Origin of the sequence: Sphingomonas sp. LY54, assembly GCF_035594035.1 — a bacterium.
In the GTDB taxonomy this organism is placed as follows: domain Bacteria; phylum Pseudomonadota; class Alphaproteobacteria; order Sphingomonadales; family Sphingomonadaceae; genus Allosphingosinicella.
On sequence record NZ_CP141588.1, the window covers coordinates 3,220,511 to 3,276,141 of the forward strand.

Below are 55,631 nucleotides of genomic sequence, written 5' to 3' on the forward strand. Positions count from 1 at the left end.
AGAGTCTCGCTTTGGCCTCGGCATATTCGCTGGCCAGGCGCGCGATATAGTCGCCGGCCGGGCCGATCGATTTCACCGCGCCGATGCCCTGGCCCGAACCCCAGATGTCGCGCCACGCCTTGGATTTGCTGCCCTCGCTCGTGCCGAAGTCCATCGTGCTAAGATCGCCCTCGGGGAGGTTGTCCGGGTCGAGCCCCGCGGCGGCGATCGACTGGCGCAGATAGTTTCCGTGGACGCCGGTGAAGAGGCTCGAATAGACGATGTCGCCGGCACGGCCATCGACGATGCCCTGCTTGTAATCGTCCGCGGCATTGGCCTCGTGCGTCGCGATGAAAGGCGAGCCGATATAAGCGAGGTCGGCGCCCATCGCCTGGGCTGAGAGGATGGCGCGGCCGGTGGCGATCGCGCCCGACAGGACCAGCGGCCCGTCGAACCATTCGCGTATTTCCTGCACCAGGGCGAAGGGCGACAGCCGCCCGGCATGGCCGCCGGCGCCGGCCGCCACCGCGATCAGGCCGTTGGCGCCTTTCTCGATCGCCTTGCGCGCGAAGCGGTCGTCGATGATGTCGTGCAGCGTGATCCCGCCCCAGCCCTGGACCGCGTGGTTGAGTTCTTCGCGCGCGCCGAGCGAGGTGATGACGATCGGCACCTTCCATTTCGCGCAGGTGGCGACATCCTCCTCCAGCCGCGGATTGGAGCGGTGGACGATCTGGTTGACGGCATAAGGCGCTGCCGGCGTGTCCGGATGGTCGCGGTCCCAGGCTGCGAGTTCCTCGGTGATCCGGTGCAGCCATTCGTCGAGCTGCGACTGCGGCCGCGCGTTCAGCGCCGGGAACGAACCCACGATCCCCGCCTTGCACTGGGCGATGACGAGATCGGGGTTGGAGACGATGAACAGCGGCGAGCCGATGACGGGGAGCCGGAGGCGATCGAAAAGCGGGGACAGGGCCATCCGCTTTCCCTTAACGTAAAGCGGCCCGGCGTCAACGCGGGTGAGATTTCAGAGGCGGGCGCCGAAGGTCAGCGACAGGCGCGGATCGCAGTCGCGGCCGAAGGCGCCGTTGCTGAGCGGCACGCCGAGTTCGACGCCGGCTTCGAAGCGGCTGCCGAGCCAGAGGCGGACGCCGCCCCCGGCCGAGGCGAGGGTGCCGCCGCCGGCGCCGCCCCGGTAATTGCCCACCGATCCGGCATCGGCATAGAGATAGGGCTGGACCCAGCGCACGGCCGTGCCGAGCTTGCCGAGGTCGAAGCGGATTTCCGCCGAGCCGGCCACGCCCTTGTCGCCCGAAAGCTCGCGATAATCGTAGCCGCGCAGGAAGGTGCGGCCGCCAAGGCCCATCTCCTCGCTCGAAAGGAGCGGGCGCGAGGCGACCTGGCCCTGGGCCTCGACCTGGAGGCTGAGCCGTTCCGTCAGCGGCGCGTTGAGGCGCGCCCAGGCCTCGAGCTTGGAGAAGATGGCGCTGCCGTCGGCGCGCGACGCGAGCGGGTCGCCGCGCTCGGTCGCATCGAACGCGTCGACGCCCTGCACGAGGGCGACGCGGCCGCGGATCCGGCCGTCGCCGAGCTTGGCATTGGCGAAGGCGCTGGCGGTCAGCACGGCGAAGCGGTCGTCGCGGATGCGCACGTCGTCGCGCGATTGGCGCGAGTCGCGCAGGGCGTAGCCGAGATCGCCCCACAGGCTCCAGGCGCGGCTGCGCACGAACGGGTGGCTGACGGCGACGGCGGCTTCCAGGCTGCGCCCGTCGAAATCACTGTCGGCAATCGCGCCGCCGGGCTCCGAGCGGGCGACGTAGGAATCGACGCGCAGTTCGGTCCCGTTCGTCCCGACGGGAACGGCATAGCCGATCCGGACGAGGTGGAATTCCCCCACATCCGGCACCGTCGCCACCGCGCCGAGCGTCAACCGATCGGCGCCGTCGGCGACGCCGTGCAGGTCGACGCTGCCCTGGAGGCGGAGCGGTCCGACACTCCGGATGCCCCAATTGTCGAGCGCGACCCGGCCCACGGCGCGCTCGCGCTTCGCATCGACGACGAGGATGTTGCGACCCACGGTGCGTTCGAGCCGCGCTTTCCCGACCGATAGTCCGGAAATGTCGCCGGCTAGGAGCAGTCGCCGTTCCAGTTCGACGGTTCGTACCGGCCGGCCGTTGGCGAGCGGAGCGAGCATGCGGCCGACGACCGGCGCCGCGCCGCCCTCGACTCGGACCGAGTCGATCCGGCCTTCGTCCAAGGCGACGCGCAGGATTCCGTTTACGACCCGCTGGCGTGGGATCCAGGCGGTGGCAAGGCCATAGCCCGCCGTGCGCGCGACATTGGCCACCGCCGAGGCGAGCCCGCTGAGGTCACGCGGGGTGAGCGTCCGTCCCACATAGGTCTCGATGACGGGCGCAAAGGCGGCGGGCGGCAGTGCGACGGCCCCCTCGATGCGTATCGCGCCCACCAGCAGCGTCTCGACGCCGCTCTCCGGCGAAATAGCCGATTGTTCGGCGATCAACGGCCGCGAGCGCGCCGGTTCGCCGGGCTCCTCGTCCTTCAATTCCTTGCCCAGCACGGCCGGATCGGTCCGGTCGAGCACGTCCTGGGCGGCGTGCGACGGTGCCGACAGCGCTGCCGCGAACAGGGCGGCAGCGATCTGGACCGGTATCGGGAACTTGCTGCGCATTTCGCCGCCTTTTTCGTCGCTGCGAGCCACCAATAACGGGCAAGACTAAATTTTCCGTTATCCGACAGGTCGTTAGCCGGCCGTTAACTCCACTCTTTCACGCCCTCGCAATCGGGAAGGTCGTAATCGGGCAAGCAAGGGAAGTCAGAGCCGCGGTTGCGCGGACCATTGTGGGGAGTTCCCAATATGCAGAAGATCATCTCGGGCCTGGCGCCGTTCCTCCTTCTCATAGCCAGCGAAGCGCAAGCGGAAACGCCGGAATGGCGCGTCAGCGAAGTGAGCGGCGACGTTCGCTTCGGTCGCGAAGGGCAGATGCGCGCGGCGACCCGCGGCGCGCTGCTCGCGTCGGGTGCGACCATCGTCACCGGTGCCGCCTCCCGCGCCGTGATCGTGCGCGGCCAGGAATTCGTCGTGATCTCCCCGACGACCCGGCTGCGCGTGCCCGAGGCGGCCGCCCCGAACAAGATCATGCAGATCATCGAGGATTTCGGCACCGCCGTCTTCAAGATCAACAAGAAGGCGACGCCGCATTTCGGCGTGCAGACGCCTTATCTCGCCGCCGTCGTGAAGGGCACGACCTTTACCGTTACGGTCGGCCCTGAAGGCAGTTCGGTGCAGGTCACCGAAGGCGCGGTGCAGGTCTCCACGTTGGACGGCGGCGCGGCCGACCTGGTCACGCCAGGCAACATCGCCATGGTCGGCGCCAGCGACCTTTATCGCCTGACGATCGAGGGCGGTACGACGCGCTCGATCCGTTCCGACAATGCGCCCCAGGCGGGCACTGTCACCAGCAGCGCGGCGCCGGCCGCGGCGCCGGCTACCTATGCCGGGCCGCCGCTGGTGAGCGCAGTCGTCTCGGCGCCGGTCAGCGAGCCGCCCCAGTCCCTCACCGACCTGACCGGCGGCCTCGTTGCCGGCGAGGCGACAATCCAGCTGGCCGCGGCCGACATTACCGAGGCTGCGCGCGCGGCCGAGCAGGCGCCGCCGCCACCGGCGGCGACGCCCGAACCGGCGCCGGCCCCGCAGCCGGCGCCGCAGCCCGCGCCGGCGCCGCAGCCCGCGCCGGCACCGCAGCCCGCACCGGCACCCGCGCCGGTTCCGGCTCCGGCGCCTCAACCGGCACCGGCTCCAGCTCCAGCTCCAGCTCCAGCTCCTGCTCCTGCTCCTGCTCCGGCACCGGCTCCGGCTCCGGCTCCGGCTCCGGCTCCGGCTCCGGAGCCCCAACCGGCACCCGCACCGGCGCCGGCTCCAGCACCCGCGCCGGCTCCCCAGCCGAATCCCGGGCCCGCGCCTGCTCCGGCTCCGGCGCCTGCGCCTGCGCCCGCTCCGAACCCGGCACCGGCTCCGCAGCCCACTCCCGCGCCCGGCGATAATGGCAACGCCAACCCTGGCACGGGCAACCCTGGCAATGGTGGCGGCAACGGCAACCCCGGCAACGGCGGCGGCACCGGCAACCCCGGCAACGGTGGCGGCACGGGCAACCCCGGCGGTGGCGGCAATGCCGGTAACCCTGGAAGTGGCACGGGCAACCCTGGCAATGGTGGCGGCAGCGGCAACCCCGGCAATGGTGGCGGCACCGCCAACCCCGGCGGTGGCGGTGGCGGCAATGCCGGTAACCCTGGAAGTGGCAGCGACAACCCCGGGAACGGTGGCGGCAGCGGCAACCCCGGCGGTGGCGGCAATGGCGGTAACCCTGGAAGCGGCAGCGGCAATCCCGGCAGCGGTGGCGGCAGCGACAGCCCCGGGAACGGTGGCGGCACGGGCAACCCCGGCGGTGGCGGCAATGCCGGTAACCCTGGAAGTGGCAGCGGCAACCCCGGCAGCGGTGGCGGCAGCGACAGCCCCGGGAACGGTGGCGGCACCGGCAACCCCGGCGGTGGCGGCAATGCCGGTAACCCTGGAAGTGGCAGCGGCAACCCCGGCAACGGGGGCGACGACAAGCCTGGCAAGGGTGATGACGACGACGACAAGCCTGGCCGGGGCGACGATGACGAGGGTGACGACGACGACGACGACGACAAGCCCCGCCCGGGCGCCGATGACAGGCCGGGCAAGGGTGACGACGACGACGACAAGCCTGGCCGGGGCGACGATGACGAGGGTGACGACGACGACGATGACGACAAGCCCAGCCAAGGCGACGATGACAGGCCCGGCAAGGGTGGCGACGACGACGACGACGACAGGCCTGGCAAGGGCGACGACGACAGCTCCGGCAAAGGTGGCGACGACAATTCCGGCAAAGGGAGCGGCGACGACAAGGCCGGCAAGCAGGGCTTCAGTGAACTGGACCGCGGGTTCGGAACGACGACCCAGCCCGTCCGAGACGTCGGTGGCCTGAACAGGGACACGGACGCGGCCGGTATGGCGAAGGCGCGCCCGAACGCCTTGTGATCGACCACGACACGGCCGCCCTCGTGACCGAGGGCGGCAGACAGGACCAGACATGTCATTGAGCTTCGCCCAGATCAGCCCGGCTTTCGTGCGATGGCGCCGCAAGGCGATCGTCGGCGCAGCGGGCATGGTCGCTGCCGCCTTGCTGGTGACGGGGCAGGGCGCAGCGCTCGATCAGCATCTGCGCGATCTGCGCGACGGCCTGCGCTCTCACGCTGCCAGCGGCGAAGTGCATCTCGTCGAGATCGATGCCCGCAGCCTGGCGACGCTCAACACCTGGCCCTGGCCGCGCGGGATCCATGCGGCCTTGGTCGATCGCCTGCATGAGGGCGGCGCCCGCTCGATCGCGTTCGACGTGGACGTTTCGGCGACCTCCAACCCTGTCGAGGACGCCAAGCTCGCCGCCGCACTGGACCGGGCCGGCAATTCCGTCATCCTGCCCACGATGCGCCAATATGCCGGCGCCGGCAGCGCGGACTATATCGACAGCGTTCCGGCCGCGCCGTTCGCGGACAAAGCGTTTCTCGCGGCCGTGACGGTCATTCCGGATCGCGACGGCTACGTTCGCCACGTGCCGCTTGGCGTCGAGACGGCGGGCGTGCCGCGCCCGTCGCTGGCCGCCATGGTGGCTGAGCGCAATGCCGCGATCGACCAGCAGTTCCGCGTCGACTATTCGATCGATCCCGACACGATCCCGCGCCACAGCGTCGTCGATCTGCTCGCGGGCAAGGTTCCGGCCACGGAGATTGCCGGAAAGCGCTTCGTCATCGGCGCCACCGCGGTCGAGATGGGCGATCGCTATGCCGTGCCGCGTCACGGCGTCATCCCGGGCGCCGTCATCCAGGTGCTGGCGGCGGAAACTCTGCTGGCCGGGCCGGTGCCGCACGAATGGAGCGGGGTCGGGCCGGTATTGCTCATGCTCGCCTTGGTGGCGGCAATCGTGCGGCTGCGCGCCCGCCCGGCGCGCGTGATCCTGTTCACGGCCACCGCAGCAGCCTTGCTGGCGTTGCCGCTGGTGACCGAATCATGGTTCGCGCTCTCGATCCCGATCGCGCCGGCCCTGCTGGCGCTCGCACTGGCGATCGCGCTCAGCGCTGCGGCTTATGCGGCCGAAGGCTATCTCGAGAAGGCGTTGACCGACGAGGCGACCGGCCTGCCCAATCTGGCCGCCCTCGAGATCGCGACCGGCACGCGGCACTCGACTAACATCGTGGTGGCGCGGATCGACCGCTTCGCGGCCATTGCCTCGGGGCTGGGCCCGGACGGCGCAGCATTGCTGGTGCAGCGCGTCGCAGACCGGTTGCGCTTCTCGCACCGCGGCCATGAAATCTATCGCACCGATGCCTCGAACCTCGCCTGGATCGAACTTCCGGGGGACGAAGACAGTCTCGAGGACCGGCTCGACGCTTTGGCGGCTTTGATGCGCTCGCCGGTCGAGTGCGGCCGTCTGGTCGACGTCTCGCTCACCTTTGGCCTGGCGACCGGCGAGGATGTCGATGCCAAGCAGTTGGTGGCCAATGCGTCGCTCTCGGCGCTGCATGCGTCGCAGCGCGGCGCCCGCTGGGAGCGGTTCATCGATTCGAGCAGCGACGAGATCAACTGGCATCTCTCGCTGCTCGGCGAAATGGACGCCGCCATGGCCTCGGGCCAGCTCTGGAATGCCTACCAGCCCAAGCTCGATATCCGCTCGGGGGAGATTATCGGCGTCGAGGCGCTGGTGCGCTGGGCGCATCCCCAGCGCGGCCCGATCGCGCCGGACAATTTCATCCCGGTCGTCGAGGAGGCGGGCCGCGCCCGCGATCTCACCGCGCACGTGCTCGAGCAGGCGCTGGACGATGCCCTCCATTGGGAGCGCAACGGTTTCCCGATCGGAGTGGCCGTCAATGTCTCGGCGACGCTGCTGGCCGATCACGAATTCATCGAGATGGTCGGCCAGATCCTGCAGGGCCAGCCGGTCGCAACCGAGCGGGTGACGATCGAGGTGACCGAGTCGGCGGCGATGGTCACGCCGGAGCGCGCAATCGCTGCGCTGGAGAGCTGGCGCTCGCACGGAGTTCGCATCTCGATCGACGATTACGGCACCGGCCAGTCGTCGCTCGGCTATCTGCAGAAGCTGCCGGCGACCGAGCTCAAGATCGACAAGAGCTTCGTCCAGACGATCGTGACCGACAGCCGCAACGCGATCATGGTCCGCTCCACTGTCGCCTTGGCTCACGAACTCGGCATGAAGGTCGTCGCCGAGGGGATCGAGGACGAGGCCTGCCTCGCCATGCTGGGCGAAATGGGCTGCGACACCGCCCAGGGCTATCACATCGCGCGGCCGATGCCCGCCGACTCGGTCACCGCTTTCCTGCAGGAACGCGCGCCGCGCGCCGCGGCGGCCTAGTGGCTGGCCTGCGGGCCCCGCTCCAGCCCTGACAGCTCCAATTGCCGATCGATCTGGGCAACCAGCCGGTCGAGCCCGTCTTGGCTCATCGCCTCCGCCCGCGCGACCAGCACGTCCTGCGTGTTGGAGGCGCGCAGCAGCCACCAGCCGTCGGCCGTATTGACCCGGGCGCCGTCGGTGCGGTTGACCTCGGCGCCGTCCGCCTCGAGCCGCGCAAGCACTTCCTCGACCACCGGGAACTTGCGGCTCTCGTCGACCTGGAAGCGCATCTCGGGCGTGTTGACCATCGCCGGCATCGCCGAGCGCAAAGCGGTCAAAGATCCGCCCAGGCCGGTGACCGCGCGGATCAGCCGGACCGCCGCGTAGAGCGCATCGTCATAGCCGTAATAATCGTGGGCGAAGAAGATGTGGCCGCTCATCTCGCCGGCGAGCGGCGCGTCGGTCTCCTTCATTTTCGATTTGATGAGGCTATGCCCCGTCTTCCACATCAAAGGCTTGCCGCCAAGTTCTGAGATGCGGTCGTAAAGTGCCTGCGATGCCTTGACGTCGGCGATGATCGTCGCGCCGGGCAGTTCGGCCAGCACCGGCTCGGCCAGGATCGACAGCAATTGATCGCCCCACACGACGCGGCCCTGGCCGTCCACGGCGCCGATGCGGTCGCCGTCGCCGTCGAATGCGACGCCGAAATCGAGCCCCTTGTCGCGGACCAGCCGCTTCAGATCCTCGAGATTCTTCTCCTCGGTCGGGTCGGGATGGTGGTTGGGGAAGGCGCTGTCGACGTCGGTGTAGAGCAGATGATGTTCGCCGGGGAGGAGGGCGGTCAGTTTCTCGATCGCCGGGCCGGCCGCGCCGTTGCCGGCGTCCCAGCCGATGCGGAAGGCGCCGCCGTCGAAATTCTTGAGTAGCCGCGCGACATAGGCGTCGATGATGTCATAGTCGGTGACGTCGGCCTCGAGTTCGTCCGCGCCCAGCCAGTCGCCCTCGGCCGCGGTGGCTCCGAGCGCCTGGATGTCTTCGCCGAAGAAAGGACGGTCCTGAAAGACCATCTTGAAGCCATTGTAATGCGCCGGATTATGGCTGCCGGTGATCATGATTCCGCCGTCCACTTCCAGCGTCGCGGCCGCATAATAGAGCATCGGCGTGGGGCCGAGGCCGACGCGCACGACGCCGACGCCGCTCTCGGTGAGGCCGCGGATCAGGGCCGCTTCCAGGGCGAGCGAGCTGGCGCGGCCGTCGCGGCCGACCGCAACGCGCGTGCCGCCGGCATGGCGCAGTTGGGTCGCGAAGCTGCGGCCGAGCGCATAGGCATCGTCCTGGCCCAGCGTTTCTCCGACGATTCCGCGTATGTCATATTCGCGCAGGGAGGTCGGATGGAAACGATGGCTCATGCTGGGCTCCGCGATGGTGGTTATGGTTTCAAGACGCGCGAGGCGTGTTGCGGTTCATTTCGGCGATCAGCGTGTCGCGCGCAACATTGACCTGGTTGGCCAGCTCTTCCGACCCGCCTGTGTCGGGATGCACTTTGGTGATGAGGCGGCGGTGCGCGTCGCGTATCTCGGCCAGGCTGGCATCCTCGCCAACGCCGAGCAGGGCGCGGGCCTCGTCGACGCTCATGTTCGTCGCCGACAATTTCTTGCGGCGATAGGCGGCCCACAGGATCGCGCCGGACATCAATACGGCGCCCGGCAGCGGGCGGCCCGTGGTCAGCAGGCGCAGGCCGAGCAGGAAGAGCGCGGCGGCGACGCCGTCCTCATAGGTGTAGCCCTTGAGCCGGCCGGTCCACCACGCCCAGCCGAGCCCGGCGATGGCCAGCAGGATGAGAACGGGCATCAGCCCGCAGCGGCGGCACGCGGCGGCGCCGCCGCGACGCCTTGGTCCGGCAGGGCGAACCCGGCGATCATTTCGCGCAGTTCCTGACGTGCCGCGATATGCGCGATCCCGACCTCGCCAATCTGGGCGAGATCGAGCAGGGTCAGGCCCTTCGGGAAGAGTTCGCGATAGATGACGCGCTCGCCGAGGCCCGGGATGATGCGAAAGCCGACGCGTCGCGACAGCTCGTCGAGGGCGGCGCCGACCCGGCGCATGTTCTTGGCCTCGATATGCTGGAGGCGGTTGCGCAGCAGCACCCAGTCGACGCTGTTGCCGGTGGTCTTGGCGCGCTGGGTGCGGCTGTTCCAGACCAGTTCGGCGTAGAAGCTCGGCCGGCGGATCTTGTAGCTTTCCGGATCGACCTCGCCGATCAGGTCGAGATCGACGAAGCTGTCGTTGATCGGCGTCACCAGAGTGTCGGCGCGCAGCATTGCCTGGCGCGCATAGGGATCGTCGCGGCCGGGCGTATCGACGACCACGATCTCGGCATCGGCGCCGAGCCGGTCGAGCTGGGCGTCGAGATTGTCGTCCTTGGCCGGATCGAACGTCTCGTAGGTCGGCATCGGCAGATCGATGCCCATCCGCCGCACGGTGGCCATACGGTTGTCGAGATAGCGGCCGAGCGTGCGCTGGCGCGTGTCGAGGTCGATCGCGGCCACGCGCCGGCCGGCGGCGGCGAGTGCCACGGCGGTGTGGACCGCGGTCGTGGATTTGCCGGTGCCGCCCTTCTCATTGGCGAAAACGATGAAATGCGGCGCTGCGCCTGCCATGATACTCAGCCTGCCCCTCTTGATCTTGCCCCGGCGCCCTCGCAAAGACGCCCCTTATCCTTCCCTTTGCCTGTATCGGAGGCCATTCGGCCGTGCAAATCATCCGTGAGATCAACGCCCTGCAAAAAGAGGTTAACGGCCTCCGTGCCGGTGGCGGGCGCATCGCCTTCGTGCCGACCATGGGCGCGCTCCACGCCGGTCACATGGCGCTGGTGCGGGAGGCCAAGCGGCGGGCGGAGCATGTGGTGGTGTCGATCTTCGTCAATCCGACCCAATTCGGCCCGAACGAGGATCTCTCCGCTTATCCGCGCCGCGAGGCCGAAGATGCGTCGATGCTCGAGGCGGAAGGCTGCGCCATCCTGTGGGCGCCGGACGTGGCGACCATGTATCCGCCGGGTCACGCCACTCGCATCCGTGTCGGCGGGATCACCGAAGGCCTGGACGGCGCGGCTCGCCCCGGTCATTTCGACGGCGTCGCGACGGTGGTCTACACGTTGTTCAGCCAGGTGAGGCCCGACGTCGCCCTGTTCGGCGAGAAGGATTACCAGCAGCTCGCGGTCGTCCAGCGCATGGCCAGGGACCTGCTGCTGCCGCTGGACGTGGTCGGCGTGCCGACCCAGCGCGACGCCGACGGCCTCGCGCTCTCCTCGCGCAATATCTATCTGTCGGACGAGGAGCGGGTGCAGGCCCGCACGCTGCCGCGGGTGCTGGTGGAGACGGCACAGGCGATCCGCGAGGGCCGCGCCGTCGCCGAGGCGCTGGACGACGCGCGCCAGAACCTTGCGGGCGCCGGCTTCGGCCCGATCGATTATGTCGCTTTGTGCGATGCCGAGACGCTGGAGCCGCTCACCGTCCTCGACCGCCCGGCGCGGCTGCTCGCCGCCGCGAAACTCGGCAAGACGAGGCTGATCGACAACCTTGCTTTATAGGCTCCGGGCGGGCCGTTTTCGCCGTTAACCATTTCTTTCCACCATGAGGCGGATCATCGCCCTTGTCAGACCAGACAAGGGGGCATGTGTTGTGGGAACAAGCCTAAAGAGCGCCGTCTTCCTCATGGAGAGCCGGCTTACGGAAGCAGCTGAGGGCGATGCCAACGCCCTCTACGAACTTGGCGTCGCTTATTCGACCGGAAGCGGCGGCACCGACATCGATCTCGTCGAAGCGCACAAATGGTTCAACCTCGCGGCGCTGAACGGCAGCCGCCTGGCCCAGGAAGCGCGCGCCGAGGTGGCCGACGAGATGACGGCGCGGGAGATTGCCGAGGCGCAGCGCCAGGCCCGGTCCTGGCTGAGCGCGACGGCCGGTCGCCGCGCTGCCTGAACCGAAGCCTTATTGGGCGGCGGTTCGCGCGGCCGGCATGCCGTCGCGATATTTCTCGAACCAGGCGAGAATGGCGGCGGCCTTGGCGCCGCTCTGCGACGGGCGGGCTGCGATGCCGCCATGGCTCGCCTCGGGAACCTTGACCAAGGCCGTGGGCACGCCTTGGATCTGCAGCGCCGTATAATATTGCTCGGCCTCGCTGACCGGCGTGCGATAATCCTCGCTGCCGACGACGACCAGGGTCGGCGTCTTCACATTACCGACCAGAGACAGCGGCGAGCGGCTCCAATAGCTTTGCGGGTCCTCCCACGGCTTCTTGTCGAACCAGTAGCGCGAGAAGAAGAAGGGGTTGTCGGCGGTGAGCGCGAAGCTCGCCCAGTCGATCACCGGCTTCTGCGTCGCCGCGGCCTTGAATCGGTCGGTTTTGCCGATGATCCAGGAGGTGAGCACGCCGCCGCCCGATCCGCCGGTGACGAACAGCCGGTCGGGATCGACAAAGCCCTGCGCGATCGCGAGATCGACCGCCGCCATCAGGTCGTCATAGTCGCGGCCGGGATAAGCGTGGTGGATCTGGTTGGCGAAATCGGCGCCGTAGGAGGTCGATCCGCGCGGGTTCACCGACAGCACCGCGTAACCGGCGGCTGCATAGAGCTGGTTGTCGGTCGAGAAATGCGGCCCGTAGGCGGCGAAGGGGCCGCCGTGGATTTCGAGGATCAGCGGTACGCGCTGCCCTTCGGCGCGGCTCGGCGGCAGCGTCAGCCAGGCATCGACCTTGCGGTTGTCGAAGGCGGTGGCCTGGAGCTTGCGCACCTCGCCGAGGCTCTTGCCGTCGAGCAGTTCGGCGTTGAGCCGGGTCAAGGCGCGCTTGGCGCCGCCCCGCACCAACGCCACGTCGGCAGGGCGGGTGGCGCTGCCGCTGGTGACGGCGAGTGCGCCGTCCCGTGCGACCGAGAAGGATCCGCCGGTATAGGGCCGGTCGAGCGAAGAGCCGCTGAGCCCTTCGGCCACCGTCCGGATCGAGCCGTCGAGCGAAACCCGCGCGACCTTGGTCGTGCCCTGATCGTCATAATCGACGTAGATCGATCGGCCGTCGGCCGACCAGACGGGCGACCCGACGCTGCGATCGAGCGACTCGGTCAGCGCGCGGCGGTTGGCGCCGTTGCGGTCCATCACGTACAGGACCGTATTCTGGTAGCCGAGGCGCTTGTCGTCGAAACCGACATAAGCGATGCGGCCGCCGTCGGGCGACACGACCGGGCTGGAATCCGGTCCGTCGCGGTCGGTGAGGGCGGTGACGCCGCCGCTCGCGACGTCGAACGCATAGACTTCGCTGTCGAGCGGCTCGCGTTCCCAGTCCGCCGAGCGGTTGCCGCTGAAATAGAGGATGCGCCCGTCCGGGCTCCACGACAGCGAACCGCCATTGTTGACCGCGCCGAAGGTGAGTTGCCGCGCCGCGCCGCCATCGGCCGAGACTAGGAAGATCTGGGTGAAGCCTGGCTTCAGATAGCCTTCCTCGTCGGTGCGGTAGGTGACGGCCGAATGGATCTCGAGCGGCGGCGCCCATTTCGCGCCTTCCGGCTTGGGCGGCGTGGTGCCGAGCTTCAGCCCCTCGTCGGGAACGAACATCGAATAGGCGATCTGCCGGCCGTCGGGCGACCAGGCGATTCCCGACGGAGAATCGGGAAGGCCGGTGATGCGGACCGATTCGCCCGAATCCATCCAGCGCACGAACAATTGCGGTGGGCCGCCCTCCGCCGAAGAGACATAAGCGAGCCGCTTGCCGTCCGGCGACCAGCGCGGCTGGCTGTGCGCGCCGGTCCCGGCGACGAGCGGCGTCTGCTGGCCGGTGCGCGCGTCGATCAGCCAGAGGGTCGGCCGCATCCGGTCGGTCATGATGTCGCCCGAGCGCCGGACATAGGCGATGCGGCTGCCGTCCGGGCTGATCTGCGGGTCGGCCGCGACTTCGAGCGAGAACAGGTCTCGCGCCGTGAACGTGCGGGTGGGACCCTCGGCAGGCGCCGCGAGGGCCGTCCCGCTCACTCCGGCCAGCAAAGCGATCGCGTAAAGGCATTTCAGCATGTCGGCATCCCCTGTTTTGGCGGGAACATAGGAGGCGGAGGGCAGCGGCCGCAAGCGGTCACGCAGGCGGTTCAGCCTTTGCGGAACGGACCCATGGCGCGCAGCGTCTCGATCTCTTCGGTCACCGCACGGCGTTCCGATTCGAGATAGTCGGCGACCGCGCGGCGCAGGCCCGGATGGGCGAGATAATGCGCCGAATAAGTGGGGACCGGGCGGTAGCCGCGGGCGAGCTTGTGTCCGCCCTGGGCGCCGGCTTCGACGCGCCTCAGACCGCGCGCGATGGCGATGTCGATCGCCTGATAATAGCAGATCTCGAAATGGAGGTGCGGCACTTCCTGCGACGCGCCCCAATAGCGGCCGTACAGGGTGTCGGCGCCGACCATGTTGAGCGCGCCCGCGATCGGGGTGCCGTCGCGCAGGGCGAAGACGAGCAGGACACGGTCGGGCATGCGCTCGCCGAGCATCGAGAAGAAGGCGCGCGTCAGATAGGGCCGCCCCCATTTGCGCGCGCCGGTATCCTGGTAGAAATGCCAGAAGGCGTCCCAATGCGCCTCGGTGATCGCGGCGCCGGTCACATGCTCGACGGTGAGCCCTTCCAGGGCCGCGGCGCGCTCCTTGCGGATGGTCTTGCGCTTGCGCGAGGCCAATGTGCTGAGGAAATCCTCGAAGCTCGCAAAGCCCTCATTGTGCCAGTGGAACTGGCTGTCGACGCGGATCAGCCAGCCGGCGGCGCGGAAGGCGTCGAGATCGGCCTCGCACAGGAAAGTGGCGTGCGCCGAGGAGAGATCGTTGGCGCGCACCAGCGATTCCGCCGCGCCGATCAAGGCCGGCGCCAACGCGCGGTCGGGCGCCAGAAGCCGCGGCCCGGGCACCGGCGTGAAGGGGACGGCGATCTGCAGCTTGGGATAATAATCGCCGCCGGCGCGGTGATAGGCGTCCGCCCAGGCGTGGTCGAAGACATATTCGCCCTGGCTGTGGCTCTTGAGATAGGCCGGCATGACTGCTGCCGGACGTCCGTCCTGGCCGTCGATCGCGATCGGAACGGGCTGCCAGCCGGTGGCGGCGCCGGCGCTGCCCGATTGTTCGAGCGCGGCCAGGAAGGCGTGGCTGAGGAACGGATTGTCCGCGCCGGCGAGCCGGTCCCAGTCGTCGGCGGCGAAGCTTGCGACCCCGTCGCCGACGCGGGCGAGGAGGCCGGCGCTCATCGCGGCGGGATCTCGTAGATGATCTGGCTGGCGTGGACCTCGGCGGTGGCGCCGTCGCGCGGCGTCCGCACGGTCCAGGTCAGGATGGGCAGGCCCCGGCCGCGCGCCCAGGCGGCGAAGCGCGAGGGGAGATCGCGAATGTCGTAGGCGAGGAAATGCGGCCGCGCGCGCATGAAGGCGAGCCTGCGCCCGATCCGCCCGCGCAGGCCGCGGCGATCCTCCTCGGTGACGACAAGCCCGCGCACGATACCCGGCGCATGGCGCGCGAACCAGCGCCCGATCTGGGGATTGAACGACATCACGGCGATGACGCCCGAATAGCCCTCGAGGGCGGCACGCACCGATCGGCAGAGCGGGCCCACTCGGCGGTTGGGCGATTTGACCTCGATCAGCAAGGGCACGCGGCCCCCGATCAGTTCCAGGATCTCGGGCAATGTCGGGATCGTCTCGTCGGTCCTGGCAAGGCGGATGCGCGCGAGCTCGTCCGACCCGCGGTCGCGCACGGCGCCGCTCTCGCCGGTCAGGCGGTGGAGGTCGTAATCGTGGAAGACGAAGGCGTCGCCGTCGCGGCTCGCCTGGACGTCGAGCTCGATGCCGTGGCGCTGGGCGATCGCGGCGGCGAAGGCGGCGCGGCTGTTCTCGATCGGCCCGCGGCCGTGCAGACCCCTATGGGCATAGGGGTAGGCGATCAGCTGCGCGAGGCGGCCGCGATCCCGGACCGCGGCCTTCGGCTTCTTGATCGGCTCAGCCTTGCTTGATGGCGACGATGGCATCGACTTCGACTGCCGCCCCGAGCGGGAGCACGGGCACGCCGACGGCGCTGCGCGTGTGGCGGCCGGCATCGCCGAATACCTGCTCCATCAGCTCGGAGGCGCCGTTGGCGACCTTGGGCTGGTCGGTGAAGCCGGCGGCGCTGCTCACGAACACGCCGAGCTTCACGATCCGCTCGACCTTGTAGAGGTCGCCGAGCGCGGCGTTGATCTGGGCGAGGACCATCACGCCGCATGCGCGGGCGGCGGCATAGCCGTAGTCGACATCCTTGTCCTCGCCGAGCCGGCCGGTCATGACCTTGCCATCGGCGTCGAACGGCAGCTGCCCGGAAAGGTACAGCAAATTGCCGACCTGGACGGTTGGCACATAGGCCGCCACCGGAGCGGCTGGGGTGGGAAGGGTGATCTTCTGGCCTGCAAGGCGCGCTGCGATATCGTCGGTCATGACGTCAGCCTCAAGCAGAGGTGGAGGGGTCGGGTCAAGCGGCGTGCGCGATCAGGCGGGCCTATTTCGCCACGGGCAAGTAATTCGGAACCGGTGGCGCGGCCACTTGTTCACAGCGCGACCATTCACCTAAGGACGGATCTCTCCTTAATTCCTTCGCAAGTCTGGACAAATCCGCCTTGAACGCTGCCGCGCCGTCATTGACCGGTCACGAAGATATCTTCGTCGGCGACAGCGAAATGGCGCGCCTGATGCGGGCGCATGACTGGGCCGCAACGCCGCTTGGGAGCCCGGAAAGCTGGCCCGAGACGCTGAAGGTCGCGCTCCGCCTGCTGCTTACGTCGCGGTTCGAGATGTGGCTCGGCTGGGGCGAGGACGTCGCCTTCTTCTACAACGACGCCTACCGCCCCACGCTCGGCAACAAGCATCCGCATGCCTTGGGGATGCCGACCCAAATCCTGTGGGCCGAGATCTGGCCGCAGATCGAGGGGCGCATCCGCTCGGTCTATGAAAAGGGCGAGGCGACGTGGGACCGTGCGCTGCTGTTGCTCCTTCACCGCAACGGCTATCCGGAAGAGACCTACCACACATTTTCCTACAGCCCGCTGATCGGCGGAGATGGGCGTGTCGAGGGCCTGTTCTGTGCGGTGTCCGAAGAGACCGAGCGCGTCATCAGCGAACGGCGACTGGCGTCGCTCGGCGGCCTCGCGGCCGGCTTGGCGGGCGCCGAATCGCGGAAGAGCGTGCTCGGCATCGCGGAGCGCCAGCTCGGCCACAATCTCCACGATCTGCCCTTCGCGCTGATCTATCTGTTCGATGCCAACGGAGAGGCCCACCTGGCCGCCGCCAGCGGGGTGGCCCGGGGCAGCGCCTTGGCGCCCGAACGGCTCGACGCCGCGGATACGCTCTGGCCGGCGGGGCAGATTGCGGGCGGTGGCGACCGGTTCCAGGTGGCGCTTGACGGGCTGGCCGCCGATCTGCCGACCGGGGCGTGGCAGCAGCCGCCTTCGACCGCATTGGCGGTCGCGCTGGAGGGGCAGGGCAACGAGCCGCCGATCGGTTTTCTCGTCGCCGGGCTCAACCCGCACCGGCCTCTCGACGATGAATATCGCTCCTTCCTGGGGCTTCTGGCCGGGCAGATCGCCTCCGCCCTGGCGGGGGCGCGCGCCTATGAAACGGAGCGCGAGCGGGCCGCCGCGCTCGCCGAAGCGGTGCGCTTGCGCCAGGAAGCGGCCGAAACGCTGCGCCGCGCCAACCGGACCCTCGCGGAAGAGGTCGAACGCCGCACGCAGGAAAGTGCGAGATTGCGCGACCTCTTCCGCCAGGCCCCCGGTTTCATCGCCGTCCTCCGGGAGCCCGCTCACATCTTCGAGCTGACGAACGATTCCTACATGCAGCTGGTCGGCCACCGCGATCTCACCGGAAAGCCGGTGCGGGAGGCATTGCCCGAAGTCGTCGGCCAGGGCTTCGTCGAACTGCTGGATACGGTTTACCGATCGGGCGAAGCCTATGTCGGGCGCCGCGTGCCGGTCACCTTGCAGCGCACCAAAGAGGGGCCGGCGGAACTGCGTTACGTCGATTTCGTCTACCAGCCGATCTTCGGCGAGGACGGCAAGGTCGGCGGCATCTTCGTCGAGGGTTTCGACAGCACGGAATCGCAGAAGGCGGAGGAGCATCAGCGCCTGCTCTTGAACGAGCTCAACCATCGGGTGCGCAACACGCTCGCCATCGTCCAGGCGATCGCCCAGCAGTCATTCAAGGACGAACATGCCTCGGCCGAAGCGCGGAGCAGCTTCGACGGCCGACTGAGCGCGCTCTCGGCCGCGCACAATTTGCTGACGCGCAGCAATTGGGAAGCGGCGTCGATGCGCCAGCTGATCGAGGATGCGATCGCGCCCTATCGCGGCGGAGACCGGTTCGAGATAGCGGGTCCCGATCTGAACGTCGCGCCCAAGACGGCGGTCTCGCTCGCGCTCGCGTTGCACGAGCTTGCGACGAACGCGGTCAAATATGGCGCGCTGTCGGTTCCGAGCGGGCGGGTCGTGATCCGCTGGTCGGTCGATCCGGACCCTGCCGGCGATCGCCTGGCCTTCAGCTGGCGCGAGCAGGGCGGCCCTCCGGTCGTGGTGCCGACCCGCCGCGGCTTCGGCAGCCGCATGATCGAGCGGGGCCTGGCGGCCGAGTTCGGCGGCAAAGTGGTGATCGCCTTCGATCCCGACGGCGTCTGCTGCACGATTGACGCGCCCTTGCTGGATGCGGGCCTGTGAGCGGCCTCGCCGGCACCCGCGTGCTCGTGCTGGAGGACGAACCGCTCGTCGCAATGGCGCTGGAAGACATGCTCCTTGCGCTGGGATGCGTCGTGATCGGCCCGGCCAGCCGCGTCGCTCAGGCGCTCGAACTTGCGGAAGCCGAGCCGATCGATGCCGCCGTGCTCGACGTCAACATCAATTCCGGCCGCAGCTTTGCCGTCGCCGACGTCCTGCGCGGCCGCGGGATACCCTATCTCTACGCCACCGGTTACGGGGAATATGGCGTCGCGGAGCGCGCGGAGACCGTCCCGGTCATTCAGAAACCTTACCGGCAACACGATATCGCGGCAGGCCTCGCCGCCTTGCTCGATACGGCGACGGCGCCGCGCTAGGCTGTCAGCCGGTGGCCGCCGTCCCTTCGGCGAAGCGGCTGAGGATCCAGGACGTTGCGGCGCTCCAGTCGTCGATCCGGGCGTGGGCATGCTGCGCCACCGGCATGTGCGCGGCGACGCGCGGCTCGGCGATCATGTGCAGGCGCCACACTTCGGGAGCGTGCTTCGCGACCGATTCGTGATGGATATGGAGGTCGTCGACGAACACCGCGACGGCCGGCCGGGTCTGTTCGATCAGCTCGGCGACGGGCCGACCCTTGCCGCCCTGGTTACAGAGCACGCGATGGCGGATGTCGAACGCTTCGAGCTGGCGCACGCGATTGGCGTGATATTGGTCGCCGATATTGGTGAGCACGACGATGTCGGCGACCTCGCCGATTTCGGCCAAGGCCTCGGCCGCGCCCGGCACGATATTCTGGCGGTGCATCTCGCTGTCGAAGAAGCTGTCGAGCAGGGGCCAGATTTTTGCCTCGGGCACCGGCTGGCCGTCCCTGCGGTCGCGCACAGCGTCGCGGAAATGCTTGGCGTCCAGCGAGAATTCGAAGCCGTGCGCTTCGTCCACCCAATCGGCGAAATGGGTGAGCATGTGGACCAGCACTTCGTCACAGTCGGTAATCAGCAGTGGGCGGTTCATGATTCCAGGAGGCTCCGTGCGGCGACGATTTGGGCCGGTTTCACGCCGATCGCCTCGGCGCAGGCGAGCAGGTCCGGTTCGTGGGCTTCGAGAAAGGCGAGGGTGGCCGCGAGGACCGACGGTTCGGCGATGCGCGTGCGCAGGTCGTCGGGAGTCAGTCCGGTGAGAGCGAGCAGCCGCTCCGCGCGGGCGCCGTCAGACAGCGTCCAGCCCAAAGCGGACAGCGCCAGAGCTACCGCATTATCCGCGTTTGTTTCCTTAATCTTCATCGCCTAAGATGTTGGGGGCTTCAGAAGGTTTGCGCGTGGCGAAAAAAATCCTCGTTGTCGAGGACAACGAACTCAATCTGAAGCTGTTCTGCGATTTGCTCCGTGCCCACGGCTATGAAGCCGAGCCTGTCCGGGACGGCCGGGAAGCGCTCGAGCAAGCCCGCGCGTTCGAACCCGACCTCATCGTCATGGATATCCAGATGCCGCATATCAGCGGGCTGGAGCTGATCGAGCAGGTGAAGGCCGACGAGGATCTGAGGGTGATCCCGATCATGGCCGTCACTGCTTATGCGGCGAAGGGCGACGAGGAGCGGATCCGCGATGCGGGCGCGGAGGGCTATGTCTCCAAGCCGATCTCGGTGATCCGCTTCGTCGAGGAAGTGGCCTCGCTGCTCGAGGCGGCACGGCTGAGCCGCACCATGGCGGACGAGGCCCTTCCCGGAACGCTCGAACAGCCCTGAACGCAGAAAACCCCGGCGCGAGGCCGGGGTCTCCTGTCGTCAAGCGCCATCCCAGCGGGACAGCAGGCGCGAGGCGCCTTACTTGATCTTGGCTTCCTTGAACTCGACATGCTTGCGCACGCGCGGGTCGTACTTGCGGAAGGTCATCTTCTCGGTGATGTTCCGCGGATTCTTCTTGGTGACGTAGAAGAAGCCGGTGTCGGCGGTGCTCACGAGCTTGATCTTGACGGTTGCGGGCTTCGCCATGGCGGCCTCTCAAAACTGGTGGTTTGTCGAAAAAATGAAAGCGGCGTCGCCGCCGCTCATGCGTGGTCGCCTCTGCCGTCGTCCGCGCGCGATGTCAAGGCCGGAAGGGCGCGGGGAGGGCTTAACATCACTGCAACCATATCGGCGCATGCTGGCCTTCAGTCCATAAGGCGGGAGCCGGAAGATGCGGGCCGAACATGATGCGATGATGCTGGTGCGGGCGGACCTGTGCGAGCGCCTCGAACGCCTCCAGCGGCTCGCCCGTACCAGCTCGGCCGACTTCAACGAGAATGTCGCAATCATCCGCCGCACCGCCGCCGCCTACGGCCTGACCCCGGTCGTCCGCCTGGCCGAGGCGATGGAGCGGGCCATGTGCGACGACCAGCCTTGGCCGGCTTCGCTCTATCTCGACCGGCTGCACGATGCCATCGGCTGCGAACGGGCCGACGAACTCGCCAGCCAGGCGATGCTCGCCTCGATCTCGGTGCGCCTCGGCGCCTGAGCGGGGTGGACGCCCTCGTCACCGCGTTCGTTGCCGCCCTGCTCGCCGAATGGGGCGACAAGACGCAGTTGCTCGTGATGGCGCTGGCCACCCGCTTCCGCCGTCCGGGTCCGATCCTGGCCGGCATTGCCCTGGCCGCTTTGGCTAACGGCGTGATGGCCGCCTTCGGCGGCGTGATCATCCACGATTTCATCACCGCGCGGGCCGCGGCGCTGCTGGTGGCGGTATCCTTGCTGTCGGCCGGCATGCTCGCTTTGATGCGCCCGTCGCCGCCAAGCATCGGCGCGACATGGAGCACGGGGGCATTCCTCACCAGTCTCGGCGCGTTCTTCCTGGTCGAACTGGGCGACAAAACCCAGTTCGTGACCGGCGCGCTCGCGGCGCATCACGATTCCCTTGCCTTGACGGCGCTCGGCGCTGCCGCCGGCGTCACCGCTGCCAGCGTGCCGGCCGTTTTGCTCGGTGACCGCCTCGCCGCGATCGTGCCGGTGCAGCCGATCCGTATCGGCATAGCGTTGCTGCTGCTCCTTGCCGGCCTGGTCGTGACGGTGAACGCGCTCGGCCTCGTCTGACCCCCGGCGGCGGTTGGAACCCCATCCGCCGGTCGGTACGTTATGCGCGAAATGCGCGAATTTTCCCAACTTCTCGACGCCCTCGTCTACACGCGCTCGCGCAACGCCAAGCTTAAGCTGATCGGCGACTATCTGCAGCGTACGCCGGATCCCGATCGCGGCTATGCGCTCGCCGCGCTCACCGGCGAACTCGACATTCCCTCCGTGAAGCCGGCCCTGATCCGCGCCATCACCGAGGAACGGGTCGATCCGGTGCTGTTCCATATGAGCCGCGACTATGTCGGCGACACGGCCGAGACCGTGTCGCTGCTCTGGCCCAAGGCGAACGCGGAGCCCGCCGACATCGACGACGGCACCCTCCGCATCTCGAACGTGGTCGAGCGGCTGGCGAGCCTCGGCCGGTCGGAGGCGCCCGCCGCGCTCGCCGAGATGCTCGACCATCTCGACGCCAGCGGGCGCTATGCCCTGCTGAAGCTCGCCACCGGCGAATTGCGGATCGGCGTCTCGGCACGGCTCGCCAAGGCGGCGCTCGCGGCCGCCTTCGGCCTCGACGTCGATGCGGTGGAGGAAGTGTGGCACGGCATCGGCCCGCCCTATCTGCCGCTTTTCGCCTGGGCCGAAGGGAAGGGCGAGCAGCCCACGGCGCAGAATGTGCCGGTCTTCCGGCCCTTCATGCTGGCCCATCCGCTCGAGGATGCGCGCGTGTCGATGGAGGATTATGCAGCCGAGTGGAAATGGGACGGCATCCGCGTCCAGATCGTCCGCGTCGCCGGCGAGACCCGGCTCTACAGCCGTGCCGGCGACGACATCACGCGCAGCTTCCCCGACGTCGCCGCCGCGTTCGACCGCGACGGCGTGGTCGACGGCGAATTGCTGGTAAGGGGGACGTTCCAAGGCGCTGAGGAGCATGGCGGCGGCGCCGCGAGCTTCAACGCGCTCCAGCAGAGGCTCGGGCGGAAGATCGTCTCACCGAAGATGCTGGCCGATTATCCCGCCTTCGTCCGGCTCTACGACATCCTGTTCGAGGGGCCGAACGACCTGCGGCCGCTGCCATGGCAGGAGCGGCGCCCGCTGCTCGATACTTTCGTGCGCGAGCTCAACCCCGAGCGCTTCGACCTGTCGGCGCTGATCGAGGCCGCGACGTTCGAGCAACTGGAGGAAATCCGCGCCGGTGCCCGCGACGCCGCGATCGAGGGCGTGATGCTGAAGCGGCGCGACAGCCCCTACATGCCGGGGCGCAAGGTCGGCCATTGGTACAAATGGAAGCGCGACCCGCTCGTCGCCGATTGCGTGCTGATGTACGCGCAGCGCGGCTCGGGAAAGCGCTCGTCTTATTATTCCGACTACACGTTTGGCTGCTGGACCGGCGAAGGCGAACTGCTGCCAGTCGGCAAGGCCTATTTCGGCTTCACCGACGAGGAATTGATGTGGCTCGACCGCTTCGTCCGCAACAACACGATCCAGCGCTTCGGGCCGGTGCGCGAGGTCGAGAAGAGCCTCGTGCTCGAGGTCGCGTTCGATTCCATCCACGAGAGCAAGCGCCACAAATCGGGGCTGGCGATGCGCTTCCCGCGCATCTCGCGTATCCGCACCGACAAGCCGGCGCACGAGGCCGACCAAATTGGGACCCTGCGGCGCATGGTCGCCGATGCGCCCTAGGGGAGGGAGGGGTGCCGGGCCGTGTTTCGGCCCGGCATGGTCGTCAGTCCTCGCGCGGCAGGACGGTCAGGACGCGGGCGATGAAGGCGTGGAATTCGGCCATGTAGCCGCGCAGGAATTCCCTGGTCGAATCCACCGTCACCTCGCCGTCGTCGGTGATCATGTTGGGCGTGAACTGGATGTAAGCTTCGGGCGAGTTCATCTGCGGCGAGTTGCAGAAGCTCAGCACGCTCCGCAGGCTCTGCTGCGCCACGGCCGTGCCGATCGCGCCGGGCGAAGTGCCGATCACCGCCGACGGCTTCCGGGTGAAGGCGTTGGTGCCGTAGGGACGGCTCGCCCAGTCGATCGCGTTCTTGAGCCCGCCGGGAATCGAGCGATTATATTCGGGCGTCACGAACAGGATGGCGTCGGAGCCCTTGATCGCGGCTTTGAAATCCCTGGCGACCTGCGGATAATCGTCGTCATAATCGTAGCTGTAGAGCGGCAGGTCGCGGAACGGGATCTCCGAGAATTCCAGGCCGTCCGGGGCGAGGCGGATCAGCGCATTGGCGAGCTTGCGGTTGATCGATTGGGTGGAGAGGCTGCCGATCAGGTAGCCGACCTTGTACGTCGTCATGACGCTTGTCTCCTCTTGGAATGGACAGGCCCTCCGACAACAGCCGGGGGCCCTGGGGGTTGCGAGCGCGGGCGCCGTCCCGCCATGCGGCGGGACAGGGCGCCCCGGGGCAGGGCTCAGCCCTCGCCCATGCCCTCGGCCGGCTGCGGCGCGGCGCCGGCGCGGACCTTGTCTTCGATGCGCTGGCCGACATCCAAGTCGACGCTCTTCCAATATTGGAAGGCGCGGCCCAGCACCGGTTCGCGCACGCCGCCGAGCAGGCTGCCCGCGACCTGATCGACAAGGGCGGCGCGCTGACGCTCGTCGAACACCTCGCGCACCAGGATGCCGGGCTGGGTGAAATCGTCGTCGCCGGGACGGAGCTTGTACGCGCTGCGCACCATCGCGCCGTCCGCTTCCCAGCCGTCGTCGGCCGGCCCGGTGTCGTCGGCCCAGGGTCGCCCGGCGCTGTTGGGCGCGTAGACCGGCGCCGCACCGGTGTGGTGATAGTTCATCGGCCCGTCGACCATGTAGCTGTTCACCGGGACCTTGGGCTGGTTGACCGGCAATTGGTGGAAGTTCGCGCCGATCCTGTTCCGCTGCGCGTCGTTATAGGCGAAGGCGCGGCCGAGCAGCATCTTGTCGGGCGAGAGGCCGATGCCGGGAACAGTGTTGCCGGGCGAGAAGGCTGCCTGCTCGATCTGGGCGAAGAAATTCTCCGGATTGCGGTTCAACGTCATCGTGCCGACCGGAATCAGCGGATAGTCCGCATGCGGCCAGGTCTTGGTGAGGTCGAACGGGTTGATGCGGTAGGTCTTGGCGTCCTCGTAGGGCATCACCTGGACCGACAATTTCCAGCTCGGGTGCTCGCCGCGGACGATCGCCTCGAACAGGTCGCGACGGTGGAAGTCGGCATCGGCGCCCGACATGGCCGAGGCCTCTTCGTTCGAGAAGAAGGCCATGCCCTGCTCGGTGTGGAAGTGATATTTCACCCAGAATTTCTCGCCGGCGGCGTTGATCCACATATAGGTGTGCGAGCCGTAGCCGTTCATCTGGCGCCAGCTCCGCGGCAGGCCGCGTTCGCCCATCAGATAGGTGACCTGGTGCGCGCTCTCCGGATTGCTGGTCCAGAAATCCCACTGCATGTGGTTGTCGCGCAGGCCGCTGTCCGGAAGCCTTTTCTGGCTGCGGATGAAGTGGGGGAACTTCATCGGGTCGCGCACGAAAAAGACCGGCGTGTTGTTGCCGACCAGGTCGTAATTGCCCTCGTCGGTGTAGAATTTGAGGCTGAAGCCGCGCACGTCGCGCCAGGTGTCGGGGCTGCCCTGCTCGCCGGCGACGGTCGAGAAGCGGGCCAGCATGTCGGTCCTGGCGCCCTTCTGGAACAAGGCGGCCTTGGTGAAGGCCGAGACGTCCTCGGTCGTCTCGAACGTGCCGAACGCGCCCGAGCCCTTGGCGTGTGGCTGGCGCTCGATCGTCTTCTCGCGGTTGAAATGGGCCATCTGCTCGAGGAAATGGACGTCGTGCAGCACGATCGGGCCGTCGGGGCCGATGGTGAGCGAGTTGCGGTCGCTCGGTGCCGGGGCGCCAACTCCGGTGGTGGAGCCCACGGCCTCTCTCGTGCGCGTGTCTGACATATCGGATTTCCTTTCTGCTTCTAACCTTCCTCCAAGATGGGGACGCGCCAGTGATCGAACAACTCAATTATAACGAAGGCAGTGTGCGGAAATATCGATCAGTGGTCGGGTTTGTGCGGACCGGTATGGATCGAAAGTCCGGCTTGCACGCTGTGCACATGGCCGTTGAGGGTCAGTAATGATTGTGCGACGAAAAGACGTTTCGGCGAGGAAATGGAAATCCTCCGCGCGAGACAGGCAGGCACAGGAGGTTCGCATGCTCAATGAAGTCGGGATCGCCCGCAGGTCGCCGTATGCTCTGGCCGCCTTGCGCATCGTTTCGGGTCTAATCTTCCTGGAGCACGGGACACAGAAGTTCCTCGGCTTTCCGGGCGGCGAAATGGCGGGGGCGGGTCTCGCCTTCAACAATCCGGGTGCGTTCGCGGGCATCGTCGAACTGGTCGCGGGGCTGCTGATCACGCTCGGGCTGTTCACCCGGCCCGCCGCCTTCGTCGCCTCGGGCACGATGGCCGTCGCCTACTGGATGGCGCACGCGCCGCAAAATCCGTTCCCGGTCAACAATATGGGCGACGCGGCGATCCTCTACTGCTTCGTCTTCCTCTATTTCGTCTTCGCGGGACCGGGCGCCTGGAGCGTCGACGCCATGCGGGCGCGGACGGTGGACACGACGCGGACCGACAATGTCTGAGTAGGGGCGACCCAGGGGCTCGGCTTCGAGCCTACAGGGCCGCCGCTTCCTCGGCCGCAATCCGGACGGCGTTCGCGCGCGCGCGGGCGCCGTAGAGGGCGTAGACCGCTATCCCGACGACGTTCCAGATGAGGAACCAGATCTGCGTCTGCTGCGGCAGGCTGACAAACAGATAGGCGCAGCCCAGGATCGCGACCGGCCCGACCACCCAGGCGAGCGGGGTGCGGAAGCCGCGCGGCGCATCGGGCGCGCGGCGGCGCATGATGAGCATGCAGAGGGCGACCGCGCTGAACGCGATCAGCGTCCCGGCATTGGCCAGCGCCACGATCTCGTCGAGCGGGAAGAAGGCGGCGATGCTGCCGACGATCAAGGCGGTGAAGATCGTGATGCGGACCGGCGCGCCCTCGCGCGACACCTGCGCCAGGCCCTTGGGCAGCAGCCCGTCCCGCGCCATCACGAAGAAGATGCGGCTCTGGCCATAGAAGAAGGCGAGGATCACAGTCGGCAACGCGATCACCGCCGATATCGCCAGGAAATGGGCGGCGCCGGGCTGATTCAGCTCGCGCAGGATCAGCGCCAGCGGCTCGGGACTGTTGGCGAAGCTGGTGAAGGGCGCTGCGCCCAGGGCCACGCCGGCCACGACCGTGTAGATGGCGGCGCAGGCGAGCATCGAGCCCATGATCCCGATCGCGAGGTCGCGCTTGGGATTCTTGGTTTCCTCGGCCGCGGTCGCGATCGCGTCGAAGCCGTAGAAGGCGGAGAAGATGATCGCGGCGGCGGCCATCACGCCGCGCTCGACGCCGTCCGGCCCTGTCGACTTCGCGAAGCCATAGGGGCTGAAAGGCTGCAGGTTGGCGGTGTCGAAATGGGGCAGCGCCACGAAGACGAAGGCGACGAGTGCGGCCAGCTTCAGCAGCACGAGCAACGCGTTGATCGCCGCGCTCTTGCGCATGCCGATGATCAGCATCGTCGCGATCACGCCGATGATGAACACCGCCGGCAGGTTGATGATGCCGCCCGCATGCGGACCCTGCATCAAGGCCATGGGCAGGCCGAACCAGCCGTGGAGGAGGGGGGCCGCATAGCCCGCCCAGCCGACGGCGACGGCGCTGACGACGAGGCTGTATTCGAGGATCAGGCTCCAGCCGATCACCCAGGCGACGAGCTCGCCGATGACGACGTAGGAATAGGTATAGGCGCTGCCCGAGGCCGGGATCATCGTCGCCATCTCGGCATAAGCCAAAGCGGCGCAGGCGCAGACCATGCCGGCGATCAGGAAGGAGAGGAGGACGGCGGGCCCCGCTTTGTCGGCGCCGACCCCGATCAGGGTGAGGATGCCGGTGCCGACGATCGCGCCGACGCCGAGGGCAACCAGATGAGGCCAGCTCATCGTCCGCGCCAGCGTCTGGCCGGACGCCGCGGCCGGCCCGACATCGAGGCTCTTGCGTGCCTTCCAGTTCCTCACTGGTCCTCCTGGGTCATCTGTCTGCCTTTTCGGCGAAGCCTGCGGAAAAGCGGCAGGCGCACCCGTCGATTCGAGTGGAGACGGCCGGTTAGGCCGACTGGAAGGGAAAGCTTTTCAGGGTCGGCGCGGCCGTGATGGCCGCGGCCCCCTTATGCCGCGATCAGCTTGGTGGCGACGATCAGGGCCGGCAGGCCGGCGACGAAAGCAGCGACGAAGAGAGAGGTTCCGAGACGCTCGTTCATAGCCATTTTACCCTCCAATTTGTTGTGTTTTGCCAATCGCAAGCGGCGGGGCGTTCGCCATTGTTATAGCCGTTGGGATCCCGCAGGTGGCATCGAAGAGCTTGACCCCCACCGCAGATTCTGCCGTGAAATGACAGCATGAACGCAGATGACGAATTGGACCGCATCGACCGGGCAATCTTGCGTGTCCTGCAGGCGGAGGGGCGACTCACGAACCAGGCTTTGGCGTCCCGGGTCGGCCTCTCGCCGAGCGCCTGTCTCGCGCGGGTCCGTCATCTGGAGCGGACCGGCGCCATCCAGGGTTATCACGCCCGGCTCGACCCCTATCGCCTGGGCATCGGCCTCGTCCTGTTCGTCGAGGTCACGCTAGACGATCATCGTCCAGAGGAGTTGGAGCGGTTCGAGGCGACCATCGCCGCTTTTCCCGAAGTGGTCGAGGCGTCGCACGTCAGTGGCGACGTCGATTATGTGCTGAAGGTGGTGGTGGCCGACATGCCCGCCTGGACGCGGCTTCGCGAGAAATTCATCGCCGAGCCGATCGGCGCCAGCCGGATCACCACCCATGTGCTGATGCGCAAGCCCAAGGTGTTTGTCGGCTATCCCGTCTCGGACCGCTGAGCGGCCCGGACGTCAGGCGGCGGTGGGAGGCAGGGGATCGTCGGGCTCCCACGGCTCGGCGGCACGCATTTGCGGGAAGGCGACCACGTTGGAGACCAAGGGCGCCTCGGGCGCCGGCGGCAGGCCGATGATCCCGCGCAGCGCGGCGTCGTTGGGACGAGGCGCGATCCGGGTCGTTATGCTGCCGAGCCGCTCGAACGGCGCGGCCGCCGCGGCCGATATGCAATAAGCGGTTCCGCTCCAGCGCCCGCCCATTTCCTCGAGGAAGCGCGCCACGATCTCGCCGGCACGGGGTGAGTGGATGAGCGCTCCGTCGATCCAGGGAAGGGCCGCCAGCGCCGGGCGCAGCGTATCGCGGCCGCATTCGACCGCGTCATAAATCGGCACCCGCCGGGCATCGAAGCCGACATCGCGCAGTTCGGCCACCAAATTGCCGGCCGGCTTTGCCGCCGACAGGTGGACCAGCCTCGCACGCGGTGCGAGCTGGTTGCAGATGAGGTCGCGCAAGTCACGCACGTCGCCGCGCGCCGAAAAGACGTTTTCATATCCGGCCTGGCGGGCGGCCTCTGCCGTGCGATCGCCGACCGCAAAGACCGGGACGGAGCGCAGAGCGGGCGAAAAGACATGATGGCGCACGCCGTTCGGGCTGGTGAAGACGAGCGCGTCGGCGCTTTCGGCTTCCGGTTCGTGCTCGAGCGGCTTCGTCTCCAGGACCGGCGCCACGAGCGGATTGTGCCCCGCCGCGTGGAGATGCTTGGCGGTCAGCATCGCGAACGGAGCCGTCCGCGTGACCCAGAGGAAGAGCCGCTCGGGCCCCGTGTCGGTCATAGCCGCGGCTGGGGCGCGTCGCCCGCGGCGTTCCGGCGGGCGAACTTTGCTACCGAGTTTACCAGCGTCCTCGCGCGCGGGAAAGCGCGCCCCTCGAGCGGGAGGAATGCCGAATCCGACGAAAAGAACTTGAAGCCTTGCGGGCCTCGGACCGCAACGCCGACAGGGCGGCGGTCGGCTTCGACCACGAAATGGTCAGACATGATATCTCCTTTACCAAAGCCCTCCCGTGCTCGTGTCGAGCCCGCGTGCGGCGGGTCGCTGCATTGTGGGGAGGGGTGGCCGGATCGGGCCGGCCGTTGATCGGCGGATGACCGCCAAGCCGTGCCCCGGGGTCGTATCGCGGCTGTGCCGCCGGCCCGCGGGGCCTAGAGGCGTGCGGTACTGCTGCCCGGATGCAACTCGGTGCGGAGGATGGTGGGGACGCTCTTCATCTCCCTTCGAAGATGGACTGCGGGCGGGGGAAGTCAAGCTGAGAGGGACGGTCGGCGCGTCGCCATGCCCGCAGGGCATTGACCTACCGTAGAATAGCTATGTAGCCATGATCGCAGTGGCCGCTACGCCTCCTGTCAGCAGGGGGAAACGATGGTCCTAAATCCGCTCAGGCTGTTTCACGAGGTCGCACGCACCGGAAGCATCCGGAAGGCGAGCGAAGTGCTCAAGCTCGCGCCGTCATCGGTCAGCCGGCAGGTGCTCATTCTCGAACGTCAGATCGGCACGACCCTGCTCGATCGATCCGCGGCAGGGGTGGCGCTCACTCCGGCGGGCCAGCTTGTCGCCAATTATGCGCGGACCGTGATCCTGGACTATGACACGCTGCGCGCGGAACTGGACGACCTCAAAGGTGCCGGGCGGGCCGTCATCCGCATGGCCGCCGTCGAAAGCGTCATCCTCGAAGCGCCGCTGGCCACGATCTCGCGGTTCCGCGAGCGCTTTCCGGAGGTCCAGTTCAGGCTGAACATGCGCACCGCCCACGAAGTTGCTGACGAGGTCCGTTCGGGGACCGCCGATCTCGGCCTTACTCTGAACCACATGCCGGATCCCGCTTTCCGCACGATCCTCGAGCTCAACGAACCGCTCGTCCTCGCGGTCCGCCGCGATCATCGATTTGCCGTGCGCACCTCGATCGGCCTTGCCGAACTCGCTGCCGAACCCTTGGCCCTGCACGAGCCCTCGCACAGCCTCCGCCAGGCCGTTGACGAGGCGACCAAGGCGCACGGTTTCCTGATCTCTCCGGTCCTGTCGACCAGTTCGCTCGAAGTGCTGCGCGGCTTCGTCCGATCGGGCCTCGGCGGCGCGATCCTGACTCGGGGCGGCGTGGTGCGCGACACAAGCGGCCTGATGGTCGCGGTGCCGATCGACGAGCCCAGTCTCGGCGCGGGGAACATCGTCCTGCTCACCCGCGCCGACCGGCGTCTGTCACGTATCCTTCAGCTCTTCGTCACCGACCTGGTCGGGGCCCTGCAACAGGCGCGCCCGCTGCAATAGGCGCGCGCCTCAGTAGAAGGCGACGTCGTCGACTTCGAGCCAGGCCTTGCTTCCGGCGGGGCGCTGGGCGGCGATGCCCACCGAGAAGAGCTGGCCGGCGTCCCAGCGTGCGTCCTCGCGCGCTGGCTTGAAGGCGGAGAAGGGGATTTCGATCGTGGTCCAGTCGGCCTGACCTTCGAACGAGGCGTTCCAGGGGCCGTTCGCGCCCATGATGCGCAGATCGAACGGTCCTTGGCCGCGAACTGCGAGGCGTACGCCTTGGAAGGCGCGCGCATCAGCCGGCACGAAGCCGCCGCGGGTCAGCGGGATCGTGATGCCGGCGGAGGGCTCTTTGTCGTTCGACATGCGGCCGATCAGCGACAAAGCGCGATTTTGGCCATCGCGTACCGTGATCGCGTGCGCGATCGCGCTCCGATTCATGCCGCCGTTGGTGTCGCTGATGATGATCGTATCGACCGACGAGCGGCCGTCCGCGCGCTCGAAGTCTGCAATCAGGCTGGCGGCCTTGATCGGCCTGGGCGCGACGGGATCGGCGATCAGAACGGGGCTCTTGCCCTGCGTCACGACGCGGCCGTCGATGACGACGCTGCGCACCGCCTCGATGGCCTTGATGTCGCGCCACGGCTCGCCCTGTACGAGCAGGAGGTCGGCGCGCTTGCCGGGCTCGATCGTCCCGCGGTCCTCGAACAGGCCCATCGCCTTGGCGCTGTTCGCCGTTCCGGCCATCAAAGCCTGCTCGGGAGTGAGGCCAGCCTGAACCAAGAGCTCCAGCTCGCGGTGGGTCGACCAGCCGTGCGGCGTCCCGGGCATACCGGCGTCGGTGCCGAGCGCGATCAGCACGCCGGCGTCGTGCAGCGCCTTGGTGTTGCGCAAAGCATAGCCGAACTTGCGGCGGGTCTGCTCGAGGGTCGCCGGCGCTGCCCTGGCGACCTTTTCCGGGCGCGGCTCGTAGACGGCGAGGGTGGGGGCGTAGGCCGTGTTGTTCGCCTTCATCAGGGCGATCAGCTCGGCATCGACCTCGCCGTCCTGGAGGCTGTGGACGATCACGTCGACCTTGGCGCGGGCGGCTTCCTTGCCGCGGGCCACGGTGACGGTGTGGCTGACGACCTTGAGGTCGTTCTTGTGGGCCTCGTCGACGAGCGCGGTGAGCGCCTCCTCGGTGACGCTGTTGTTGTTGGGCGAGGTGCCGTAGCGCCAGCCGTCGTTGAAGATCTTGATGCGGTCGGGGCGGTAGGGGAGCAATTCGCGGATGGCGGTGCGGGCGCTGTCCGGGGTGGTGATGCTCTTGGTCGTATTCTCGTCGCCCCAGTCGGTGCCGTGACCGCCCGGCGTGCCGACGCGCGCAATGTAGTTCACGTGGGGCGCGACGACGCCCTGGAGCCATTCCCGCGTGGGCGCATAGGCTTCCGGCTGGGAATGGAAATCGTCCACCGTGGTGACGCCGGCCAGCGCATAGGCCTTGGCGATCTGCGGGGCGTTGTTGGGTTGGCCGCCGGGCGTCCAGTGCGTGTGGAGATCAAACAGGCCGGGAAGGAGCGACATGCCGCGCGCATCGATCACGCGCGCGCCCTTAGGCTTGGTGATCTTCGTGCCGACCTCGGCGATGCGCCCGTCGATCACCAGCACGTCGGCCTTGTGCGGCGCCTTGCCGGTCGCGTCGAACAACGTCGCGCCGCTGATGACGAGCGCCTGGCCGGCCTTGCCCTGCGCGGCGTTGCCGACGGTCCCGAACGAGAGGCTGAGGGTGAGCGCCGAGGCGGCGAGAAGGCAACGCTGGAACGACATGGGGAGGACTCCTGGAACACGCACACCGCCCCGCTGGGCGGATGGGCCGAACTTACTGGCCGCTGGAGGCGGGCTTGCGGTAATCGAGCGGCGGCTTGCGGTCGCCGACCATCGACTTGTAGACGAAGTCGGGGCCGCGGCGCTGGGCGAACTCGGCCTTGGCCGCGGCGATCGTCTCGGGGCTGGTCAGCAATTCGGCCGCCGTCAGCGCCAGCGTCTTCGCGGCGTTGACCGAACCCTTGATGCCGATGCTGTGGCCGGCCGCGGCAACATTCTGCCAGCTGTGGCCGGCAGAGCCGGGAACGAAGGTGGCGGTCGAGAGGCCGACGGTCGGCGTGACCCAGCTGACGTCGGCGACGTCGGTCGAGCCGCGTCCCTGGGTGTCGATCTTGACCTCGCCGATCTGCTGTGCGGTTTCCAGCGCGGGCGCGCCCGGGGCGAGCGTGGCCTGGATCTTGCGCGCGAACTCGGTCTCTTCCGGGGTCCACTGGACGCCGCCGACATGGCGCAAATTGCGGTCCATGACATTCATCAGGGCGGCGTTGGGCAGGGTCGAATAGACGCCGCCGGTCTGCTCCCACTCGACCTTGGTCTCGGTGCCCATCCCGGCGCCTTCGGCGGCCTTCTTCACGCGGTCCATCACCGACACCACGATCTTGGGATCGACGTGGCGGACGTAATAATAGGCTTCGGCGAAATCGGGCACGACGTTGGGGGCCTTGCCGCCCTCGGTGATCGCATAATGGATGCGCGTTCCGTCCGGCACGTGTTCGCGCATCATGTTGACCATGGCGTTCAGCGCCTCGACGCCGTCGAGCGCGGAGCGGCCCTTGTCGGGTGCGCCGGCGGCATGGGCGGAAGCGCCGTGGAACCGGAACTTGCCGCTGATATTGGCGAGCGAGGCCGATTCCGCCGCCGTGTTGCGGCTGCCCGGATGCCAGTGGAGGGCGATGTCGACGTCCTTGAACAGGCCGTCGCGGACCATATAGGCCTTGCCCGACCCGCCTTCCTCGGCCGGTGTGCCGTAAACGCGGATCTCGCCGGCGATCTTGTTCTTGATCATCCAGTCCTTGACCGCGATCGCAGCGCTGGACGAGGCCGCGCCGAACAGATTGTGACCGCAGCCATGGCCGGCGTCGCGGCCGGCAACGGCCTGCTTGAACGGCACCGCGCCCTGCGAAAGGCCGGGCAGAGCGTCGAATTCGGCGAGGATGCCGATGACTGGGCCGGCGCCGTTCTTGAAGCTGGCGACGAAGGCGGTCGGCTGGCCGGCGACGCCGGCCTGGACCGCGAAGCCGGCCTTCTTGAGCTGAGCCTGGAGCAGGCCGGAGCTCTGCGTCTCGAGGTAACCGAGTTCGGAATAATTCCAAATCTTGAGCGCCGTGTCGGCCAGCTGGCCGGCATTCTTGTCGACGGTTCCGGTCAGCTGGGTCCGCGCCGCCGCGGGAAGCTCCGCCTGGGCGGGAACCGACAGGGCCGCGACGCTTGCCATCGCCAGCAGTCCGGCGGCGCGCAAAGATTTGGTCACTTCATCATCCTCTTATCATGTGCTGCAAGATTGCGGGCGCCGCCCGTAGACGGCGCCCGCGCTTCGATCAGAAGCTCTTGGAGACGTTGACGTACCAGTAACGGGCCTGCGGCGCATAGAGGCGACCGACATAGCCTTCCGACGAAAGCGGCGGCTTCTCGTCGGTGATGTTGCGCACGCCGAGGCGGAAGCGGGTTCCGTTCAGCGCGCCTTGGTCGAAAGCATATTCGCCATAGAGGTTGCCGGTCAGCTGCGACTTCACGACCCACGGATTGCCCGCCGAGTCGATCAGGTCCGGATCCTCGACGCTACCGATATACTGCGTGAAGGCGCCGATCGTGACCTGGTTGTAGCGCCACGTAAGAGCGGCCGACAATTTCCACTCCGGACGCCCTTCCTGGCGGATCAGGTCGCCGCCACCGGTAATGGTGGTGCCGGCGTTGATCTCGCCCGCCTCGCGCGCTGCGAGCAGGGCGGCGATGCCCGGCGACGGCTCCTGGTAGAAGTCGAGCAGGTGCGCGGCGTTGAAGTTCAGCGTGAAGTCTCCGGCCGCCGTGCCGCGCAGGCGCCACACCAGGCCAAGGTCGATGCCCTTGGCGGTCTGCGGCTGCAGGTTCTGATAGGCGTCGAGCACGTAGAGAACCTGACCAGCCGGGGCGAGGCCGGTGCCCGCGAACAAAGCGATGTCGTCAGCCGTCGGGTTGGCACGAATCACGTTCGGGTTGGTCTCGCCGCTCTGGCGCAGCAGATAATCGACGATCAGCGCATTGCCCTCGCCGAAGATGCCGACCAGGCCGGTCTGCTTCACGCGCCAGTAATCGGCGGTGAGGGTGAGGCGGCCGAGGCTGTCGGGAATGAAGTTCGGCTCGAGCACCACGCCGGCCGAGAGCGTATCGGACTCTTCCGGCTTCAGATCCGGGTTGCCCGAGCGGCGGGCCGAGGTCGACTGGCGGCGCGAGCAATCGGCGAAGCTGGAGATCCGGCCCGTGCGCAGGTCGGCTTCGCAGATCGACCAGTCGGTGCGGGTGTTGGCGCGGGTGATGACCGTGGCGTTCACCTGCTCCAGGTTCGGCGCGCGGAAGCCCTGTGCCCACGAACCGCGCAGGCGCAGACCGTCGACGATGTCCCAGGCGGCGGCAACCTTCGGCTTCGCGACGCTGCCGAAGTCGCTGTAATGCTCGTAGCGGCCGGCGAGCTGGACCTCGAGGCTACGGACCAGTGGGATGCCCATTTCCGGCGAAACGACGGGAACCGCGAACTCGATATAGGCCGCCGCGACTTCGCGATTGCCGCGCGTGTCCGGATTCATCGACGAGTTGACGAGATCGCCGGTGACGATCCCGGTCGAGGGATCGGTATAGGTGATCGTGCCGTCGACGCGCTGGTCGCGATCGTCGAACTGCGTCTCGCGACGGACTTCGGCGCCGGCCGCCATGCCGATGTCGCCGCCCGGCAGCGTGAGGATGGCGCGGTTGGAGATGCGGAAGTCGGCGAGAGCGAGCGTGCTCTTGGTGCGCCGCGTCGCCTTGACCTTGATCGCCTCGATCGCGGCGGCGCTGCTCGGGGTGGCATCGCCGTAGATGACGTTGGCGAGATCGCCGCCGTTGAACGGATTGTAAGCATCCGGGGTCGACAAAGCGAGCTGGCGTGCAAGCGCGCCCGCCGAGATGTTGTCGCTGACGTCCTTGGCGGTCGCCTCGGAGTAAAGGACCGCGCCTTCCCACTCGAAGTCGCCGAGCGGGCCGCGGAGGCCGGCCAGCATACGCGCCTGGCGGTTGGTGACGTCGATGTTCATCAGCCCGGCGTCCTCGAACGCGTAGGAACGGATGGTGACGGGAAGGCCCGCGGCCGGGACGTTGGTGCCGGGCAGGCGGTTCGGGTTGACGGCGCCGTTTGCGAACACGGCCGGACCGAACGGATTCCAGTAATTGCTCGCCGGGATCGTGATCGGGATCGAACTCAAAGTCGCGACGGGGGACTGAACGGCATGGGTCTCGGCGTAATAATAGCCGGCCTCGCCGAAGGCGGTGAGGCTGTCGCTGAGCTCGTACTTGGCAGTGAGGTACAGGTTCACGCGGTCGAGCGAGGGGATCACGCTCGTGTTCTGGCCGGCCGGATCGCGGCGCAGGTTGCGGTCGGCGGCGGTGACGGCGAGTGCGCCGTCATCGATGCAGAGGCCGTTGCCGATATTGAGCTGGCAACCCGGGTTGGTGCTCGGCTGGATGTGAAACAGGCCGGACGCGCTGGTGAGGGCGGTCGTGCCCTGGCGCACGGTGCCGAAGGAAGCCGGTGTCTGCAGCGAGGCCCAGGCCGTCGTCGATTCGCGACCGTCGAGGGAGGTTGCCCCCTCGAAGCGGGTGCCGACGAACAGCGGACGGCGGTCCTGCGAGGCGGTGAAGCTCTGCTCGCTGGTGCCGAGGCCGGTGCCGCGGTCGTAGTTGAAGAACAGCGAGACGTTGCCGCGGTCCTGCGCGAAATTGTGGCCGACGATGCCGTTGACGTTGAGTTCGCGGAAGCCCGTGCCCTCTGCGCCGCCATATTGGACCGACATTTCGAGGCCGTCGAAATCGTCCTTGAGGACGGTGTTGATCACGCCGGCGACCGCGTCGGTGCCGTAGATCGCCGCGGCGCCGTCGCGCAGCACTTCGAGGCGCTGGAGGCCGCTCACGGGAATGGCGTTGGTGTTGTAGGTCAGCACCGGAACGAGATTCTCGTTCGCCTGGCTGGTCGGGTGGTTGACGACGCGGCGGCCGTTCAGGAGCACGAGCGTGTTGCCGATGCCGAGGTTGCGCAGGTTGACCGAGCCGACGTCGCCGCGGGCCGAGTTGCTCGAGCCGGCGAGATAGGAGCTGTTGAAGGTGACGTCGCCCATCTGCGGGATGGAGCGGAACAGGTCGTCGCCCGAAGTCGCGCCGGTGGCGCTGATCTCGGCCGCGCCGACCACGGTCACCGGCAGGGCGGCCGTGATGTTCGCGCCCTGGATGCGCGAACCGACGACGACGATGTCGCTGGCTTCCTCTGCGGCGGGAGCGGCTTCCTCGACGGCCTGCTCGGCCGACGCGGTGTCCGCGGCCTGGGCGAAAGCGGGCGTGCCGAGGCCGGCCAGGCACAGGGCCGTGGTGCCGAGCAGCAGCTTGCGGACGTCCTCGTTCATGAGACGCTTCACTCGAATGGTCATTATTCCCCCTTTGGTGGCATGGCCGTCCTGCTTGGGACGGTCCTTGGTTTTGAATTTTCGGCGGTATCGCCGCCCGACGCGGTGATGGATCAGCCGGTGAAGCTGGGCGCGGCCGCGGCGATGTGGAGTTCGTCTCTTGGTTCGCAGCACGAATGCGCCGCCGGCAGTGCGGCCTGTAACTCCCCCGTCATCCTTTGGTGGAATTCATGGCCGATTCTGTCGGCCGCGCCAGTCTCAAAGAGGAGTGCACCCCGTTGCGCAGAACGCAACGCCGATGGGGCCGGGCGTTACCCGCGCGGCCTGGATCTGGTTTGGGAGGCTTGGGGGAGAACGTGCAGGGTGCTCGACTGCTGCGCGCGCAGATTGCCGGTTTGGGCCAGTTAGATCGGATGAGCACGAAAAAGGGCAGGGGTGGTGAGCCGTGCTGGATTCGAACCAGCGACCTACTGATTAAAAGTCAGTTGCTCTACCGACTGAGCTAACGGCCCGACCACGGCGCCGCTCCTAAGTGGCGCTGGACGCGCGGTCAACCGGGCTTCGCTGCGCCTGGCGAAAGAAGAGCTGGCGGATCGTGAGCCCCGAAATCGGGTCGCGCCAGTCCGGAACGAGCTCGGCCAGCGGCTCGAGCACGAAGCGGCGTTCGCGAAAGGAAGGGTGGGGGACGACCACGCCCGGCTCGGCCCAGGCGCCTTCCGACCAGAGCAGGATGTCGAGGTCGAGCACCCGCGGGCCCCAGCGCCGCCCACCGCGCCGGCCGAACCTCCGTTCGATGTCCTTGAGCGTCGCGAGCAGCTCGGGCGGGGGAAGCGACGTGGCGACGATCGCGGCGGCATTGGCGAAGCCGCGCCCGGCAGGTCCTAGAGCCGGGGTCGCCCGCACCGTCGACAGGCGCTCGGCGCAGATCGCCCTGGCGGCGGCGCGCACGACCCGTTCCGGCGACCCATATGTCCCGTGCCACCGGTTCGATCCCAGTGCGATGGCGTAGCGCGTCTTGCCCATGGCGAGCGCCCTAGACGCTTCGCCTGTTCCTCGCCACTGCTTCCCAAGGCGGGAGGAGCTTAGATGTCCTGGGTAAGGCGGCCGTAAAGCTCGGGGCGCCGGTCTCGGAAGAAGCCGAACGCGGCGCGGTGCTTCTTGGCCTGGACCGTGTCGACCGTGGCGACGAGCACGCCCGTCTCGCTCGGCCCGAATTCGGCGAGATAGTCGCCGCGCTCGTCGCAGATGAAGCTGTGGCCGTAGAAACGCTGGTCGCCCTCGGTGCCGATGCGGTTCGACGCCACGACGGGCACGACGTTGGACACGGCGTGGCCGATCATCGCACGGCGCCACAGGCGGCTCGTGTCGAGGTCCGGATCGTGCGGCTCGGTGCCGATCGCGGTCGGATAGAGCAGGATATCGGCGCCCATCAGCATCATCGCCCGCGCGGTCTCGGGATACCATTGGTCCCAGCAGATGCCGACGCCGATGGTGCCGTATTTGGTCTTCCAAACCTTGAAGCCGGTGTTGCCGGGCCGGAAGTAGAATTTCTCCGAATAGCCCGGCCCGTCCGGGATATGGCTCTTGCGATAGACTCCCATGATCTCGCCCTCGTCGTCGATCATGGCGAGGCTGTTATAATGATGGTGGCCGTCCGCCTCGTAGAAGCTGGTCGGGATATAGACCTCTAGCTCCCTGGCGAGCGCCTGCATCGCCGCCACGACCGGATGCTCGCCGACGGGCAGGGCCCGCGCGAAATGGTCCTCGTCATGGGTGCGGCAGAAATAATGGCCCTCGAACAGTTCGGGCGGAAGGATGATCTTGGCGCCCTGGGCCGCGGCCTCGCGTACGAGCTTCGAAACCGCCTCGATATTCTCCTCGACGCAGTCGCTGAAGGGAAGCTGGAGGGCGGCTACTTTTACCTGGGTCACTCGGGTACCTGCTGGCTGATGCAATGGAAGCTTCCGCCTCCGGTGAGGATGTGGTCGGCGCGGAAGCCCACCGCCTTTCGGCCGGGGAAGAGGGCGCCGATCGCCGCAACTGCGGCATCGTCATTGGCCGCGCCGTAGACCGGAACGATCACCGCCGCATTGCCGATGTAGAAGTTCATATAGGAAGCCGGGATGATTTCGCCATCCGCCTCGATCCGGCCGGGTGAGGGGATCGGCACGACCTCGACTCCGAACGCCTCGGCCCGCGCCCGGGCGTCCGCAAAAACGGCGGCATTGGGGTCGTCCGCTCCCGCCGCGACCGGAATGGCAAGCTGGTTCTCGCCGACGAAGCGGGCGAGATTGTCGACATGGCCGTCGGTATGGTCGTTGAGCAGCCCGTCGCCGAGCCAGAGGATGCGGTCGAGGCCGAGATCGTCGCGGAGGCGCGCCCCGATCTGCTCCTTCGTCAGGCCCGGATTGCGGTTCGGATTCAGCAGGCATTGCTCGGTCGTGACGGCCAGGCCGGTGCCGTCGACGTCGATCGCCCCGCCTTCCAGGATCCAGTCGCGCCGGGCCGCTTCCATGTCCGCGGTGTTGGCGAGGCGGAGGCCGATCGTGTCGTCGCCCTCCAGATCGTATTTCCCGCCCCAGCCGTTGAAGCCGAAGCTGGCGGCGCTGCGGCGCGTGCCGTTCTTGAGGATGATCGGCCCCGTGTCGCGCAGCCAGATGTCGCCAAACGCTTCCTGCACGACCGCGATGCCCGGCCCGGCCAGCGCCTTGGCCCGCGCAACCGCTTCCGGATCGGCGGCGACGAGGCGCACCTCCTCGCCGGCTCCGTCAGCATGCACGGCTCGCGCGAAGGCGGCGACTTCCTCCTGGGCCGGCTCCAAATCCTCGACCCAGAGGTCGGCGTGGCTCGGGAAACCGATCCAGACGAATTCGTGCTTCGCCCATTCGGGCGGCTGGCGATCAACCATTTCAGTCCTTACTGCTTAGCGGCCGGCGCGGGACCGGTCCCGTGCCGCGCGGAATTCCGCGGTCGGATACCAGTTAGGCCATGCTTCGCTTTCTGCAAGCTCACGGCCGATCCAGTAGAAAAGCCGGAGATCCTCCATCGCGCCCGACCAGTCCCAGTTCGGATTATATTCGTCCTTGGGGCCGTGATAGCGATTGGCGGTGTAATCGGTCGCCGCCGCGGCGCCGGCCGCCTTGCCGCCGTTCACCAAATCCTCGCCGCTGTCGAAATAGATCATCGGCACGCCCTGCCGCGCGAGGCTGAAATGGTCGGAGCGGTAGTAGAAGCCCTTTTCCGGGGTCGGCTCGGGTACGATCGTGCGCTGCTGATAGGCCGCCGCGCGCTGCAGATAGGGTTCCAGCTCGGACTTGCCGGGGCCGACGACGACGACATCGCGGCTGCGGCCGACGACGTTCAACCCGTCGATATTGATGCCGCCGACCGTCTGGGCGAGCGGGTAGATCGGGTTTTCGCCGTAGAAACGCGAGCCGAGCAGCCCCGATTCCTCGGCGGTGACGGCGAGGAAGATGATCGAGCGGTCGGGCGCGCCGGCGCGGGCATGGGCCTCGGCCAGGGCGATCAGGCCGGCAGTGCCGCTGGCATTATCGACGGCGCCGTTGCAGATGTCGTCGCCGTCGGGGGCGGCGTCGCAGCGGCCGAGATGGTCCCAATGCGCCGTGTAGATCACATATTCTTCGGGCCGCGTCTTGCCGGGCAGGATGCCGATCACATTGCGCGAGGCTTGGCGCTTGATCTGGTTGTCCATCGCGATTGACGCCTTGGCGCCCAGGGGCACGGCCTTGAAGCCCTTGCGCTTGGCGGCAGCCGTCATGGCGGCGAGGTCCTTGCCGCTATTGGCGAACAGGCGTTTGGCCGCATCGTTGGTGAGCCAGCCGATCACCTTGGACTGGTCCATATGGTTGTTGGACGCGTCCATATTGTACTGGGCGCCGGTCCAGGAGGATTGGACTACGTTCCAGCCATAAGCGGCGGGCTCGGTGTCGTGGACGATGAAGGCGGCGGCGGCGCCCTGGCGCGCGGCCTCCTCATATTTGTAGGTCCAGCGGCCGTAATAGGTCATCGCCCGGCCGTCGAACGGGCCTTTCAGGCCCTGCGTCTCGTAATCGGGATCGTTGATCAGGATGACGACCGTCTTTCCCTTCACGTCGACGCCGGCATAATCGTTCCAGCCGCGCTCGGGGGCGTTGATGCCGTAGCCGACGAACACGATGTCGCTGTTGTCGAGCGCAACCCGCGGCTGCACCTGATAGGTATTGGCGACCATGTCGGTGCGATAGGCGAAGCTCAGCGGCTGCTTGCCGCCGGTGATGCGCAGCGGGGTCGGCGCGGCCAGCGTCTCGACCAACGGGACATTCTGGTACCAGCTGCCCTGGTTGCCCGGCTGCAGGCCCGCCTTCTCGAAGCGGTCAGCGATCAGCCGCACCGTCTTCTCCTCACCAGCGGTGGTCGGCGCGCGGCCGTCGAACGCGTCGGACGAAAGCTGCTGGGTTAGGCCCTTCAGCGTATCAAGCGAAACAGCCGGCACCGCGGAATCAGGGGCGGCGGACCGCGTCGGTTCCCCAGTAGTGGCACAGGCGCCAAGGGAGATGGAAAGCAAAGCGGCGGAAAAGGCGTGGAGACGCATCGGCAAGGGCTCCCTGAAAGGCGCTGGTTTGGCGCTATAGGCAGCGCCGCCACGCTGAGGCAAGAACGCTGCGTCTCCGGAACAGTTGCCGGACCATCGCCTTCGATAAGATAATTTGCGGCCGCCATGGTCCTCGGATTCTTTGCTTCCTCAACCGCATCGTTTCCTGCTCCTTTTGGGCGCGAGCAAACTACTTGTCTTGCGCGTAGCCCCTGATCTAGCGTGGAAAAAAGGGGGGAATCGAAATCATGATCAAGAAGTGGCTCCTGATGGGGGCGGCGATAGTCGCGGCGCCGGCAGCGGCAACGGATGGCGCGAGCGACGCGGCAAAAAGGTTCGGGGCGCGCACAAGCGTCGCCTCGATCGACATCTCGCCGGACGGAAAGAGGATCGTTTTCATCGAGCCTGCGGGAGGAGCCGCGTCGGTGGTAACGATTACAAATCTCGATGACGGGAAGTCGACCCGGCCTCTCAGGGCGAGTGGCAAGAAGGAGACGCTCGACTGGTGTGGCTTTGCCAGCGCGAGCCAGCTGATCTGTAGGGCGCGCGGCGTCACGGACGACAGCGGTATATTGATCGGGTGGACCAGGCTGCTGATGGTACCCGACGATGGCTCACCGCCTAAAATGCTGGGCCAACGGAGTTCGGTCTACGATGCACGTCTGCGGCAATTCGACGGCGCGCTGATCGACTGGTTGCCGAACGATCAAGGGGCGGTCTTGATGAGCCGCGACTACGTCCCGGAGGCCGGAAAGTTGGGCAGTCGTATCGTCCGCACGGCGGACGGGCTCGGCGTCGACCGGATCGATCTCGCCACGCTGAAGGTGAAGCCGGTCGAGCCCCCGAAGCCTCATGCCACCGCTTATGTCACCGATGGGCGCGGTACGGTCCGCATCATGCGCGCCGATGAGACGCGGGGCGACGCCAACACGCTCACCGGCAAGACCATTTATTACTATCGCAAGAGTGGCGCGTCCGGCTGGGACCGGTTCAGCGAGGATGTAGACGGCGAAGGTCTCACTCCGATCGCTGTGGATGCGGAAACGAACAGCGCCTACGCGCTCCGGAAACTTAACGGCCGCTACGCTCTCTATCGCGTGAAGCTCGACGGCTCGTTGGCGTCGGAACTGGTCTTCGCCCACGATCGCGTCGACGTCGACGATGTCGTTCGGATTGGGCGGAGCGGCCGCGTTATCGGTCTCACCTTCGCCGAGGAAAAGAGAGAGGTCATCTATTTCGACCCCGAATATAAGAATCTGCAGGCGGCGCTCGGCAAGGCCATCCCGAACCTGCCGCTGATCCAGTTCCCGGGCGCGAGCGCAGACGGCAAGAAGCTGCTTATCTTCGCGGGCGGCGATTCCGATCCGGGGCGGTACTTCCTTTACGAAAAGGCGACGCGCCAGCTTGGCGAGTTGGTGCTGGCGCGGCCCGAACTGGAGAAAGCGACGCTCGCCAGCGTGAGGCACGTGACCTATTCCGCGGACGATGGCACCGCCATCCCTGCTTATCTGACCCTGCCGCCGGGCAAGGAGGCTAAGGGGCTGCCGGGTATCGTCTTGCCCCATGGCGGCCCGAGCGCGCGCGACGAATGGGGGTTCGACTGGCTGGCCCAATATCTCGCGAACCGGGGCTATGCCGTGCTCCAGCCCAATTATCGCGGGTCCGCCGGCTATGGCGACCCGTGGCTGAACCAGAACGGCTTCAAGGGCTGGCGCACCTCGATCGGAGACGTCACTGCCGGCGGCAAGTGGCTGGCGACCGCGGGCATTGCCGACGCCAAGAAGCTTGCCATTGTCGGCTGGTCCTATGGCGGCTACGCCGCGCTCCAGGCCGCGGCGACCAATCCTAACCTGTTCAGGGCGGTGGTCGCGATCGCTCCGGTGACCGATCTCGCCCAGATGAAGCGGGAGGCGCAGGCTTTCACCAACAGCAGGCTTGTCGAGCAGTTCATCGGCACCGGGCCTCACGTCAAAGAGGGCTCACCGGCGGAAAATGCGAAGAGCATGGTGGCGCCCGTGCTGATGTTCCACGGCACTGCCGACCAGAATGTCCACGTTGCTCAGGCCCGGACTATGGACCGGGCGCTGCGCGCCGCGGGCAAGAAGAGCGAGCTGGTCATCTATCCGGACCTCGCCCACGATCTCGACGACTCCGGAGCGCGGACTGACATGCTCGCCAGGATCGCAACCTTCCTCGCAGCCAGCGGCGCCCGTTAAAGACGCAACTGCGCCTGAGCTTCCGAACGGAGGCTCAGGCGCGGAGCGCAAGGCAGCCCAAAAGCAAAACGGCCGCCCCGAAGGGCGGCCGTTCTGTTTTAAGTTCGGTCGGAGAACCGGATCAGCGCGAGTAGAACTCGACGACCAGGTTCGGTTCCATTTTCACCGGATAGGGCACTTCGTCCAGCGTCGGGACGCGGGTGTAGTTGACCTTGGTGTTGCCGTCCTGGACGACGTAATCGGGAATGTCGCGCTCGGCGAGGCTCTGCGCTTCCATGACCAGGGCCATTTCCTGCGCCTTCGGGCCGAGCTCGATCACGTCGCCGACGTTGATGCGGCGCGACGCGATGTTGCACTTCACGCCGTTGACGCGGATGTGGCCGTGATTGACGATCTGGCGGGCCGCCCAGATGGTCGGGGCGAACTTGGCGCGATAGACGACCATGTCGAGGCGGCGCTCGAGCAGACCGATCAGGTTCTGCGAAGCGTCACCCTTCATCTTGCTCGCTTCCTGGAAGGTGCGCTTGAACTGCTTCTCGGTGACGTCGCCGTAATAGCCCTTCAGCTTCTGCTTGGCGCGCAGCTGGATGCCGTAATCGGACACCTTGCCCTTGCGGCGCTGGCCGTGCTGGCCGGGACCATATTCGCGCTTGTTGACGGGCGACTTCGGACGACCGAAGACGTTCTCGCCCATGCGGCGGTCGAGCTTATACTTGGCGCTGGTGCGCTTCGACATCGTGATACTCCAATTTGCTGTTTCCATGTCCGGCATCGCACCGCCCGACCAATCTGTCGGACGCGGCCGCCGCTTCACCGGAGTGCGGAGCCAATTGCGAAGGCGCGCACATGGCCGGTCGGGGCACGGAAGTCAACCTCGACAGGCGCGGGACGGGCGCTAAAGAGAGCCCATGTCTGAAGATCGCGTCAAACCCGCCGTCTGCACGAAAATGGCCGAAGTCCGCCATGGCGTCGATCGCCTCGACGAGCAGATCGTAGCCTTGCTCGCCGAACGCTTCCGCTACATGGAGGCGGCCGCCCGCATCAAGCCGACCCGCGATGCCGTCCGCGACGAAGCGCGCAAGGCGCAGGTGATCGCCAATGCGGCCGCGGCTGCAGCGCGGGAAGGGCTCGACCCGCAGGTCGCCGCGGGCCTCTACGACAATCTCGTCGAGACCTCGATCGCCTACGAGTTCGAGCGTTTCGACCTGCGTACGACGCAGGTCTAGCCCGGCGGGGACTCGCCGCCCGGCAGATCGCCGGGCGGGCTGTCAGTGACCCTGTTCGGTCGAAATCTGGCTCTGCATTTCGGAGGCCTGCTTCTGGGCATCCTCGGTGGCGCGCGCCCCTTCGCGGGCGGTCATGCAGACCTTGCGCTCGCTGACCGACCTCGAGCCTTCTCGCCTGATCGCCGATTAGCGAGCACCCGCGCGCTGCAGATCGGAATGGTCTGCACCCTGAGCGGCGCCAACGTTCCATTGCGCCGCGGTCTTGCAGACCTGCTTCGGCAGCCGGCTAAGCGAGGACGCCTTGCGCTTGCAGATTTTCTTTTCCTTCACCGGCGCGACCTGCGTGGTCTCACTTGGATTCGGTTCCGGATTGGCCGAAGCCGGCGCAGCCGAGAGGGCCAGTGCGGCGACGCACAATATCTTGATCATGAACTCCCCCCCTTGGGTACAACTTTAGCCGCTGCGGTCGTATTGCTAAAGACATAGAAGCGCAACGCAATCGCGCTGCGCGGCCTAGCGCTGGCGCGGATTGGCGATCGCTCGGATCATGCCGCGTACGGCCTGGATCTCGCGGTTGGACCAGCCCGCCTTGCTGAAGATGGTCCGCATCGTGTTCTTGGTGGTCGGTACCCGGTCCGGCGGGAAATAATAGCCGGCTTTGTCCAGTTCCTCGTCGATCTGGCCGATCAGCCCGTCGAGCTGGCCCTGGGTCGCGCGCGGTTCGGCCTCGTCGGCGTCGGTCGGCATGGCGAGCGCCTGGTGCTTGGACCATTCGTAGGCGACCAGGATCACCGCCTGGGCGAGGTTGAGTGAACGGAATTCCGGATTGATCGGCACGGTGACGATCTTCTGTGCCACGGCCACCTCGTCGGTCTCGAGGCCGGCCCGCTCGGCGCCGAACAGGATCGCGGAGGCTCCGGCCTGGCCGTTGATCTCCCGCGCGGCTTCCTCGGGCGTCACGACAGGGACCACGAGGCCGCGTTTGCGCACGGTGGTCGCGTAGACGAACGGGCAGTCAGCGACCGCCTCGGCAACGCTGTCGAACACCCGCGCATGTTCGAGCACCTGGTCGGCTCCCGATGCGGCGGGCGCCGCGGCCGGATTGGGCCAGCCGTCGCGCGGCGTCACCAGCCGGAGATCGGTGAGGCCGAAATTGAGCATCGCCCGCGCCGCCTTGCCGATATTCTCGCCAAGCTGCGGCCGGACCAGGATGATCGCCGGGGCGGTCACGCCTTGCCGGCCTCGCTGATCGTGCCCGCTATGTCCTCGAAATCCTTGGGCTCGCGGAAGTCCTTGTAAACGCTCGCGAAGCGTATGTAGGCGACGGTGTCGAGTGCTTTCAGGCCCTCCATGACCATCTCGCCGATCCGGTGCGACGCAATTTCGCTCTCGCCGCTCGTCTCGAGCTGGCGCTGGATCGAGGAGAGCAGGCGTTCGATCCGCTCGGGCGCGACCGGGCGCTTGCGCAGGGCGATCGACAGCGAGCGCTCGAGCTTGGAACGGTCGAACGGCTCGCGCCTGTTCTCCGATTTCACCACGGTGAGTTCACGCAACTGCACGCGCTCGAACGTGGTGAAGCGGGCGCCGCAATCCTCGCACTGGCGCCGGCGTCGGATGGACGCGCCGTCCTCGGTGGGACGGCTGTCCTTAACCTGGCTGTCTTCGTGGGCGCAGAAGGGGCAGCGCAATTACCGCCCCTGATAGATCGGGAAGCGGGCGCAGAGCGCGCGGACGCGCTGCTTCACGTCGGCCTCGACGGCGGGATCGCCGGCCTCGCCATTGGTGCGCAGGCCGTCGAGCACGTCGGCGATCATGTCGCCAATCTCGCGGAATTCGGCGACGCCGAAGCCGCGCGTGGTGCCGGCCGGCGACCCGATCCGGATGCCGCTCGTCTTGAGCGGCGGCAGCGGATCGAACGGAATGCCGTTCTTGTTGCAGGTGATGGCCGAACGCTCGAGCGCCTCGTCGGCATCCTTGCCGGTGATGCCGAGCGGGCGCAGGTCGACCAAAGCAAGGTGGGTGTCGGTGCCGCCAGCGACGAGATCCGCGCCGCGTTCCTGGAGCTTGCCGGCCAGCGCCTTGGCATTGTCGATGACGGCGCGGGCATAGGTCTTGAACTCGGGCTGCAGCGCCTCGCCGAACGCGACCGCCTTGGCGGCGATGACGTGCATCAGCGGTCCGCCTTGGAGGCCCGGGAACACGGCCGAGTTGATCTTCTTGGCGATCGCCTCGTCATCGGTCAGCACCATGCCGCCGCGCGGACCGCGCAGGGTCTTGTGGGTGGTGGTGGTGACGACATGGGCGTGGCCGAACGGGGAGGGGTGCTCGCCTGCGGCGACAAGGCCGGCGAAGTGGGCCATGTCGACCATCAGGATGGCGCCGACTTCGTCAGCGATAGCACGGAAGCGGGCGAAATCGAGGTGGCGCGGATAGGCCGAGCCGCCGGCGATGATCAGGCGCGGTTTGCTCTCGCGGGCGAGGCGCTCGACCTGCTCGAAATCGACCAGATGGTCATCCTCGCGCACGCCATATTGGACGGCGTTGAACCACTTGCCCGACATGGCCGGCTTGGCGCCGTGGGTGAGGTGGCCACCCGCGTCGAGCGACATGCCGAGAATCGTGTCGCCGGGCTGGGTCAGCGCCAGCATGACGGCGCCATTGGCCTGCGCGCCCGAATGCGGCTGGACGTTGACGAAGCCGCAATTGAACAGCTTCTTGGCGCGCTCGATGGCGAGCGTCTCGACCGAATCCGACGGCGCGCAGCCCTGATAGTAGCGGCGGCCGGGATAGCCCTCGGCATATTTGTTGGTGAGGACCGAGCCCTGCGCCTCGAGGACCGCCTGCGAGACGATGTTCTCCGAAGCGATCAGCTCGATCTGGTTCTGCTGACGATCGAGCTCGGCGGCGATGGCGTCGGCCACTGCACTGTCGGCGCCGCGCAGGTCACGGGTGAAGAAGCCGTCCGGCTGCACGGCGCTGAGATCGTTGGCGGGGCGGGTGCTCATGCTTCTTCCTTCGCGAAAACGGGATTGGAGAGTTTCTGGACGCGGCGCTGGTGGCGGTCGCCGCCGAAAGCGGTGGTGAGGAACGCGTTGACGCAGTCCTTCGCCATCTCGACGCCGATCAGGCGGGCGCCCATGGCGATGACGTTCGCGTCATTATGTTCGCGGGCAAGGCGCGCGGAGAGCGGCTCGGAGACGAGCGCGGCGCGGGCCGCAGGATGGCGGTTGACGGCGATCGAGATACCGATGCCCGAGCCGCAGATGGCGACGCCCCTCGTCGCCCGGCCCGAGGCAATCGCCTCGGCGAGCTTATAGCCGTAATCGGGATAGTCGACCGAGGCTGCGCCCTCGGGCCCGAGGTCGATCACTTCATGGCCGAGGTCGCGCATGTGCGCGGCGAGGGCGGCCTTCATTTCGATGGCGGCATGATCGGATGCGATGGCGACACGCTCGGCCACGCGATACTCCACTGTTGATTGAAGCACATCCTCTAGGGGAAGAAAGCCGATTCTGCCACCTGATATTGATCTTTTTGTGGGGCCGTAGAAGCCCGACATCGGCCCAGGGCTAGGCGGCGAGCCGTAATTCCATGCGGTCCCAGATCTCGACCAAAGCGGCGGTGAGGTCGCGCATCATTTGCTCGGTATGGGCGGGGCCGGGCGTGAAGCGCAGGCGTTCGGTGCCGCGCGGCACGGTCGGGAAATTGATCGGCTGCACGTAGACGCCATATTCGGCGAGCAGGATGTCGCTGACCTTCTTGGCGCGAACCGGATCCCCCACCATCAGCGGCACGATATGCGTCGTCGACGGCATGACCGGCAGGCCGGCTTCGGCGAACATCTGCTTGAGCAAGGCGGCCGAGACCTGCTGGCCCTCGCGCTCGACGCTGGAGGCCTTGAGGTGGCGGACGCTGGCGAGCGCCCCGGCGACCAGCACCGGCGACAGCGACGTCGTGAAGATGAAGCCCGGCGCATAGGAGCGGATCACGTCGACGATCATCCTGTCGGCGGCGATATAGCCGCCCATCACGCCGAACGCCTTGCCGAGCGTGCCTTCGATGATGGTGAGGCGGTCGGCGACGCCGTCGCGCTCGGAGATGCCGCCGCCGCGCGCGCCGTACATGCCGACGGCGTGGACCTCGTCGAGATAGGTGAGGGCGTTATACTTGTCGGCGAGGTCGCAGATTGCGGCGATCGGCGCGACGTCGGCGTCCATCGAATAGACGCTCTCGAAGGCGATCAGCTTGGGCGCGTCGGGATCGGCGGCGGCGAGCAGCTCCTCGAGATGGGCAAGATCATTGTGGCGGAAGACGCGCTTCTCGCAGCCCGAATTGCGGATGCCGGCGATCATCGAGGCGTGGTTCAATTCGTCCGAGAAGATGACGCAGCCCGGCAGGATCCTGGCCAGCGTCGCCAGCGTCGCCTCGTTCGAGACATAGCCCGAGGTGAAGAGCAGGGCGCCTTCCTTGCCGTGCAGGTCGGCAAGCTCGCCCTCGAGATCGACATGATAATGGGTGTTGCCGCCGATGTTGCGGGTGCCGCCCGAGCCGGCGCCGACATCGTGCAGCGCTTCCTCCATCGCCGCGATCACCTTCGGGTTCTGGCCCATGGCGAGATAGTCGTTGGAGCACCAGACGGTGATCGGCTTCGGGCCATTATGGCCGGCAAAGCAGCGCGCATTGGGATAGGAGCCCTTGTCGCGCAGGATGTCGATGAAGACGCGATAGCGCCCCTCGGCATGCAGCCGGTCGATAGCCTGCGCGAAGATACGCTGGTAGTCCAATGGTCGTCCCCGGGGTAGCTCCGCACCTTAATAGCGGATGTGGGCCCTCTAAGACCAGTAGCTAAGCGCCGCAACTCCGGGATTTACCCGGTAGAGCGATCATCCGTTCGAGACCGAAAGCGGCGAGGCCGGGCCGGTAGGCCTCGACGGCCGGCGTCCAGCGGGTGAAGACCGCCACGCCGGGCTCGGGCGTCTCGGGCCAGCGATGGTCGCGCGTCAGCCAGGCGGTGCGGCGGGCAATGCCTTCCTTGCCGTCGACGAACGCAATCGGGCGCGGCGCGGCGAAGGCGAGTTCCTCCTCGACCAGCGGGAAGTGCGTGCAGGCGAGGACGATCGTGTCCATGCGCTCGCCCCCAGGCTGGGAGAGGAGGCCGTCGAGGATGCGGGCATAAGCGGCCCGGTCGGTCGGTTCGCCGCGGAGTTTGGCTTCGGCCAAATCGACCAGTTCGGCGGAGCCGTGACGGATCACCGTGCAGTCGGCGGCGAATTCCCGCGTCAGCCGGTCGACATAAGGCTGGCGGACGGTGGCGTTTGTCCCGAGCACACCAATGACCCGGCTTGTGGACAGCGCCGCCGCCGGCTTGATCGCAGGCACGGTGCCGACGATCGGCACGTCGAGCGCCGCCCGCACCGAATCGAGCGCGATCGTCGAGGCGGTATTGCAGGCTATCACGATCAGTTCGGGATCGAACCGCTCAGCCAGCCGGCCGAGCAGGGCCGGAACCCGCGCCGCAATCTCGACCTCGCTCCTGGTGCCGTAGGGATAGCCCGCGGAATCGGCGACGTAGACGATCGGGGCATTGGGCATGAGTGCCCGGATCGGCCGCAGCACGGAGAGGCCGCCAACGCCCGAATCGAATATCAGCAGCGGTCGCGCGTCCCTCATGCGCTGCCGCTTTAGCGCGCCGGAGCCGCGGAGCAAGACGGCCCGGCGCCGGTCTGATCCAAATTGTTGCGCCCCCGGTGATTGATGTTAGATTTGCGCCAGTTGGGGGTCGCTTTCGTGAATGCTGAAATTTTGACCGCACCGCTGCTTTCGCTCGCGGTCGGCTACCTTCTGGGTTCGATCCCGTTCGGCGTGCTGCTGACCCGCATGGCAGGCGCGGGCGACCTGCGCGCAATCGGCTCCGGCAATATCGGCGCCACCAACGTGCTGCGCACCGGGCGCAAGGGCCTTGCGGCGCTGACCCTCCTCCTGGACGGCCTCAAGGGCACCGCGGCCATCCTCCTCGTCCGCGCTTTCTATCCGGGCATGGAGGATATTGGCGCGATCGGAGCCCTGATCGGCCATCTCTATCCGGTCTGGCTGCGTTTCCGCGGCGGCAAGGGCGTCGCCACCTTGATGGGGATCATGGCGGCGCTCCAGTGGGAATCGGCTTTGGTCTATGCCGTCGTCTGGCTCGGCACGCTCGCCATCACACGTTACTCCTCGCTGGCCGGAATGACGGCGGCTTTGCTCGCGCCGGTTGCGGCCGCTGCCTTCCAGCGTTTCGACCTCGCCTTGCTCTACCTCGGCTTCGGCCTGCTCGTCTTCTGGAAGCATCGCAGCAATGTCGAACGGCTGCTCGCCGGCACCGAGCCGCGCGTCGGGAGCAGCAAGGAAGGCTGATGCACGCCCGCGGCGCCTCGGAAGATCAGGTCGCCCGCCTTCGCCTCATCCGCTCGGACAATATCGGCCCGGTCACCTATTTCCAGCTGCTCGCCCGTTTCGGCTCGCCCCAGGCGGCGCTCGACGCGGTGCCAGACCTCGCCGCGCGCGGCGGCGGGCGTGCGCCCCGGCTCGCCTCCCGTCCCGCGGTCGAGCAGGAGATGGAGCGGGTCGAACGGCTGGGCGCGCGCTACCTGTTCCTCGGCCAAGGCCTGTACCCGCCGCTGCTGGCCGAACTCGAAGCCGCGCCGCCGGCCCTGATCGTCCGCGGCCACCAGATTCTGCTCGACAAGCCGGCGGTCGCGCTGGTCGGTGCCCGCAACGCCTCGGCCGCGGCGTGCCGCTTCGCGCGGCAACTGGCCCAGGATCTGGGCGGCGCTGGGATGGTCGTGGTGTCGGGCCTCGCCCGCGGTATCGACACGGCCGCGCACGATGGCGCGCTCGAAACCGGCACCGTCGCGGTCGTCGCCGGCGGCATCGACATCTTCTATCCGCCCGAAAATGAGGGACGGCAGGCTGCGATCGCCGAGCGCGGCCTGCTGGTCGCCGAGCAGCCGCCCGGCGTCGAGCCGCGTGCCCGCCATTTCCCCTATCGCAACCGCATCATCGCCGGCCTCACCCACGGCACCGTCGTGATCGAAGCGGCGCCGAAATCGGGTTCGCTGATTACCGCTCGCCACGCCACCGAATATGGCCGCGAGGTGATGGCGGTGCCGGGCTCGCCGCTCGATCCGCGCGCTCAGGGCTGCAACCAGCTCATCCGCGAAGGCGCGACTCTCGTCCAGAATGCGGACGACGTGCTGGAGGCGATCCGGCCGCTGCGCATCCGTCCGTTCGCCCAGCCGGGCCAAGATTATGCCGCTCCCCCGCTCACGCCCGACGTCGAGCAGGGCGAGCGCCGGGCGGTGCTCGACCTGCTCAGCCCGACCCCGGTTCCGGTCGACGAGATCGTCCGCCAGGCCGGGCTGTCGCCGGCCAGCGTCCAGACCATCCTCCTCGAGCTGGAACTGGCGGGGCGGCTGGAACGTCATGCCGGCGGCAGGGTCAGCCTGATTGCCGCTTGACGGCGGCCGTCCCCTCATCACCCTACACGTGTACGCGTGAAGGACCATGAACACCTATGAAGCTTGTCGTCGTCGAATCTCCGGCCAAGGCCAAGACCATCGAGAAATATCTGGGCAGCGGCTATCGCGTCCTGGCCTCCTATGGTCACGTCCGCGATCTCCCGCCCAAGGACGGATCGGTCGACCCCGATGCCGGCTTCGCGATGGAGTGGGAAAATTATGCCGACAAGGCGAAGCAGCTCAAAGCCATCACCGATGAGGCCAAGAAGGCCGACAGCCTGATCCTCGCGACCGACCCCGATCGCGAAGGCGAAGCGATCAGCTGGCACGTCCAGGAGGTGCTGCAAAAGCGCAAGGCGCTGCCCGCCCATGTCGAGCGGGTCACCTTCAACGCCATCACCAAGTCGGCCGTCACCGAGGCGATGAAGGCGCCGCGGGCGCTCGACGAGGATCTGATCGACGCCTACCGCGCCCGGCGCGCCCTCGATTATCTGGTCGGCTTCACGCTGTCGCCGGTGCTGTGGCGCAAGCTGCCCGGCGCCAAGTCGGCCGGTCGCGTCCAGTCGGTCGCCTTGCGCCTGATCGTCGACCGCGAGCGCGAGATCGAGCTGTTCCGGGCGCAGGAATATTGGAGCGTCTCGGCGACGATGGAGTCCGACGGGACCGAGTTCCTCGCCCGCCTCGTTCGCTTCAAGGGCGAGAAGATCGACCGCCTGACGATCGGCGACGAAGGCACGGCAATGGCCGCCAAGGCTGCGGTCGAGGCCGGGCGCTTCGCGGTCGCGACGGTCGAGACCAAGCCGCTCACGCGCAATCCGCCGCCGCCCTTCACGACCTCGACCCTGCAGCAGGAAGCGGCGCGCAAACTGGGATTCTCGGCCAGCCACACGATGCGCATCGCCCAGCAGCTCTACGAGGACGGCGCGATCACCTACATGCGTACCGATGGCGTACAGATGGCGGAGGAGGCCATTTCCGCCGCGCGCAAGGCGGTCGCGAACCGCTATGACGCGAGCTACGTGCCGGACAAGCCCCGCATCTACCAGACCAAGGCCAAGAACGCCCAGGAAGCGCACGAGGCGATCCGCCCGACCGACTTCAGCCGCGACCGCGCCGGATCGGGCGACCATGCCCGCCTCTACGACCTCGTCTTCAAGCGCGCGCTCGCCAGCCAGATGGCGTCGGCGCGGATGGAACGGACCACGGTCGAGATGGTCGACGGCACCGGCCAGACGGGCCTGCGCGCGACCGGCCAAGTCGTGCTCTTCCCGGGCTTCCTCGCGCTCTACGAGGAAGGCCGCGACGATGAGGCCGACGAGGAAAGTCGCCGCCTGCCGCGCCTCAAGGAAGGCGATGCGCCGGCCAAGAAATCGGTCCATGCCGAGCAGCATTTCACCCAGCCGCCGCCGCGTTATTCCGAGGCGAGCCTGGTGAAGAAGATGGAGGAGCTCGGCATCGGCCGTCCCTCCACCTACGCCGCGACTTTGCAGACGCTGAAGGACCGCGATTACGTCACGGTCGAGAAGAACCGCTTCTTCCCGGCCGAGAGCGGGCGGCTGCTGACCGCCTTCCTCGAGCGCTTCTTCGAGCGCTACGTGTCCTACGATTTCACCGCCGGACTCGAGGACCAGCTCGACGATATTTCCGGCGGCCGCGCCGAATGGCAGAAGGTGCTCGAAGCCTTCTGGCGGGACTTCAAGCCGAAGACGGTCGAGATCATGGAGCAGAAGCCGTCCGAAGTGACGGCGGCGCTCGACGAGTTCCTCGCCCCCTTCCTGTTCCCGGACAAGGGCGACGGCAGCGATCCGCGCGTCTGCCCGGCCTGCGGCGAGGGCCGGCTGGCGCTGCGCGGCGGCCGTTTCGGCGCCTTCGTCGCCTGCTCCAACTACCCCGAGTGCAAGTTTACCCGGCGTTTCGCCCAGGGCGGCGAGGAAGCGGGCGGCGACACCGGACCGGAGATTCTCGGCCAGCATCCCGAGACCGGCCAGGACGTGGTCCGCAAGACCGGCCGCTTCGGACCCTATGTCGAGATGGGCGAGGGCAAGGAGGCCAAGCGCGGTTCGATCCCCAAGGATGCGGGCGAGCTCGACCTCGATTTGGCGGTGAAATTGCTGTCGCTGCCGCGGACGATCGGCGCGCATCCCGAGACGGGCGAGCCGATTACGGCCAGCATCGGCCGCTACGGCCCCTATCTCGCCCACACCGGCAAATATGCGCGCCTCGCCTCGACCGCCGAGGTGTTCGAGACCGGCATGAACGCGGCCGTGGCCAAGCTTGCCGACGCCGCCAATGGCGGCGGCAGGGGCCGCGGCGCTGCGCGCGAGCCATTGAAGGTGCTGGGCGCTCATCCGCGCACCGAGGCCGAGATCAAGCTGATGGAAGGGCGCTACGGGCCCTATGTCACCGACGGCACGACCAATGCCACTTTGCCCAAGACGATCGCGCCCGAGGCGCTGACGCTCGAGGAGGCGGCGCAATTGATCGACGAGCGCGCGGCCAAGGCGCCGGCCAAGAAGGGCCGCGCGAAGAAGGCCCCGGCGAAAAAGGCTCCGGCGAAGAAAGCCCCGGCCAATAAAGCGGCGGCCAAGAAGCCCGCGGCGAAGAAGAAGGATTGAGGCTGATGGGGGGACAGAAGGGGATGCTGGCTCTGGTCGGCGGTGCCATCCTGGTTTCGGCGGTGGCGGCGGCGAGCCAGGCGCCGGTCGAGCGCGACGCAGAATGGCATAACGGCCAAGCCGTCTATCTGATCGGACTCAAGGCGACGGACGGCTGGTCCAACACTGCCAGCGGGCTGCGCTATCGCCGCGTCAAGGGGGACGGCACGGGCGCAAAGCCGAGCCCGGGCGACACGGTCACGATCCATTATGCCGGCCGGCTGATCGACGGCACCGAGTTCGACAGCTCGATCGCGCGCGGCGAGCCGGCCACCTTTCCGCTGCCGCGGCTGATCAAGGGCTGGCAGGAAGGCGTGCCTTTGATGGGCGTCGGTGACACCTACGAATTCGCCATTCCCTACACGCTGGCTTACGGCGCGAAGGGAAAGGGGCCGATCCCGGGCGGCGCGACCTTGGTCTTCACGATCGAGCTGATCGGCATCGGCGGGGGCGGCTGAGGCGTCAGGCCATCAGGAGCTGGTCGTCGCGATGGTCGGCGAGCAGCTCCATCAGCCCGCCGGTCGCAATGCCCTCAG

51 protein-coding genes, 1 tRNA gene and 1 pseudogene (2 of these 53 running past the window's edge) are annotated in these 55,631 nt (G+C 67.4%); 19 read left to right on the top strand and 34 right to left on the bottom strand.

What is annotated here, in order from left to right; all coding sequences use genetic code 11:
* Together SH591_RS15945 and SH591_RS15950 are read right to left on the bottom strand one after the other, a co-directional pair.
* On the bottom strand, nucleotides 1-952 hold the 5' portion of the coding sequence (locus SH591_RS15945; RefSeq protein ID WP_324749940.1) for an NAD(P)H-dependent flavin oxidoreductase. 17 nt of this gene lie to the left of the window's left edge; 952 of the gene's 969 nt are visible here — the first part of the coding sequence; it begins with the start codon at nucleotides 950-952; its stop codon lies off the left edge, out of view.
* 48 nt (nucleotides 953-1,000) lie between these two features.
* On the bottom strand, nucleotides 1,001-2,662 hold the full coding sequence (locus SH591_RS15950) for a ShlB/FhaC/HecB family hemolysin secretion/activation protein (RefSeq protein ID WP_324749941.1): 1,662 nt from the start codon (nucleotides 2,660-2,662) through the stop codon (nucleotides 1,001-1,003).
* 186 nt (nucleotides 2,663-2,848) lie between these two features.
* Here SH591_RS15950 and SH591_RS15955 point away from each other — a divergent pair, with 186 nt between their 5' ends.
* Both SH591_RS15955 and SH591_RS15960 read left to right on the top strand, forming a co-directional pair.
* Entirely contained in the window at nucleotides 2,849-5,056 is a 2,208-nt protein-coding gene (locus SH591_RS15955) for a FecR family protein (protein WP_324749943.1), read from the top strand.
* Nucleotides 5,057-5,108: 52 nt separating this feature from the next.
* Nucleotides 5,109-7,442 (top strand): putative bifunctional diguanylate cyclase/phosphodiesterase, encoded by a 2,334-nt coding sequence (locus tag SH591_RS15960; RefSeq protein WP_324749944.1) that lies wholly within the window; start codon nucleotides 5,109-5,111, stop codon nucleotides 7,440-7,442.
* On the opposite strand, the gene pgmG is transcribed toward SH591_RS15960, so the two are convergent.
* Genes pgmG through SH591_RS15975 form a run of 3 tightly spaced genes read right to left on the bottom strand, consistent with a single transcriptional unit; the run spans nucleotide 7,439 to nucleotide 10,081 of the window.
* Nucleotides 7,439-8,830: a phosphoglucomutase/phosphomannomutase PgmG gene (gene pgmG / locus SH591_RS15965; protein ID WP_324749945.1), complete on the bottom strand. Its 1,392-nt coding sequence runs from the start codon at nucleotides 8,828-8,830 to the stop codon at nucleotides 7,439-7,441. The two genes, SH591_RS15960 and pgmG, sit on opposite strands and share 4 nt — an antisense overlap.
* A 28-nt stretch (nucleotides 8,831-8,858) precedes the next feature.
* Nucleotides 8,859-9,272, bottom strand: coding sequence for a J domain-containing protein (locus SH591_RS15970; protein ID WP_324749946.1), 414 nt, complete (start codon nucleotides 9,270-9,272; stop codon nucleotides 8,859-8,861).
* Complete coding sequence (locus SH591_RS15975) at nucleotides 9,272-10,081, bottom strand: division plane positioning ATPase MipZ (protein ID WP_324749947.1); 810 nt, start codon at nucleotides 10,079-10,081, stop codon at nucleotides 9,272-9,274. The genes SH591_RS15970 and SH591_RS15975 overlap by 1 nt, the downstream gene beginning before the upstream one ends.
* Before the next feature lie 92 nt (nucleotides 10,082-10,173).
* Between SH591_RS15975 and panC the strand changes: the two genes are divergently transcribed.
* Together panC and SH591_RS15985 are read left to right on the top strand one after the other, a co-directional pair.
* Complete coding sequence (panC, locus tag SH591_RS15980; protein ID WP_324749948.1) at nucleotides 10,174-11,010, top strand: pantoate--beta-alanine ligase; 837 nt, start codon at nucleotides 10,174-10,176, stop codon at nucleotides 11,008-11,010.
* Nucleotides 11,011-11,101: 91 nt separating this feature from the next.
* Complete coding sequence (locus tag SH591_RS15985; protein ID WP_322830185.1) at nucleotides 11,102-11,401, top strand: SEL1-like repeat protein; 300 nt, start codon at nucleotides 11,102-11,104, stop codon at nucleotides 11,399-11,401.
* 9 nt (nucleotides 11,402-11,410) lie between these two features.
* Here the strand turns inward: SH591_RS15985 and SH591_RS15990 are convergent, their stop codons facing one another.
* The 4 genes from SH591_RS15990 to SH591_RS16005 form a co-directional block, all read right to left on the bottom strand.
* Nucleotides 11,411-13,480 carry a S9 family peptidase gene (locus SH591_RS15990; RefSeq protein WP_324749950.1) on the bottom strand — a complete coding sequence of 690 codons (2,070 nt, stop codon included), beginning with the start codon at nucleotides 13,478-13,480 and terminating at the stop codon, nucleotides 11,411-11,413.
* 71 nt (nucleotides 13,481-13,551) lie between these two features.
* Nucleotides 13,552-14,685 carry a GNAT family N-acetyltransferase gene (locus SH591_RS15995; protein ID WP_324749951.1) on the bottom strand — a complete coding sequence of 378 codons (1,134 nt, stop codon included), beginning with the start codon at nucleotides 14,683-14,685 and terminating at the stop codon, nucleotides 13,552-13,554.
* Nucleotides 14,682-15,458, bottom strand: coding sequence for a glycerophosphodiester phosphodiesterase family protein (locus SH591_RS16000; RefSeq protein WP_324749952.1), 777 nt, complete (start codon nucleotides 15,456-15,458; stop codon nucleotides 14,682-14,684). Before SH591_RS16000 ends, SH591_RS15995 begins: the two co-directional genes overlap by 4 nt.
* Nucleotides 15,430-15,900 (bottom strand): RidA family protein, encoded by a 471-nt coding sequence (locus SH591_RS16005; RefSeq protein ID WP_322830189.1) that lies wholly within the window; start codon nucleotides 15,898-15,900, stop codon nucleotides 15,430-15,432. Before SH591_RS16005 ends, SH591_RS16000 begins: the two co-directional genes overlap by 29 nt.
* Nucleotides 15,901-16,100: 200 nt before the next feature.
* Between SH591_RS16005 and SH591_RS16010 the strand changes: the two genes are divergently transcribed.
* Complete coding sequence (locus tag SH591_RS16010; RefSeq protein WP_324749954.1) at nucleotides 16,101-18,167, top strand: sensor histidine kinase; 2,067 nt, start codon at nucleotides 16,101-16,103, stop codon at nucleotides 18,165-18,167.
* Nucleotides 18,164-18,541 carry a response regulator gene (locus SH591_RS16015; protein ID WP_324749955.1) on the top strand — a complete coding sequence of 126 codons (378 nt, stop codon included), beginning with the start codon at nucleotides 18,164-18,166 and terminating at the stop codon, nucleotides 18,539-18,541. Before SH591_RS16010 ends, SH591_RS16015 begins: the two co-directional genes overlap by 4 nt.
* Before the next feature lie 4 nt (nucleotides 18,542-18,545).
* Here the strand turns inward: SH591_RS16015 and SH591_RS16020 are convergent, their stop codons facing one another.
* Nucleotides 18,546-19,175: an HAD family hydrolase gene (locus tag SH591_RS16020; RefSeq protein ID WP_324749956.1), complete on the bottom strand. Its 630-nt coding sequence runs from the start codon at nucleotides 19,173-19,175 to the stop codon at nucleotides 18,546-18,548.
* Complete coding sequence (locus SH591_RS16025; RefSeq protein WP_324749957.1) at nucleotides 19,172-19,444, bottom strand: DUF3572 domain-containing protein; 273 nt, start codon at nucleotides 19,442-19,444, stop codon at nucleotides 19,172-19,174. Before SH591_RS16025 ends, SH591_RS16020 begins: the two co-directional genes overlap by 4 nt.
* 35 nt (nucleotides 19,445-19,479) lie before the next feature.
* On the opposite strand from SH591_RS16025, the pseudogene SH591_RS16030 reads away from it, so the two are divergent.
* Nucleotides 19,480-19,839 (top strand): annotated as a pseudogene (locus tag SH591_RS16030) (response regulator); the annotation flags it as partial.
* Between the two features lie 144 nt (nucleotides 19,840-19,983).
* On the opposite strand, the gene rpmG reads toward SH591_RS16030, so the two are convergent.
* Nucleotides 19,984-20,151: a 50S ribosomal protein L33 gene (gene rpmG, locus SH591_RS16035; RefSeq protein WP_322830194.1), complete on the bottom strand. Its 168-nt coding sequence runs from the start codon at nucleotides 20,149-20,151 to the stop codon at nucleotides 19,984-19,986.
* Between the two features lie 184 nt (nucleotides 20,152-20,335).
* Here rpmG and SH591_RS16040 point away from each other — a divergent pair, with 184 nt between their 5' ends.
* From SH591_RS16040 to SH591_RS16050, 3 genes are read left to right on the top strand one after another with little or no spacing between them, the layout of a single operon-like run.
* A complete protein-coding gene (locus SH591_RS16040; protein WP_322830195.1) occupies nucleotides 20,336-20,653 on the top strand; it encodes a hypothetical protein in 318 nt (105 codons plus the stop codon).
* A 5-nt stretch (nucleotides 20,654-20,658) separates the two neighbouring features.
* The gene (locus tag SH591_RS16045) at nucleotides 20,659-21,225 is read left to right on the top strand and encodes a TMEM165/GDT1 family protein (RefSeq protein WP_324749958.1); all 567 of its coding nucleotides are present in this window, start codon (nucleotides 20,659-20,661) and stop codon (nucleotides 21,223-21,225) included.
* Nucleotides 21,226-21,276: 51 nt separating this feature from the next.
* Complete coding sequence (locus SH591_RS16050; protein WP_324749959.1) at nucleotides 21,277-22,884, top strand: cisplatin damage response ATP-dependent DNA ligase; 1,608 nt, start codon at nucleotides 21,277-21,279, stop codon at nucleotides 22,882-22,884.
* Between the two features lie 43 nt (nucleotides 22,885-22,927).
* Here the strand turns inward: SH591_RS16050 and SH591_RS16055 are convergent, their stop codons facing one another.
* Together SH591_RS16055 and SH591_RS16060 are read right to left on the bottom strand one after the other, a co-directional pair.
* Complete coding sequence (locus SH591_RS16055; protein WP_324749960.1) at nucleotides 22,928-23,500, bottom strand: NADPH-dependent FMN reductase; 573 nt, start codon at nucleotides 23,498-23,500, stop codon at nucleotides 22,928-22,930.
* 116 nt (nucleotides 23,501-23,616) lie between these two features.
* Entirely contained in the window at nucleotides 23,617-25,116 is a 1,500-nt protein-coding gene (locus SH591_RS16060) for a catalase (RefSeq protein WP_324749961.1), read from the bottom strand.
* A gap of 256 nt (nucleotides 25,117-25,372) precedes the next feature.
* On the opposite strand from SH591_RS16060, the gene SH591_RS16065 reads away from it, so the two are divergent.
* The gene (locus SH591_RS16065; RefSeq protein ID WP_324749962.1) at nucleotides 25,373-25,804 is read left to right on the top strand and encodes a DoxX family protein; all 432 of its coding nucleotides are present in this window, start codon (nucleotides 25,373-25,375) and stop codon (nucleotides 25,802-25,804) included.
* Nucleotides 25,805-25,835: 31 nt separating this feature from the next.
* Here the strand turns inward: SH591_RS16065 and SH591_RS16070 are convergent, their stop codons facing one another.
* Nucleotides 25,836-27,194 carry an amino acid permease gene (locus tag SH591_RS16070; protein ID WP_324751409.1) on the bottom strand — a complete coding sequence of 453 codons (1,359 nt, stop codon included), beginning with the start codon at nucleotides 27,192-27,194 and terminating at the stop codon, nucleotides 25,836-25,838.
* Nucleotides 27,195-27,649: 455 nt separating this feature from the next.
* Here SH591_RS16070 and SH591_RS16075 point away from each other — a divergent pair, with 455 nt between their 5' ends.
* Nucleotides 27,650-28,129, top strand: a complete 480-nt coding sequence (locus SH591_RS16075) for an Lrp/AsnC family transcriptional regulator (RefSeq protein ID WP_324749963.1) — start codon at nucleotides 27,650-27,652, stop codon at nucleotides 28,127-28,129.
* Between the two features lie 12 nt (nucleotides 28,130-28,141).
* Here SH591_RS16075 and SH591_RS16080 read toward each other — a convergent pair whose 3' ends face one another.
* Nucleotides 28,142-28,957 carry a uroporphyrinogen-III synthase gene (locus SH591_RS16080; protein WP_324749964.1) on the bottom strand — a complete coding sequence of 272 codons (816 nt, stop codon included), beginning with the start codon at nucleotides 28,955-28,957 and terminating at the stop codon, nucleotides 28,142-28,144.
* Between the two features lie 585 nt (nucleotides 28,958-29,542).
* On the opposite strand from SH591_RS16080, the gene SH591_RS16085 reads away from it, so the two are divergent.
* The gene (locus SH591_RS16085; protein ID WP_324749965.1) at nucleotides 29,543-30,445 is read left to right on the top strand and encodes a LysR family transcriptional regulator; all 903 of its coding nucleotides are present in this window, start codon (nucleotides 29,543-29,545) and stop codon (nucleotides 30,443-30,445) included.
* A 9-nt stretch (nucleotides 30,446-30,454) separates the two neighbouring features.
* Here SH591_RS16085 and SH591_RS16090 read toward each other — a convergent pair whose 3' ends face one another.
* From SH591_RS16090 to SH591_RS16130, 9 genes are all read right to left on the bottom strand, one after another.
* Complete coding sequence (locus tag SH591_RS16090; protein ID WP_324749966.1) at nucleotides 30,455-32,230, bottom strand: amidohydrolase family protein; 1,776 nt, start codon at nucleotides 32,228-32,230, stop codon at nucleotides 30,455-30,457.
* Between the two features lie 52 nt (nucleotides 32,231-32,282).
* Nucleotides 32,283-33,722 carry an amidohydrolase gene (locus tag SH591_RS16095; RefSeq protein WP_324751410.1) on the bottom strand — a complete coding sequence of 480 codons (1,440 nt, stop codon included), beginning with the start codon at nucleotides 33,720-33,722 and terminating at the stop codon, nucleotides 32,283-32,285.
* Between the two features lie 103 nt (nucleotides 33,723-33,825).
* A complete protein-coding gene (locus SH591_RS16100) occupies nucleotides 33,826-36,912 on the bottom strand; it encodes a TonB-dependent receptor plug domain-containing protein (RefSeq protein ID WP_416385246.1) in 3,087 nt (1,028 codons plus the stop codon).
* Nucleotides 36,913-37,348: 436 nt separating this feature from the next.
* A tRNA-Lys gene (locus SH591_RS16105) sits at nucleotides 37,349-37,424 on the bottom strand.
* A gap of 16 nt (nucleotides 37,425-37,440) precedes the next feature.
* Nucleotides 37,441-37,935, bottom strand: coding sequence for a 2-amino-4-hydroxy-6-hydroxymethyldihydropteridine diphosphokinase (gene folK / locus SH591_RS16110; protein WP_324749968.1), 495 nt, complete (start codon nucleotides 37,933-37,935; stop codon nucleotides 37,441-37,443).
* Between the two features lie 59 nt (nucleotides 37,936-37,994).
* The gene (aguB, locus tag SH591_RS16115) at nucleotides 37,995-38,843 is read right to left on the bottom strand and encodes an N-carbamoylputrescine amidase (protein WP_324749969.1); all 849 of its coding nucleotides are present in this window, start codon (nucleotides 38,841-38,843) and stop codon (nucleotides 37,995-37,997) included.
* On the bottom strand, nucleotides 38,840-39,820 hold the full coding sequence (locus tag SH591_RS16120; protein ID WP_324749970.1) for an agmatine deiminase family protein: 981 nt from the start codon (nucleotides 39,818-39,820) through the stop codon (nucleotides 38,840-38,842). The genes aguB and SH591_RS16120 overlap by 4 nt, the downstream gene beginning before the upstream one ends.
* Nucleotides 39,821-39,835: 15 nt before the next feature.
* Nucleotides 39,836-41,503: a M28 family metallopeptidase gene (locus SH591_RS16125; protein WP_324749971.1), complete on the bottom strand. Its 1,668-nt coding sequence runs from the start codon at nucleotides 41,501-41,503 to the stop codon at nucleotides 39,836-39,838.
* Between the two features lie 217 nt (nucleotides 41,504-41,720).
* On the bottom strand, nucleotides 41,721-41,903 hold the full coding sequence (locus SH591_RS16130; protein WP_324749972.1) for a hypothetical protein: 183 nt from the start codon (nucleotides 41,901-41,903) through the stop codon (nucleotides 41,721-41,723).
* Between the two features lie 322 nt (nucleotides 41,904-42,225).
* On the opposite strand from SH591_RS16130, the gene SH591_RS16135 reads away from it, so the two are divergent.
* A complete protein-coding gene (locus SH591_RS16135; protein WP_324749973.1) occupies nucleotides 42,226-43,719 on the top strand; it encodes an alpha/beta hydrolase family protein in 1,494 nt (497 codons plus the stop codon).
* A 121-nt stretch (nucleotides 43,720-43,840) separates the two neighbouring features.
* On the opposite strand, the gene rpsD is transcribed toward SH591_RS16135, so the two are convergent.
* Nucleotides 43,841-44,455, bottom strand: a complete 615-nt coding sequence (gene rpsD / locus SH591_RS16140) for a 30S ribosomal protein S4 (protein ID WP_322830211.1) — start codon at nucleotides 44,453-44,455, stop codon at nucleotides 43,841-43,843.
* A gap of 172 nt (nucleotides 44,456-44,627) precedes the next feature.
* Between rpsD and SH591_RS16145 the strand changes: the two genes are divergently transcribed.
* On the top strand, nucleotides 44,628-44,945 hold the full coding sequence (locus SH591_RS16145) for a chorismate mutase (RefSeq protein WP_324749975.1): 318 nt from the start codon (nucleotides 44,628-44,630) through the stop codon (nucleotides 44,943-44,945).
* A 186-nt stretch (nucleotides 44,946-45,131) separates the two neighbouring features.
* On the opposite strand, the gene SH591_RS16150 is transcribed toward SH591_RS16145, so the two are convergent.
* The 7 genes from SH591_RS16150 to murI all read right to left on the bottom strand — a co-directional run bounded on the left by SH591_RS16150 (nucleotide 45,132) and on the right by murI (nucleotide 50,615).
* The gene (locus tag SH591_RS16150; RefSeq protein WP_324749976.1) at nucleotides 45,132-45,374 is read right to left on the bottom strand and encodes a hypothetical protein; all 243 of its coding nucleotides are present in this window, start codon (nucleotides 45,372-45,374) and stop codon (nucleotides 45,132-45,134) included.
* A gap of 84 nt (nucleotides 45,375-45,458) precedes the next feature.
* Nucleotides 45,459-46,175 carry an RNA methyltransferase gene (locus SH591_RS16155; protein ID WP_324749977.1) on the bottom strand — a complete coding sequence of 239 codons (717 nt, stop codon included), beginning with the start codon at nucleotides 46,173-46,175 and terminating at the stop codon, nucleotides 45,459-45,461.
* Nucleotides 46,172-46,633: a transcriptional regulator NrdR gene (gene nrdR / locus SH591_RS16160; RefSeq protein WP_324749978.1), complete on the bottom strand. Its 462-nt coding sequence runs from the start codon at nucleotides 46,631-46,633 to the stop codon at nucleotides 46,172-46,174. The genes SH591_RS16155 and nrdR overlap by 4 nt, the downstream gene beginning before the upstream one ends.
* Entirely contained in the window at nucleotides 46,634-47,950 is a 1,317-nt protein-coding gene (locus tag SH591_RS16165) for a serine hydroxymethyltransferase (protein WP_324749979.1), read from the bottom strand.
* Nucleotides 47,947-48,405, bottom strand: a complete 459-nt coding sequence (rpiB, locus tag SH591_RS16170) for a ribose 5-phosphate isomerase B (RefSeq protein WP_324749980.1) — start codon at nucleotides 48,403-48,405, stop codon at nucleotides 47,947-47,949. The genes SH591_RS16165 and rpiB overlap by 4 nt, the downstream gene beginning before the upstream one ends.
* Nucleotides 48,406-48,514: 109 nt before the next feature.
* Nucleotides 48,515-49,729: a 5-aminolevulinate synthase gene (gene hemA, locus SH591_RS16175; protein WP_324749982.1), complete on the bottom strand. Its 1,215-nt coding sequence runs from the start codon at nucleotides 49,727-49,729 to the stop codon at nucleotides 48,515-48,517.
* Nucleotides 49,730-49,790: 61 nt separating this feature from the next.
* A complete protein-coding gene (gene murI / locus SH591_RS16180; RefSeq protein WP_324749983.1) occupies nucleotides 49,791-50,615 on the bottom strand; it encodes a glutamate racemase in 825 nt (274 codons plus the stop codon).
* Nucleotides 50,616-50,699: 84 nt separating this feature from the next.
* On the opposite strand from murI, the gene plsY reads away from it, so the two are divergent.
* From plsY to SH591_RS16200, 4 genes are read left to right on the top strand one after another with little or no spacing between them, the layout of a single operon-like run.
* A complete protein-coding gene (plsY, locus tag SH591_RS16185) occupies nucleotides 50,700-51,338 on the top strand; it encodes a glycerol-3-phosphate 1-O-acyltransferase PlsY (RefSeq protein WP_416385193.1) in 639 nt (212 codons plus the stop codon).
* Nucleotides 51,338-52,441, top strand: a complete 1,104-nt coding sequence (gene dprA / locus SH591_RS16190; RefSeq protein WP_324749985.1) for a DNA-processing protein DprA — start codon at nucleotides 51,338-51,340, stop codon at nucleotides 52,439-52,441. Before plsY ends, dprA begins: the two co-directional genes overlap by 1 nt.
* 56 nt (nucleotides 52,442-52,497) lie before the next feature.
* On the top strand, nucleotides 52,498-55,056 hold the full coding sequence (gene topA / locus SH591_RS16195) for a type I DNA topoisomerase (protein WP_324749986.1): 2,559 nt from the start codon (nucleotides 52,498-52,500) through the stop codon (nucleotides 55,054-55,056).
* Nucleotides 55,057-55,061: 5 nt separating this feature from the next.
* Nucleotides 55,062-55,553, top strand: coding sequence for an FKBP-type peptidyl-prolyl cis-trans isomerase (locus SH591_RS16200; RefSeq protein WP_324749987.1), 492 nt, complete (start codon nucleotides 55,062-55,064; stop codon nucleotides 55,551-55,553).
* A gap of 4 nt (nucleotides 55,554-55,557) precedes the next feature.
* Here SH591_RS16200 and SH591_RS16205 read toward each other — a convergent pair whose 3' ends face one another.
* Nucleotides 55,558-55,631: the 3' end of a DsrE family protein gene (locus tag SH591_RS16205; RefSeq protein ID WP_324749988.1), read on the bottom strand. It continues 289 nt past the right edge of the window; only the last 74 of its 363 coding nucleotides appear in the window; its start codon lies beyond the right edge, outside the window; its stop codon occupies nucleotides 55,558-55,560.

What these genes read in the sequence shown, in the direction of transcription:
- SH591_RS15970 (WP_324749946.1), bottom strand. Translation starts at nt 9,272, where the DNA reads ATGCCCGTTCTCATCCTGCTGGCCATCGCCGGGCTCGGCTGGGCGTGG.
- SH591_RS16065 (WP_324749962.1), top strand. Translation starts at nt 25,373, where the DNA reads ATGCTCAATGAAGTCGGGATCGCCCGCAGGTCGCCGTATGCTCTGGCC.
- pgmG (WP_324749945.1), bottom strand. Translation starts at nt 8,830, where the DNA reads ATGAGCCATCGTTTCCATCCGACCTCCCTGCGCGAATATGACATACGC.
- SH591_RS15990 (WP_324749950.1), bottom strand. Translation starts at nt 13,480, where the DNA reads ATGCTGAAATGCCTTTACGCGATCGCTTTGCTGGCCGGAGTGAGCGGG.
- SH591_RS16200 (WP_324749987.1), top strand. Translation starts at nt 55,062, where the DNA reads ATGGGGGGACAGAAGGGGATGCTGGCTCTGGTCGGCGGTGCCATCCTG.
- SH591_RS15950 (WP_324749941.1), bottom strand. Translation starts at nt 2,662, where the DNA reads ATGCGCAGCAAGTTCCCGATACCGGTCCAGATCGCTGCCGCCCTGTTC.
- plsY (WP_416385193.1), top strand. Translation starts at nt 50,700, where the DNA reads ATGTTAGATTTGCGCCAGTTGGGGGTCGCTTTCGTGAATGCTGAAATT.
- SH591_RS16095 (WP_324751410.1), bottom strand. Translation starts at nt 33,722, where the DNA reads ATGGCAAGCGTCGCGGCCCTGTCGGTTCCCGCCCAGGCGGAGCTTCCC.
- rpmG (WP_322830194.1), bottom strand. Translation starts at nt 20,151, where the DNA reads ATGGCGAAGCCCGCAACCGTCAAGATCAAGCTCGTGAGCACCGCCGAC.
- SH591_RS16020 (WP_324749956.1), bottom strand. Translation starts at nt 19,175, where the DNA reads ATGAACCGCCCACTGCTGATTACCGACTGTGACGAAGTGCTGGTCCAC.
- topA (WP_324749986.1), top strand. Translation starts at nt 52,498, where the DNA reads ATGAAGCTTGTCGTCGTCGAATCTCCGGCCAAGGCCAAGACCATCGAG.
- SH591_RS16085 (WP_324749965.1), top strand. Translation starts at nt 29,543, where the DNA reads ATGGTCCTAAATCCGCTCAGGCTGTTTCACGAGGTCGCACGCACCGGA.
- dprA (WP_324749985.1), top strand. Translation starts at nt 51,338, where the DNA reads ATGCACGCCCGCGGCGCCTCGGAAGATCAGGTCGCCCGCCTTCGCCTC.
- SH591_RS16005 (WP_322830189.1), bottom strand. Translation starts at nt 15,900, where the DNA reads ATGACCGACGATATCGCAGCGCGCCTTGCAGGCCAGAAGATCACCCTT.
- SH591_RS16040 (WP_322830195.1), top strand. Translation starts at nt 20,336, where the DNA reads ATGCGGGCCGAACATGATGCGATGATGCTGGTGCGGGCGGACCTGTGC.
- SH591_RS15955 (WP_324749943.1), top strand. Translation starts at nt 2,849, where the DNA reads ATGCAGAAGATCATCTCGGGCCTGGCGCCGTTCCTCCTTCTCATAGCC.
- rpsD (WP_322830211.1), bottom strand. Translation starts at nt 44,455, where the DNA reads ATGTCGAAGCGCACCAGCGCCAAGTATAAGCTCGACCGCCGCATGGGC.
- SH591_RS16120 (WP_324749970.1), bottom strand. Translation starts at nt 39,820, where the DNA reads ATGGTTGATCGCCAGCCGCCCGAATGGGCGAAGCACGAATTCGTCTGG.
- SH591_RS15995 (WP_324749951.1), bottom strand. Translation starts at nt 14,685, where the DNA reads ATGAGCGCCGGCCTCCTCGCCCGCGTCGGCGACGGGGTCGCAAGCTTC.
- SH591_RS16135 (WP_324749973.1), top strand. Translation starts at nt 42,226, where the DNA reads ATGAGCCGCGACTACGTCCCGGAGGCCGGAAAGTTGGGCAGTCGTATC.
- SH591_RS16050 (WP_324749959.1), top strand. Translation starts at nt 21,277, where the DNA reads ATGCGCGAATTTTCCCAACTTCTCGACGCCCTCGTCTACACGCGCTCG.
- SH591_RS16025 (WP_324749957.1), bottom strand. Translation starts at nt 19,444, where the DNA reads ATGAAGATTAAGGAAACAAACGCGGATAATGCGGTAGCTCTGGCGCTG.
- SH591_RS16090 (WP_324749966.1), bottom strand. Translation starts at nt 32,230, where the DNA reads ATGTCGTTCCAGCGTTGCCTTCTCGCCGCCTCGGCGCTCACCCTCAGC.
- SH591_RS16100 (WP_416385246.1), bottom strand. Translation starts at nt 36,912, where the DNA reads ATGAACGAGGACGTCCGCAAGCTGCTGCTCGGCACCACGGCCCTGTGC.
- SH591_RS16125 (WP_324749971.1), bottom strand. Translation starts at nt 41,503, where the DNA reads ATGCGTCTCCACGCCTTTTCCGCCGCTTTGCTTTCCATCTCCCTTGGC.
- SH591_RS15960 (WP_324749944.1), top strand. Translation starts at nt 5,109, where the DNA reads ATGTCATTGAGCTTCGCCCAGATCAGCCCGGCTTTCGTGCGATGGCGC.
- murI (WP_324749983.1), bottom strand. Translation starts at nt 50,615, where the DNA reads ATGAGGGACGCGCGACCGCTGCTGATATTCGATTCGGGCGTTGGCGGC.
- SH591_RS16080 (WP_324749964.1), bottom strand. Translation starts at nt 28,957, where the DNA reads ATGACCGACACGGGGCCCGAGCGGCTCTTCCTCTGGGTCACGCGGACG.
- SH591_RS16150 (WP_324749976.1), bottom strand. Translation starts at nt 45,374, where the DNA reads ATGATCAAGATATTGTGCGTCGCCGCACTGGCCCTCTCGGCTGCGCCG.
- SH591_RS16060 (WP_324749961.1), bottom strand. Translation starts at nt 25,116, where the DNA reads ATGTCAGACACGCGCACGAGAGAGGCCGTGGGCTCCACCACCGGAGTT.
- SH591_RS16165 (WP_324749979.1), bottom strand. Translation starts at nt 47,950, where the DNA reads ATGAGCACCCGCCCCGCCAACGATCTCAGCGCCGTGCAGCCGGACGGC.
- SH591_RS16075 (WP_324749963.1), top strand. Translation starts at nt 27,650, where the DNA reads ATGAACGCAGATGACGAATTGGACCGCATCGACCGGGCAATCTTGCGT.
- SH591_RS16055 (WP_324749960.1), bottom strand. Translation starts at nt 23,500, where the DNA reads ATGACGACGTACAAGGTCGGCTACCTGATCGGCAGCCTCTCCACCCAA.
- SH591_RS16000 (WP_324749952.1), bottom strand. Translation starts at nt 15,458, where the DNA reads ATGCCATCGTCGCCATCAAGCAAGGCTGAGCCGATCAAGAAGCCGAAG.
- SH591_RS16130 (WP_324749972.1), bottom strand. Translation starts at nt 41,903, where the DNA reads ATGAAAACGATCCTCTTTCCGTCCGGCGAGATGTCGATCGAGGCGACG.
- SH591_RS16145 (WP_324749975.1), top strand. Translation starts at nt 44,628, where the DNA reads ATGTCTGAAGATCGCGTCAAACCCGCCGTCTGCACGAAAATGGCCGAA.
- folK (WP_324749968.1), bottom strand. Translation starts at nt 37,935, where the DNA reads ATGGGCAAGACGCGCTACGCCATCGCACTGGGATCGAACCGGTGGCAC.
- SH591_RS15975 (WP_324749947.1), bottom strand. Translation starts at nt 10,081, where the DNA reads ATGGCAGGCGCAGCGCCGCATTTCATCGTTTTCGCCAATGAGAAGGGC.
- SH591_RS16070 (WP_324751409.1), bottom strand. Translation starts at nt 27,194, where the DNA reads ATGAGCTGGCCTCATCTGGTTGCCCTCGGCGTCGGCGCGATCGTCGGC.